We start from the raw sequence: 55,998 nt of genomic DNA, 5'->3' as shown, positions 1-55,998 counted from the left end.
ATATTCGGAAGGCGAGTTGCTCAGGTCGAAGCCTGCGATTTTACGACAGAATCGCTCGCCTCCCAGCAAGTCTCCCGGACGCACGAGTGCCCTCGCTTCCATTACCGTTTCTGCCGGCACGATGCCTGTTACGCCCGCCTCGAGCGCTGCGACCATCGTGCTCGTCGCCCGAAGGACATCGATTACGATGGCTGTCCGGTGCGTGAATCGGTCTGCACGAGCCTCGTTCACACTTGCAATGACCCCTACCTGCATGAGTTGAATCCGCCTTTCCATGGTCATGAAAGCAATATATGCAGCATATGATGGGCTGGTGTCCCCGGCCTAAAATCGGACAGGCGCGCATAGGCTTTATAGAGGAGGAAGGGGGGATAAAACAATGCTGAATAAAATCGTCCTGAGCATGTCGATGCTTCGAATGCTTTCCGGCTCGATCGAGATTTGCGCTGCGCTGCTTATGCTGCGGCTGAACGAAATTGATAAGGCGCTTGTCGTCAACTCGTCGCTAGCACTTGTCGGCCCTCTTATTCTGATCTCGACGACAACGATCGGCCTGGTAGGGATGTCGGATAAAATTTCATACAGCAAGATGCTATGGATCATAGCGGGGGTTGCGTGCTTAATGATTGGCATTATCAAAAAATAGCAATCTACTATTCCGCTAAAGCCATTCTATAAAAATCTCGAATCTGCTCTTCTAATCGGTCATATTATCGGAGCCTGCACATAAACTGGAATCAACGAGAGATAAGGACAAACATCTGTAGGAGGCGTGGCCCTATGCTGGAACGCGTAAAGCATTTGCTGCCGGCTGAACTGACCGGGGCGCTCTCCCGCCTGTCGGCTTCCGCTCAAGCCAGCTTAGAGGAAATTCGAATTCGGGAAAACCGTCCGCTTGAAGTTTGGACAGGCGGAGGCTCGGCCTTCGTGATGCCTGATGGTTCGCTTCGTACGGAGCCGGCGGGCGCGTACCAGCCAACAGCTGAGCTTTGCCGGCGATTGCTGGAGAAAATGACGAACCATTCGATCTATGCGATGGAAGAAGAGCTGCGCAGAGGCTACATCACCGTTGAAGGCGGACATCGTATCGGGCTTGCAGGACGGACGGTGCTCGAGGATGGGAAAGTGCGCAGCATCAGGGATATCGGGGGCTTCAACGTAAGGATCGCGCGAGACGTTGCCGGAGCTGCTGACAGCACCTTGCCCTTGCTGCTTGACCGGACAAGGCGTTCGATTGCTTCGACGCTTGTTGTCGGGGCGCCAAGGCAAGGAAAGACGACCTTTATCCGCGATCTCGCGAGATCGATCAGTTACGGCAGATGGCGGTCGACTGCTGCTGCTGGCTGGCCTGGCCGCAAGGTCGGCATTGTGGATGAGCGGTCCGAGATTGCAGCTAGCGTAAGAGGCGTGCCGACTTTCGATGTCGGGCCTAGAACCGATGTGATGGATGCTTGTCCCAAAGCAGAAGGCATGATGATGATGATCCGCTCGATGTCGCCTGAAGTATTGATCGTGGACGAGATCGGCAGGGAGGAAGACGTAGAGGCGATCCGTGAAGCCGTACGGGCAGGCGTTTCCGTCATCGCTACCGCGCATGCAGGCGACTGGCAAGAGGCGGCTGCGCGTCCGGCAATTCGGAGGCTGCTGGAGGAAGGGGCTTTTGCCAAAGGTATCGTGCTTCGCCGGGCGGAAACGGGATTGTCGGTTCGGGTTATCGAGGCGAACGCCTCGATGGCAGTAAAAGATGCTGCGTTTGGATCGGCAGGGACCGGTTCCCGCTCAGCAGGGCATTCGCCAGCAGCGCCGCGAGAGCCGACGAGGCATCCGCCACAGGAGCGCACCGATGCTTGTTAAGATGATCGGGGCCGCGCTTATCTTGTTCGCTGGGACGCTGATTGGCTTTCTGCAAGCCGCTAGGTATGCAGACCGACCGAAGCATATTCGGCAGCTCGCTGGCGCGCTGCAGCGGCTGGAAACCGAGATTGTGTACGGTCGAACGCCATTGCCGGAAGCCATAACGCGAATTGCAGCGAATGTCCAGCAGCCCACCGCGAGGTTAATGGAGGCCGTGACTGCACAGCTGCAGCAAAGCGACGGCCGAACCTTCAACGAATGCTGGGAAGCAGCTATCCGTTCCCAATGGCCGTCGACCGCGATGCGGTCAGCTGAGCTGACGGTCGCGATTCGGTTAGGATCAACGTTGGGCATTAGCGATAAGGATGACCAGCTCAAGCACCTGCGGTTGGCGGCTGTTCAGCTGAAGGCAGAGGAAGACGCGGCGAGAGATGAGCAAGCGAAGTACGAGAAGATGAGCCGAAGCCTTGGCGTCCTGTTGGCAATACTTGTCGTTATATTGATGGTTTAGTGGGGTGCTGCACACATGAATATCGATGTGAGCGCCATATTTCAAATCGCCGGCATCGGCATCATCATCGCAATGATTCATACGGTCTTGAAGCAGATGGGCAAGGAAGATATGGCGCATTGGGTTACAGTCATTGGCTTTGTCGTCGTCCTCTTTATGGTGGTGCGGCTGCTTAACGAGCTGTTCCAGGAAATCAAGACGATCTTTTTGTTCCAGTAGGTGCCAGGCAGGAAGGTGAGCATGTTGGAAATCATTCAAATTGTCGGTCTCGGACTAATCGCAACGGTACTCATCCTTGTCGTCCGCGAACAAAAGCCGATGTTCGCATTCCTGCTCGCCGCTTTTACGGGACTGTTCATCTTCTTGTATGTCATCGGCCGGATCGATGCTGTCATCTCGATGTTGGAGCAGCTTGCAGAACAGACAGGCATTCCGTCCATCTATTTGAAGACGATACTCAAAATTATTGGCATCGCCTACATCGCCGAGTTCGGCGCCCAGATCGTCAGGGACGCTGGACAAGAAGGGATTGCCTCTAAGATTGAGTTCGCGGGCAAAGTCTTGATCCTCGTCATGGCGGTGCCGATCATTCATGTCATTGTCGAGACGGTGCTCGGCCTAATGCCGCCTGGAGGGTGAAGAGATGAAGCTGCAGCTAACGACGAACGACTCCGCCATGGAGCTGAAGCGATGGTTGGCCCTTCTCTTCATCAGCCTATTCATCCTTCTAGGCGCGGCCTCTCCCGGCCATGCGGCTGCTGCTGAGCCTAATGCAACGAGCGCGCAGCCAGCTGATAACGGATTATCCGATCAGTTGGCCGGCGAGCAGGCGAACGGGCTGGATACCGATCCGATTGAAAAATATTGGGGCGCGCTGGTGAGCGAATATGGCGGCTATTTCCCCGATCATGATCTACCCAGCTTCGCAGAGATGATCATGCCCGGCGGCGAAGGATTGAAGCTGTCGACAGTCGTAACCGGGCTGCTCCGGTTTATGATGCACGAAGTGCTTTATAACGGCAAGCTGCTTGTCACCATCGTGCTGCTGTCCGTGTTCAGCTCCATTCTGGAGACGCTGCAAAATGCATTCGAGCGCAACGCGGTCAGCAAAGTCGCCTATGCCATCTCGTATATGGTATTGATCGTCATCGCAGTCAACAGCTTTAACGTCGCGATCGGATTCGCGAAGGACGCGATTGGCGGCATGATTCAGTTCATGATGGCCATGGTGCCGCTGCTGCTTACGCTGCTCGCGTCTGTCGGCAGCATCGCTACCGTGTCGGTGCTTCATCCCGTGATCGTCTTCATGATCCATGCAGTAGGCACGCTTATCTACACGGTCGTTTTTCCGCTTTTGTTCTTCTCTGCGGTGCTTCATATCGCCAGCGCCATCACCGATAAGTTCAAGGTCACGCAGCTTGCCAACCTGCTCCGGAACATCGGCATCGGCACGCTCGGCGTATTGGTCAGCCTCTTTCTTGGCGTCATATCGGTGCAGGGCGCAACCGGCGCCATGGCAGACGGGGTCACACTTCGTACGGCCAAATTCGTCGCAGGCAATTTCGTTCCCGTCGTTGGCAAAATGTTTTCCGACGCATCGGATACGGTAATCTCGGCTTCATTGCTCGTGAAAAATGCCGTTGGCATTGCAGGGGTGGTCATTCTTCTCTTTCTCTGTGCATTCCCTGCGCTCAAAATTTTGACGCTTGCCCTCATCTACAACGTTACGGCAGCTGTCATGCAGCCGCTCGGCGAAAGTCCGATCGTCACCTGCTTGCAGACGATCGGCAAGACGATGATCTATGTATTCGCTGCGCTGGCGGCTGTTGCCTTAATGTTCTTCTTGGCTGTGACCGTCATCTTAACAGCAGGGAATGCGGCCATTATGATGCGATGAGGAACTGAACAATTTTGTTGCGGAGGGGCTCCTATGCTGGAATGGCTAAGCGGCTGGCTCAAAGACATTATTACCGTCATTCTGCTTGCTGCGATCGTCGATCTGCTGCTTCCGAACAAAGCCATGCAGCGTTATGCCCGATTAGTCGTAGGGTTGATCGTTCTGATTACGATCTTGTCGCCGCTCATTCGGTTGTTCCAGGGCGATTTCAACCAGCGGGTCGAGGACGGCATGACAGCTTGGGAGCGGGCAAGCGCCAGCCGCTCCGTCGAGATGCCTACGCTGCAGCAAATTACGAAGGACGCCGAGCAGTTGCAAACGGATCGGCAGCGACAAGCGGCAGCGCTCGCTGAACGGCAGCTAGCCGCGGCAATGAGCAAGCAGATCGACAAGAAGCTTGGGATTGAAGGCACGCTTGCAAACGTAAAGCTCGCCAGCGGCGAAGATGGCATCGAGCAAGTGATCGTAACGCTCTCGTCGACGCCGCAAGCTGCGGAAGAGAGAACAGAAGCGCCGCAGCCGGATAGCGAAGAGAAACGGTCTGGCGACGAGGTTAAACCGGTTCAGCCTGTTGACATCGCAGTCAGCACGGACATGGAAAGCATTGGAGCTACGACTGATGCAGGCAAGCAGCAATCGGAAGTGGAGCAGGATCCGGTCAAGCCGGAATGGCGAGCCGCGGTTTCGGATGTGCTGCGTCAAGGCTGGGGCGTGTCTCCGAGTCAAATCGAAGTTCGCATGAATCGTTAAGGATGACCTGGAAGGGGGATTATCGGTGGCCAAATGGCTCGACGGCCTGGAATCGGCAATCGGCGGCGGAGCGGGCGGACCTAAGCGCGTTCGCACTTTACGCTGGCTGTTGCTAATCGGAGGGCTCGGCGCCGTATTGATGCTCGTGAACTCCTATGTGACGTTCAACCGGGTCGCGCCTACCGCGCAATCGACTGATCCGCCTCCAGGGGATGTACCGGCATTGGCGAATCACGGAAGCGACTCGCCATTTACGATGATCGAGCAGCCGATCGAGAGCCGGTTGAAAGATATATTGGAGAAAATCGTTGGCGTCGGCACGGTTGATGTTCTCGTTACGGTCGATTCGACCGAGGAGGTCATTTACGCACAGGAAACTAACAAGTCGCAGCAGGTGAACGACGAGTCCGACCGAAACGGCGGCAAACGACATCTGACGACGATGACCGAGAACGGAAAAGTCGTGCTGTACGAAGTATCGGGCGATCAGACGCCGATCATTACCAAAAAAATCAAACCGCGCATCAGCGGCATTCTGATCGTCGCCAAAGGCTCGGAAAACCCTGTAGTCAAGCGGCTCATTCTTGATGCTGTCGAGAAAGGCATTAATGTTCCGATTAACCGTATCTCCATCGCTCCGCGTAAGCAGCAATAGCCAAGGCGGACGTTTCATACAACCATTTTAAGAGTAGGAAGAGGAGGGTGTTCAACAATGAACACGAAAAGACAAACGATTTGGCTCGTATCGATGCTCAGCTTGATGGTCATCTTGTCGGCGTATTATTTGTTCACGGAGGATCTGAATTCGCCGTCCAACAACCTCGTATCAGAGAATGCGCAGACAGATAAGACAGCCGGGCAAAATATAACCGAAGCGACAGCGGGCGGCAAAGATGACGCAATCGTCGTGAACGAAGTCGAAGGCGATCAAGCGGAAGTAAGCGGCAGCTCGGAAGCGGAAGCGACAGGCGCGACTGATCCAACGGGAACGGACGCAAGCGATAAGGGCGATAAAGCTGCTGGCGACGGCGATAAAGCTGCCGCAAGTGAAGATGGCAAAGAGACGGCGGCAGCGGTCGATGAGGTAAGCGATCAAGACAAGCAAGTGCTCGATCAATTGGAGACGCAAGGCGTAACGGCATCGGTGAACAGCATTTTTAACGAGGTGAAGTACAAACAGCAAGAAACGTTCCAGAAGGAACAAGACCAACTGATGAATGTCATTAGCAATACGAAGGATGCAAGCGGCGATGATGCGAAGGAAGCAACGACGAAGCTGGATCTGCTCGAGGAAAAAATGGATAAAATTACGGCGCTGGAAGAGGAATTGAGCCAGCTCTATCCGATGGCTGTCGTCGACACGCAGCAAGACCGCTACAAGGTTGTTGTGCAAAGCGAGAACCTGGAGCGCAGCAAGGCAGCCGAAATCGTGGACATGGTAACGAAGTCGCTGGATGTTACGCCTGACCGCGTTACCGTTCAATACGTAAGTTAAGCGTTGATAGGCTAAGTAATAGCATAGCCGCTAGAGCTCGTCAGGCCGGGAAAACCCGATCTGGCGGGCTCTTTGTGCTGGGGGGCGATTAGGTGCCTGAAGCTATAGGGCGTATAAAAACTATGTTTGTTCGGAATTGTTTATGCTATAATACTTACGTTATGGGTAACAATTGGTATTCTTCCCCTGCGCGGGCTGGTATGCCGCGACTACGAAGCGGACAAGCTTCGTTACATGATGAAGGAGTGAATCATTCGGATGTTCAAACTGAACGAGATAAAAGAACTGATTAAATTAGTCGACCAAACCTCTGTCCATGAGGTGGAAATCGAGAACGAAGGCACTCGCCTTTTGATCCGCAAACCAGGCAAAACCGAAATCGTAAACGTACAAACCTCCGCTGCGCCAATCGCGCCAGTATATGCTGCAGCTCCAGTTGCTGCACCGGCTTCAGTACAAGCACCGGCAGCCGCTGCTCCGGCACAAGCGGAAGCGCCAGCAGCTCCGGCAATCGATGCTTCTCTGCACAAAATCGTTTCCCCGATGGTGGGCACGTTCTACTCGTCGCCATCTCCAGATGCGGCTGCTTTCGTTCAGAAGGGCGCGCGCGTTACGGATAAAACGGTCGTTTGTATCTTGGAAGCGATGAAGCTGATGAACGAGATCGAAGCGGAAGTTCGCGGAGAAATCGTAGAAGTGCTTGTTGAGAACGGACAACTGGTGGAATTCGGACAACCGCTGTTCCTCGTTAAGCCGGAGTAAGAGAGTCCTTTTGACGGCTCATTTTCCATATTGCTGCTGAAAGGGGTTTCCAATTGAAATTTCATAAAATATTAATCGCCAATCGTGGCGAGATCGCTGTTCGAATTATTCGCGCCTGCCGCGAGCAAGGTATCTCGACAGTCGCTGTTTATTCCGAGGCAGATCGCGATTCCCTGCATGTTCGACTTGCGGACGAGGCGTATTGCATCGGGCCGACACCGTCCAAGGACAGTTATTTGAACCTGACGAATATTATGAGCGTAGCAACATTGACGGGCTGTGATGCCATTCACCCTGGCTACGGCTTCTTGGCAGAAAATGCAGACTTCGCCGAAATTTGCGAATCCTGCAATGTTACGTTTATCGGTCCTTCGCCAACTGCAATTAGCAAGATGGGGGACAAGGCCGTTGCAAAACAAACAATGAAGGACGCGAATGTTCCTGTCATTCCAGGCTCAGACGGGCTTATCGAAGACATGGATGATGCCATCCGCATCGCACGCGAGATTGGCTATCCGGTCATTATTAAAGCAACAGCGGGCGGCGGCGGTAAAGGCATCCGGATCGCAGACAACGAAGAATCGCTCATTTCGCAAATTACGACCGCACAGCAGGAAGCGCAAAAGGCATTTGGCAATGCGGGCGTTTATCTAGAGAAATACTTGACAGGCATGAAGCACGTCGAGATTCAAATTATGGCGGACAAGCATGGCAATGCCGTTCATTTGTTCGAACGCGACTGCTCGGTTCAGCGCCGCCGCCAGAAGCTGGTAGAAGAAGCGCCATGCCCGGTGCTTGATCCTGTGATTCGCGAGAAAATGGGACAAGCGGCTGTTCGCGCAGCGCTTGCGGTTGAATATTCCGGCGCGGGTACGCTCGAGTTTTTGCTCGGTCCAGATGGCAACTTCTACTTCATGGAGATGAACACGCGGATTCAGGTTGAGCATCCGGTTACGGAGCTCATTACCGGCGTAGATTTGATTCGCGAGATGATTTCGGTTGCAGAGGGGAATCCGCTTTCCTTCGGACAAGAGGATATCCGTGTGAACGGCTGGGCCATCGAATGCCGGATTAACGCTGAGGATCCTGATCGCAACTTTATGCCGTCTCCTGGCCAAATACAGTTTTATTTGCCGCCAGGCGGCCTGGGCGTTCGCGTCGATTCGGCTGCGTATCCTGGCTATACGATCTCGCCGCATTATGATTCCATGATTGCTAAGCTGATCGTATGGGGCGCAACGCGCGAGGAAGCGATTAATCGTATGAAGCGGGCGCTTCTCGAATTCGATATCGAGGGCATTCGGACAACGATTCCTTTCCATCTGAAGCTGCTCAGCCATCCTAAATTTATAAGCGGCGACTTCGACATCAAGTTCCTAGAAGAGTATGACGTGAACCATCCGGAAGCTGCGGCCAAAGAGGTTTAAGACGCGGATAATGAATTGGCCAAGGTTTGTCATAAAACTGGCCTGATGTTATAGTATAGAGATTAGAAGCGGATAAGCCTCCGGCTCAGAAGCTCGGAGATGCGCTCGACTTTTAGGGAGGTGCAGATGAATCATGAGTACGATTGCAACGGATTATGAGCGGACGGACATTGGCAGTATTCAGATCGCGCCTGAAGTCATTGAGGTCATCGCCGGATTGGCGACGGTTGAAGTTCAAGGCGTAGCCGGCATGAGCGGCGGCTTTGCAGGCGGAATTGCTGAGCTGCTCGGACGGAAAAATCTTTCCAAAGGCGTTAAGGTAGAGGTTGGCCAACGAGAAGCAGCTGTTGATGTATCGATCATTGTAGAGTTCGGCAACCGCATTCCAGACATTGCATCCGAGATTCAACGCAACGTTAAGCGGTCGATTGAAACAATGACGGGCTTGCATGTTGTCGAAGTGAATGTACACATTCACGACGTTCACTTTAAGGTAGCTGATAAAACAGACGAAGAAGACATATTCCAGCGGGTGAAATAGTTGTTCGAACCGCGCGTGCGCGGATAGGCAAGATCGTTCAAAACCCCCTCGTGATCGGGCATGCCGCTCTGCGCTAGGGGGTTTTCATTCCGTCATGCCGGAGGAGGCCTATACGTTGGTCAGAGTAGTGGACAAGCTATTGCTATTCCTATACAGCATTGCAATCGGCGCCGCATCGATTGGCCTGTTTTGTGTTGGCGTGCGATGGATTCCGGAGGACACGGTTGTCGACAGCATTCGGAATCTGTACGGCGATGAACAATGGGTTCAAATTACGGCGACGACAGTCGGCGTTGTTTTGTTCTTAATTAGCCTTCGCCTGTTCTATGTTTCAGTTAAGCGCAGCAACGGTTCGACGCCGTCGATCGATCAGCGCAACGAATTTGGAGATGTTCGCATTTCCATGGAAACGGTTGAAAATCTCGCGCTTAAGGCAGCGTCGCGTCATCGCGGGCTAAAGGACTTGCGTGCACGCATTCGCGTCACGGACGCAGGGCTCGATATCGTCATTCGCACGGTAGTTGAAGGCGATACTTCGATACCAGCGTTAACGGAAGAAATCCAACGCTCTGTCAAAGGGCATGTTGAGGAAATTACAGGTATTCCCGTTGCTGGAGTATCGGTATTCGTCGCGAATGTGGTACAAGCGCCTGCATTCAAAAGCCGCGTGGAATAGAGGTGGGCTGACCTGATGTGGAAGCAATGGCTCAGCGCGTATCCGGGAAGAATTGCCGGTGCCGTCGCAGGTTTCGTCCTAGGGCTTATTTATTTGATCGTCGGTTTTTGGGACATGCTCGTATTCGCCTTTTTAATTTGTGTCGGATATGCGATAGGCAAACGTTTGGAAACGGGTGAAGGATCGCTGCTGTCGTTCAGTCGTGCAGCAGAGTGGATAGAACGATGGATTGGCCGTCAACGCCCGTTCCGGTAATCCTGTGGTCTCCTCCGTACTCCGGAAGCCGGCCGATGCGCCGCTGCTTTGGAGCAGGGAGGAGATCATAGTTTTTTTATGTTTATAGGTAGGATCGTTCGCACAAAGAAAGAACGTCGGCAGACGTTTTTCTTGTTTATGACGGAAGGTTAGGGAGGCCCCATGAAACGGAGACTAGCACGGGAAATTGCAGTACAGAGCTTGTACCAGATGGAAATGAACGAAGTAACGGCCGAAGAAGCGGTGGACATGCTGATGGAGGAAGCTCGTCAGCAGGACAACGAGATCGGCGCGCATCCTGCAGAAGCGGCGAAGGTTAATGCTTTCACACGCGGGCTTGTTTTTGGCGTGATTGAACGGAAAACAGCAATTGACCAAATGCTGCAGCAATATTTGACGGGCTGGCAAGTGGACAGGCTGTCGCGGGTAGATCGGCAAATTCTTCGCCTTGCAGCCTATGAAATCCTGTTTCGCGATGATGTTCCGCCTAAAGCGGCTATCAATGAAGCGATTGAGCTTGCGAAGCATTTTGGCACGGATGAATCCGGCAAGTTTGTAAATGGCGTATTAGGCAAGCTGATCAGTACGCTTAAAGAGTCCAATGCAGATGCCCAACCACGGGTTGACGAATAGAATAAAGGAGCGATACGGACATGGGAGCACAAGTGATCAACGGAAAGCTGATTTCGGATACGATCCGCGAGGAAGTAAAGGTTGAAGCAGCGAAGCTGCAGCAGCAAGGCATTGTGCCTGGGCTTGCAGTCGTGCTTGTTGGAGAAGACCCTGCTTCGAAAGTATATGTGGGCAGCAAAGAAAAGGCATGCCAGCAGCTTGGTTTCTATTCGGAGGTTCATCGTCTAGGCGCTGATACGACAGAACAGCAGCTATTGGCGCTTATCGACAAGCTGAACAACCAAGCGTCGATTAACGGTATTCTTGTACAGCTTCCACTGCCGAAGCACATCAATGAAAAAGCGGTTATCGATGCGATTCGCGTAGATAAAGATGTCGACGGCTTCCATCCTGAGAGCGTAGGCAACTTGGTCATCGGCGATGACAGCCTGCTGCCATGTACGCCAGCTGGCGTTATCGAGTTAATCAAGCGCTCGGGTACGGAAATTTCAGGCAAGCATGCCGTTATTATCGGCCGCAGCAATATCGTCGGCAAACCGGTTGCGATGCTGCTTCTTCGCGAGAACGCGACGGTTTCGATTTGCCATTCCCGTACTGCAAACTTGAAGGAGATCGCATCCCAAGCGGATATCGTCGTAGCAGCAATCGGCAAACCGAATGCGATCGATCGTTCTTATATTAAACCAGGCGCAGTCGTAATTGACGTAGGCATTAACCGCCTGCCAGATGGCAAGCTTGTCGGCGATGTTCATTACGAAGATTGCTTGGAGACAGCAGGCGCTATTACGCCAGTGCCGGGCGGAGTCGGTCCGATGACGATTACGATGCTTATGCAGAACACGCTCAAAGCAGCCAAGAAGGCACACGGACTTAGCGTGTGACCGCAATGTCCAACGCCCCGCGCATCTATTCCATTAAGGAATTGAATCGATACATTAAGATGAAGCTGGAAGCAGATCAGCTTCTGGGCGATGTATGGCTTCGTGGCGAGATTTCGAACTTTACCCATCACTCCAGCGGCCATATGTATTTCACGCTGAAGGATCGAGACAGCCGATTAAAATGTATTATGTTTGCTTCGCATAACCGCTCCCTTCCGTTCATTCCGAAGGAAGGGACGAAGGTTATCGCTAGAGGCAATATTTCGGTGTACGAGCGTGATGGGAATTATCAATATTATGTGACGGCTATGCAGCCGGATGGGATCGGCAGCTTATATTTGGCATATGAGCAGCTGAAGAAGAAGCTGGAAGAAGAAGGGCTGTTCGATCATTCTCGTAAGCGCCAGCTTCCGACGTTCCCAAGAGCAATAGGCGTTATTACTTCACCTACTGGCGCAGCTGTGCGTGACGTTATCATTACGCTGCAGCGGCGCCATCCGTCTGTTCCGATTATTGTCTGCCCTGTTCTCGTTCAAGGAACCGGTGCAGCGCAGTCGATTGTACAAGCGATTCAATTTATGAACCGAATGGCTGAAACCGACGTATTAATTGTTGGGCGCGGCGGTGGCTCTTTAGAGGAGCTATGGGCGTTCAATGAGGAAGCAGTCGCTCGTGCAATCGCGAGTTCAACGATTCCGGTTATTTCGGCAGTAGGCCATGAAACGGATTTTACTATAGCTGATTTTGTAGCTGATCTAAGAGCCGCGACACCTACAGCAGCTGCCGAGCTCGCGGTACCGCATATAGAAGAACTAAAGCGCGAGCTAGATCGTCTGAAGCATAGGCTTCTCCAGTCGGCACAGCTTGCGGTCCGGACGCGTCGCGAGCGGCTCGAACGCGTGAAGCGTTCGCCGTTTTTTGTTCACCCCCGCCGATATTTGCTGGATCAAGCACAGCGTTTGGATCGATTGGAAGAACGGCTGGCGCTTTTGACACAGCGTCGCGTGGAGCGAGGGCGGAATCGCTTAATGCGTTTAAGTCAATCGCTATTCGCGAATCATCCAGGCCAGGCGGTTCAATTAGCTGCCGAGAAGCAGCAGGCATTGCGCACGCGAATGGAGACGGCATTAGCCTCTCAATTAAAACAGCATAAAATAAGATTGTCAGGGACGATTCGGCAATTGGATGCTTTAAGCCCGCTTAAAGTCATGTCGCGCGGTTACAGCCTCGTTTACGATGAGCAGGAGCAAAAGCTGATTCGATCGGTTAATGAGGTTCAACCAGGCGATCTTGTTCGAATTAAGCTCAAGGACGGTCAGCTTGACTGCCATGTATGGTCGATGAGAGGAGATGAGCAAGATGGAAACGAATGATCAGGTTTCATTTGAGGAAGCAATGGATAAGCTTGAAACAATCGTGTCGCGTTTGGAGAATGGCGATGTCCCGCTTGAAACGGCAATCGAGCTTTTTCAGGAAGGCATGAAGCTTTCTCAACTTTGCGGGAGCAAGCTTGAGCTGGTCGAGCGTAAAATCGAGCTGCTCATCGAAACGGAGCAAGGCGTTGAGCGAAAGCCCTTTGCTCCAGTAAACGAGGATAGAGGGGAATAAGGTTGAACGATTCGTTAACGATCCAACAATATATTAGCCAGACGGCATCTGATGTCGAATCTGCCCTTCAAACCATTTTGCCAACATCATGGGATGTTCCAGCACTGCTGAAGGAGTCGATGATGTATTCTCTTCAAGCGGGCGGCAAGCGTCTGCGTCCTGCTCTGGTTCTTGCAGCAGCAGAGGCGGTCAAATGCGATTCGCGTGCAGCAGCGGCTGCAATGCCTGTAGCGTGTGCCATCGAGATGATACATACGTACTCTTTAATCCATGATGATTTACCAGCGATGGACAACGACGACTATCGGCGTGGCAAGTTGACGAACCACAAAGTTTTTGGAGACGCGATGGCAATCTTGGCCGGCGATGCGCTGCTGACGCATGCATTCCATGCGATCGTGCAGTCTACGCGCCAGCACGGCGTTTCCGCAGAAGTTTCGCTTAAAATCGTCGAGGAGTTGTCGGTGATGGCGGGAGCATCCGGCATGGTCGGAGGCCAGGCCGCTGATATGCTCGGCGAGCAAGGCGTAACTTCAATTGACCAGCTGCGTTATATCCATTTGCACAAAACGAGCGATTTAATCGTATTCTCGCTGCGGGCAGGCGCTATGATCGGCGGAGCAACAGAGGAGCAGCTAGAGCAAATTACGAAATTCGGTACTGCGATCGGGTTGGCATTCCAGATTCAAGACGATATTCTGGATTTGGTCGGCGATGAAGCCAAGCTGGGCAAGAAAACAAATAGCGACGTCGAACAGCAGAAGGTCACTTATCCGTTCTTAATCGGGCTGAATGAAAGCCGCGCAGAAGTGGAACGTCTCACGTCAGATGCAAAGCGTGCGCTTGACCGGGCTGGACTTGAGGGGCCATCCCGATTGTTCGGCATTGCCGATTATTTGATGAAGCGAGACCATTGATCTATAATGGTGAAAATGCCTTATCAACGATGATTCGACAATACTATCGGTTTGTAGCGAAAGCGAGGAAAGTACCGTGATGCTCGAAAACATTAACGGTCCTGAAGACTTGAAGCAGTTATCAGTGTCAGAGCTTGAACGATTGGCTGGCGAGATCCGCCAATTTCTAATCGAGAAGCTTTCGACAACGGGAGGTCATCTTGCGCCGAACCTTGGCGTAGTAGAGTTGACGCTCGCGCTCCATTATCTGTTCAATAGTCCTGAGGACAAATTTATATTTGACGTGGGACACCAATCCTATGTGCATAAAATTTTGACAGGCAGACGTGATCGGTTTGACACGCTGCGCCAATATAAAGGGCTATGCGGCTTCATCAAGCGCGCAGAGAGCGAGCATGATGTTTGGGAGGCCGGTCACAGCAGCACGTCGTTGTCTGCTGCGATGGGCATGGCGCTCGCGCGTGATTTGAAAGGCGAGAAAAACAAAGTTGTTGCTATTATCGGCGATGGCGCCTTGACCGGTGGCATGGCGCTTGAAGCGCTCAATCATATTGGCCATGAGAAGAAAAACCTTATGGTTATTCTTAATGACAATGAGATGTCGATCGCGCCGAATGTCGGTGCTTTGCATCATTATTTGGGCAAAATTCGCACGGACCGCCACTACCAGAAAGCGAAGGATGAGCTGCAGAGCCTTCTGAACAAGATCCCTGCAATCGGCGGTAAACTTGCGAAGACGGCGGAACGATTCAAGGACAGTCTCAAATATTTGCTCGTAAGCGGCATTTTATTCGAACAATTCGGGCTCACCTACTTTGGCCCTGTCGATGGACACGATATGCAAGGGCTTATCGAGATTATGAAGCAGGCATCGCAGGTCGAAGGGCCAGTGCTTGTCCATGTTGTGACGATCAAAGGCAAAGGATATTTGCCGGCGGAAGCGGATTCGCACAAATGGCACGGCATTACCCCGTATAAAATGGAGTCAGGGCAAGTGGTCAAAGCGGCAGGGCCGCCAATGTACACCGAGGTGTTCTCCGAGGCGTTGATGGAGCTTGCTGAGCAGGATAAGCGCATTGTTGCGGTAACGCCGGCGATGCCGGGAGGCTCCGGATTAATGAAATTTGCGGCGCGTTATCCCGATCGGATGATTGACGTAGGGATCGCGGAGCAGCATGCGGCTACGATGTCTGCTGCGCTTGCAATGGAAGGGATGAAGCCTGTATTTGCAGTGTATTCGACTTTCTTGCAGCGTGCGTACGACCAAGTCGTCCATGATATTTGCCGCCAAAACCTTAACGTTGTGTTTGCCATTGACCGAGCCGGCTTCGTCGGCGCTGATGGCGAAACCCATCACGGCGTGTATGATATTCCTTTCTTGCGCCACATTCCGAATCTCGTGCTGATGATGCCGAAGGATGAGAATGAGCTGCGCAGGATGATGAAAACAGCGATTGATTATAACGATGGCCCAATCGCAGTGCGCTATCCTCGAACGAATGGATTAGGCGTTCCGATCGATGCGGAGATGACCCCAATACCGATCGGTACGTGGGATGTCGTCCGCACGGGTGAACAAGTTGCCATTATTTCGATCGGACCAATGCTTGGAGTTGCTGAAGAAGCGGCGGAGCTTTTGAAGCGCGAAGGTATGAATCCGAGAATTATTAATGCTCGATTTATTAAGCCATTAGATGAAAACATGCTTCGCTCGCTTGCGGAAGAGGGCATGCAATTGATCGTTCTCGAAGAGGGCGCAGAGCTGGGCGGACTCGGAAGCGCAGTGATGGAGTTCTATTCGCTTCAACAGATTTATGGCGTCAACGTACGTATCATTGGCGTCCCAGATTTGTTCATTGAGCATGGCTCGGTTAAAGAACAGCGTGCAGAAACGGGATTGACAGCGGAGCGAGTAGCTTCTGAAGTGAAATCCTTAATGCCGCGACAAAAGCGAATCGCTACCGGTCAATAAGCCGATTCGCCTGAAGGAGAAACATGACGATACCAAAGGAACGTATAGACGTACTGCTCGTTGAGCAAGGCTTCTACGAAAGCCGGGAGAAGGCGAAGGCGGCAGTAATGGCTGGCCTCGTGCTAGTGGACGGCGATCGTATGGAGAAGAGCGGCATGAAGGTGCCTCGGGCAGCTACCATTACAGTAAAAGGCGCTCCACATCCTTATGTGAGCCGGGGCGGCTTAAAGCTGGAGAAGGCGCTTCGACAGTTTAACATAGCGATGGATGGTCGCATAATGCTGGATATCGGCGCGTCTACTGGCGGATTTACTGACTGTGCGCTGCAAAACGGCGCTTCGCTCGTTTATGCCATTGACGTTGGCTATAATCAGCTTGATTATTCGCTGCGCAACGATGAGCGTGTGCGTGTTATGGAAAGAACGAACTTCCGCCATATGCAGCCTGGCGATCTGGAAGGTCCCGTACCGACATTTGCATCCATCGATGTCTCGTTTATATCTTTAAAGCTTATTTTGCCTGCTCTAAGCGGATTAATAAGCAAAGGCGGAGATGTGGTCGCTCTGATCAAGCCGCAGTTCGAGGCAGGTCGCGAGAAGGTTGGCAAATCCGGCGTTGTGCGGGAGCCATCGGTTCATATCGAAGTATTGCAAAATGTACTTGGCTTCGCTGCTGATATGGGCTATCGACTCGAGGACGTAACCTTCTCGCCGATTACTGGCGGTGAAGGAAACATCGAGTTTTTAGCGCACTGGGTTTGGGAAGCTTCGCCTGGAGAGCAGAAGACGCTTGACGCTGCTGCGATTGCGGCCTTGGTCTCGGAAGCTGGCCATACGTTCCGATCAGGCAAAGGGTAAGCATTACAAATGCGAGCATTTTTCATTCGGTTTTGATACGAATGGAAAATGCTTTTTTTTGTGCGTGTTCGCCTTTACAGGCCATTGTTCATTTGTTACACTAGGGTTACCAAACAAGCGTTCGCTTTTTTGGGTCGGCTGTCACATCATTCATCGCTTCGTTTAATAAGGCTTCTACATGTCTGGACTCATCTTGTGATATATTCAGGAGGATTCAGCGTTTCTCGTCTCGAATTGATACAATCGCAACGGATTGGGAGATGATTCCTTGGAGGGTCATGTTTCAATATCGATCTGACGCGATTCGAGATGGAGGCGAGGGATACCATTGGGACAATCTGTCGATTGGTTTGTGATGCTCCTCACTGGCGCTTTGCTGCTTATTTGGATTTATCGGGCTTTATACAATTGGCTTCATGCCCCGCCGGGGATGAAACGATTAAGGCTAGGTAAGGGCGGCGAGTGGTCTGCGGATGAACCGAGCGTACATTTGCTTGAATCGAATGGCTATACAGTCACATCAGGCAAGCATCGCGTACCCATAACAATCGGTTGGAACGGCAGTCGGCTTCAATCTCGACTTTATATTGATTACGTCGCCGAGCGTGATGGGAACGTGTATGTCGTAAAATGCGCGCGAGATCGCCAGCCAATGGATTGGACAGGCAGCGGGATGAGAGATCGATTGATTGCTTACGCCCTCATGCTACCTGAGAGCAGCGGTGTTCTATATGTAGATGCGGTTGAACGAACCGTGCATGAAATTACGTTCGAACTTGGTGTTTCGGAACGATAAATGACAGCAGGAGGATATAAGGAATGAAAGGGTTACGTCATTTTAGAATTAGGGAAATTGTAACGAAAGAAGTTATTGAAACGCAAGATGAACTGGTGGAGGCGTTACGTACTGCTGGTCTGCAGGTAACGCAAGCGACGGTCTCGCGTGATATGAAGGAACTGCAATTGATCAAGGTTCCGACGGGAGACGGGCGGTACAAATATTCGTTGCCTGGCGATGCCCGTCAGAGCAACCCTATACACAAGCTTAAACGATCTTTAATTGATCATTTCATTCATATAGACTTCACGGATAATCTGGTCGTCATGAAATGCTCGCCAGGTACCGCGAATACATTGGGAGCGCTCATTGACAATATGGAGTGGTCCGAAGTAATGGGAACGATATGCGGCGATGATACGATACTCATCATATGCCGTACGCGTGAGCAGAGCGGAGAGGTTACCGAACGACTGCTCAGCTTATTAGAAGCCATGTAATTACTCAAAGGAGGTAGACGCTCGTGCTTCGCGAATTGTCGATTCGGAATTTGGCTGTCATTGAAGAGGTTACGGTATCTTTCCATAATGGATTTCATGTTCTGACAGGAGAAACAGGAGCGGGCAAGTCCATTTTGATCGATGCGCTTAGCCTTGTCGTAGGAGGACGCGGACATGCTGAGCTCGTCCGTCACGGCTGTGATCGAAGCGAGATTGAAGCGGTTTTCGATATGGCGGCTACTCATCCGGTTTGGGACGTATTGAATCGGAATGGTCTGTCAGCATCCCCCGAGGAGCTTCTTGTCATTCGGCGTGAGCTGAACGCACAAGGTAAATCTGTCAGCCGAATCAATGGACAAACCGTCAATTTATCGATACTGCGCGAAGCAGGCGAATGCCTTGTCAATATTCACGGACAGCACGAGCATCAATCTTTATTTCGAACGGAGAAGCATTTGGAGTGGCTCGATGCTTATGCAGGCGAACCGTTAGGGGACCGCAAACGGACGTACAGCTCATTGTATAGACAATATGAGTCGGCAAGGTCCGCCCTGCGTGAGCTCGAAGAAACGTCGCGCAAGCAAATGCAAATGCTTGATCTGTATCGATTCCAGCTCGAGGAAATCTCCTCTGCACAGCTTCAAGTGGGAGAAGATGAATCGTTAGCGGAAGAGAAACGCAAGCTAACTTATGCTGAGCGGCTAAGGGATAACGCTGCAGAAGCTTATGAGCTCCTGTATGGTCAGCAAGGCCTTGATGCAATCGGCAAAGCGGTGTCGAAGCTGGAGGATATTTGTTCGTTTGATAAATCGGCCATTGGTCCGTTATTGGAGCAGCTTCAATCGGCTTTTTATCAAGCGGAGGATGCGGGATATTCGCTTCGGGATTACCGCGATAGCATCGAAGCCGACCCCGAACGGCTTGCGTGGATAGACGATCGATTGAACATGATCCATCATCTCAAGCGCAAATACGGTGAAACAACAGCTGACATATTGACTTACTACAATAAAATCAAGACCGAATGCGAATGGCTCGAAAACCGCGATGAGCGTTTGCAGCAGCTGCGTGAAGAAGAGCAGCGGCTATATTCTAATGCGGTAACATTAGCGCATGAGCTGTCTTCACTCCGAGCGCATGCGGCAGGTCGGTTATCTACCGCAATCGAATCTGAGCTCCAGCAGCTGCAAATGGGCGGGACGATGTTCCGTGTCGCGCTTGAACAAACTTATAAGGATGACCAAGCAGAAGTGAAGCTTGGCCCTCATGGCATGGATGAGGCCGTGTTCCTGCTGGCTCCGAACCCGGGAGAGCCGTTAAAGCCGCTTGCTAAGATTGCTTCAGGGGGCGAAATGTCTCGTGTTATGCTGGCATTGAAAAGCATCTTTGCGGCAATTGATCAAATTCCTGTCCTTATTTTCGACGAGGTCGATACGGGCGTGAGCGGACGAGCTGCACAATCCATCGCAGAGAAGCTGTCATTGCTGTCGAACGGCTGCCAAGTGTTTTCGATTACGCACTTGCCGCAAGTTGCTTGTATGGCAGATCATCATTATGAAATTAGAAAGTCGGTCATCGAAAATCGTACGCGCACGTCCGTAACGGAGCTTACTCTTATCGGTCGTATCGAAGAGCTTGCGCGTATGCTCGGCGGCGTGGAAGTAACGGAAAAGACTCGTCATCATGCACAAGAAATGCTTGACTTGGCGCATCAGCGCAAAGGCGCGTAAAGAACCCAGAGAGGGAAGGTTTTGCGGGACATAAAAGAAACGGGGCGGGGTTACCTTATAGGTACGCCATTGGCGATTAGCCTTCATCACGACAAGCGATGGAACAGCAGGGAGCGTGAATACATTGAACTCCATCCAACGGAAGCGATGGTTCGGACTTGTCCTCGTTTTCTTCGTTTGCTTGATCGGGTCGTCTACTCCGTTTCAGCATTTGGCTGCATTTCCTGATGAACTCCGTTTGTTCTCCGGCCAACTCAAGCGACTGGATTACGGTGTACCCGTTCATGCAAAAATCACGGTTGATCCCGCAATGCTGCAAGTGAATGGTTCTTCTTCCCGTTCGATGTCAGTTGATCTGAACAAACCGCTTTCTTTGCAATCAACGAAAGCTGGAAGTACGGAAATGTCGCTGAAATTATTCGGTACCATTCCATTCAAGACGGTAAAGGTCAATGTCGTACCGGATCTGCATGTTATTCCGGGCGGACAGACGATTGGAGTGAAAGTGAAATCGGCAGGCATCATGGTCGTTGGTCACCATCTTGTGAACGAGGATAACGGCAAGAAAACATCGCCAGGTGAAGTGGCTGATGTGCATGTAGGCGATCTTATTACGATGGTTGACGGTACTGCCATTAATGATGTCCATAAGCTTGCAAGTGTCGTGGAACAAGCAGGCATTACCAAACGCCATCTGAAGCTTACGATCAAACGATCGGGCAAGCTTGTTGAGAGGCAGTTATTACCTTCCTATGATGTCGAGGATAAATCGTGGCGCCTAGGATTGTATATTCGCGATTCAGCGGCTGGCGTAGGCACGTTAACTTTTTACGCACCGGATCAGGGCGTTTATGGGGCACTTGGGCATGTCATTACTGACATGGATACGCAACTGCCAATTGAAGTTGGAGATGGTCAGATTCTTCAATCCCATGTGACATCGATTAATAAGAGCCAGCATGGTGAGCCTGGAGAAAAACGTGCGCAGTTTGTGAAACAGAGTAGAATTCTAGGCAATATTAAACGGAATACGCCATTCGGAATTTTTGGCGGTATGACGGATCAACCTGAGCATGGCTACGATAACCGGAAGGTGCCCGTTGCTTTTGCTGAAGAGGTAAAGGAAGGCCCGGCAGAAATCTGGACGGTTATCGATGGGCAGAAGGTTGAACGTTTTGATATTGAAATTGTTCATGTAACGAAACAATCCGTTCCAGCGACCAAAGGCATGGTGATTCGAATTACAGATAAGCGCCTGCTTGAACGAACGGGGGGCATTGTACAAGGGATGTCTGGCAGCCCAATTTTACAAAACGGCAAGCTAGTTGGCGCTGTTACACATGTATTTGTGAATGACCCGTCGAGTGGCTACGGTTGTTTTATTGAGTGGATGCTGCAGGACGCAGGCGTACTTCTCAAATCAGCGAACAAAAATCTCGAGGCGGCTTAATTGCCTTGAGATTTTTTTAATTTGTAGTTGTTTCAGCCGAGGTTGAAAAATGTCGCGAGATCGAGCGGATTTTTGTCGAATAGAAGCGAAACTTCAGCGTATATGTAATAAATTTTTTATTATAAAGCAGTCCCCACAAAAAATAAAGAAAAATAATTTTCGACAGAAGGAATTTAAGTAGGCTTGTCGAAAACTTAGGTTAGACGAGAAGGGCAGACGAACTTAGAATAGGCCATTTTGAAGGATAAAGGGAGGATCATACTTTGACTAAAATTGAAGTATTGCTGGCAGACGATAACCGGGAATTTACGAACTTACTTTCGGAATATATTTCCGAACAAAGTGATATGGTCGTTACCGGAGTGGCATACAACGGTGAGGAAGTTATTCAGCTGTTAGAAGATGCTCGAAAAGTGCCTGATGTGTTGATCCTTGATATCATTATGCCTCATTTGGATGGACTGGGCGTGCTGGAGCGGCTTAGAGAAATGAATCTGAATCCAGCGCCCAAAATTATTATGCTGACTGCTTTTGGTCAAGAGAATATTACACAAAAAGCGGTTCAGCTCGGTGCTTCCTATTACATTCTAAAGCCATTTGACATGGAGATTTTGGCAAACCGTGTTCGCCAGCTCGTTGTGAATACGAATGTTGTTTCGCAATCGACTTATACAAGCAGCTCCGCCATTTCAACAAAATCGAACGTGGTTCCGATCGCAAAAGGCAAAAATCTGGATGCGAACATCACGAGCATTATTCATGAGATCGGCGTTCCTGCCCACATCAAAGGATATCAATATTTGCGCGAAGCCATTACGATGGTGTATAACAATATCGAAATTCTGGGAGCGATTACGAAGACGCTCTATCCAGCGATTGCAGAAAAATTCAAAACAACGCCGTCACGTGTCGAGCGTGCGATTCGTCATGCCATTGAAGTTGCCTGGACACGCGGCAACATCGACAGCATCAGCCATTTGTTTGGCTACACGATCAACATTAGCAAGTCGAAACCTACGAACTCCGAGTTCATCGCGATGGTTGCGGATAAGCTCCGGATTGAGCACAAAGTAAGCTAAAATAAACATGCGATTCGCCCGTTCTTTAAATAGGAGAATGTCCAGCGATTTCAGCTGATTATCGGGAGCCTTTCTAGCCGTCATGGTTAGAGAGGCTTTTGTAATCATTTCGAAGCGTACAAATGAAAATAGCCCGAACGCTGTATATTGCGTTCGGGCTGTGAGTTAGTTTGTTGGTTTCGCTGGACGAGGGCGTTTTTTACGGAACCGAGGCGCAACATAATTATGCTTGCGATCTCGGAAGAAAATCCACCCTGCGATGAAACTGACGCCAATCGCAAACAGAACGAGTCCAACAATAAAAGTGAGCCATGCGAATGAAGGGGTGTTCGTTTCATTTCCAAAAGAGATGAAGTAATCGTATAGGGCGTCCTTCATTTTCAAAAATCCGTATGTAGCTGTAATCCCAGGAATAACAAGGATCAGAACAGCGATAAATCGTGCAGCGACGACGCTAGGTTGTGCCTTCATGGGGTCAAATTCTCCTCACTGATATGACATGCAATTTTTCATTAATTATGAAACTCATGCTCTATCATACCGTACTCTTTTTATGCTGTCTATTTTGTTTCAACCATGTTTTCCAACGTTAAAAAAAGGTACAATAGAGCCAGAGGCTGGAACAGATCTTTCATGCAATTGGATCATCCGGTATTATGGGAGCTTATGAGAGGGTGTTACTTGATGGCAATCGAAGTAGACGTGGCCGTCCTTGGCGGCGGGCCAGGCGGTTATACCGCAGCAATTCGTGCTGCCCAGCAGGGAAAGCGAACGGCTATTATTGAGATGAGCAAGCTCGGAGGTACTTGTTTACACCAGGGTTGTATTCCTAGTAAATCATTGCTGAGAAGCGCGGATGTTTATGCGACGCTGCTTAAAGCACATACATATGGCATTTCAGTTGCTGAAAACGCGATTTCGATTGATTTTGACCGGGTTCAGCAGCGTAAAGATCAAACTGTAGATCAACTGTATCGCGGGCTGCAGTCGCTGATGGCGAAATACGGCATAACGATCATTAACGGGAAAGGGCGCATCATTGGCCCGTCGATTTTTTCGCCAAGAAGCGGAACGGTGGCTGTTGAGCTAGCGGATGGAGAGATGGAATCTGTCGTTTCGAAGCACCTTATCGTAGCGACGGGCTCGCGACCGCGCCAAATTCCTGGGTTAGAAGCGGATGGCCGTTACATTTTGACAAGTGATGATGCGCTAAAGCTAGAAAGCTTGCCTGCCTCCATTATGATTGTAGGCGGTGGCGTGATCGGGGTAGAATGGGCGTCCTTATTAAATGATTTTGGTGTCGAGGTCACGATTGTTGAAGCATCGGATCGCATTCTGGCGACGGAAGATGATGATGTTTCTCGCGAAATGGCAAGGCTGCTGCGTAAGCGTGGCGTCAAGATTTTAACAAGCGTATCGTTAAAGGCTGACACCTGTAAAACGAACGAATCTGGACTGACTATAACGGCTGGAAGCGGGGAAGATGACCTCGAATTGCAAGCATCTTGCATGCTTGTGAGCATTGGTCGCATCCCGAATACGGAAGGGCTTGGCTTGGAAAATACGGATATTCGTACGGATGCGAATGGCTTTATCGTGACGAATTCCTTTTACCAGACAAGCGAACGCCACATCTATGCGATTGGCGACGTAATCGGCGGTGTTCAGTTGGCACATGCTGCCGCGCATGAAGGAATAGCCGCTGTTGAGCATTTGAATGGCGAGAAGCCTGATGCCATTGCCGGTCATCTCATCCCTCGCTGCGTATACGCGAGGCCGGAGACATCGTCTGTTGGCTGGACAGAGCGTCAAGCTCGTGAGAAAGGCATAGACGTGAAGGTTGCAAAAATGCCGTTTCAAGCGATCGGCAAGGCGATTGTTGCAGGCGAGACTGACGGATTTGTAAAAGTGATTGCAGATAACGAGACGAATGATATCATTGGCGTGCATATTATCGGGCTGCATGCAACGGATCTAATCGCTGAAGCCTCGCTAGCACAGCTGCTAGATGCAACACCGTGGGAAGTGGGCCAATCGATTCATCCGCATCCCACATTATCGGAGGCGCTTGGCGAGGCGATGTTAGCGTTGGATGGGGCCTCAACAGCATTTTAATGAAAATGCAGCAGGAGGGGACAGCAAGTGCAGGCGGGAGAAAACCCGCTGCGCAAGCTGTTTCCCTTTTTACTGAAGGTCGGTTATAATATATATGATCTAGTATTAGTACCTGGTTTTAATTTTTAACCGAATCGGTTAATCAGTAGAAGCGGCAGCGCGTTCTGAAGGAACGCGAAGGAGGGTTAACTGTATGAACGAGATGGAATCGAAAAAACAGGTGGCGCGTCATCATCAGGTTGGGTTAACCGATGAGAAAGCGATTGATATGTACCGCACGATGGTACTGGCACGCAAGTTTGACGAACGGGTATTGCTGCTCCAACGGGCTGGCAAAATTAATTTCCACGTATCGGGCATCGGCCAAGAGCCTGCACAGGTTGCTGCTGGCTTTGCGCTTGACCGCGATGTGGATTATTTCTTGCCGTATTACCGGGATTATGGTTTTGTACTCAGCGTAGGCATGACAGTCCGCGAGCTGATGCTGTCGGTATTCGCGAAAGCGGAGGATCCAAACAGCGGCGGCCGCCAAATGCCAGGCCATTTTGGCAGCAAAAGACTGCGCATTGTGACAGGATCGAGCCCTGTAACCACGCAAGTCCCGCATGCTGTCGGTATTGCGCTTGCAGCCAAGATGAGAAATGAAGCTTTCGTAAGCTTGGTCACCTTCGGAGAAGGCTCAAGCAATCAGGGAGATTTCCACGAAGGCTGCAATTTTGCAGGGGTGCATAAGCTTCCGGTTATCATCATGTGCGAGAACAATCAATATGCCATTTCGGTCCCTATACATAAGCAGCTTGGAGGCCGCATCGTGGACCGCGCAGCTGGTTACGGCTTCCCTGGCTTCCGTGTGGACGGCAATGACCCCCTTGAGGTGTACCGTGTCGTGAAGGAAGCGCGTGAAAGAGGCCTGAACGGCGAAGGGCCGACATTGATTGAAGCGATGATGTATCGGCTGTCGCCGCATTCCACTTCGGATAACGATTTGGCATACCGGACGAAAGAAGAAGTCGATGAGAACCGTGAGAAGGATGGCATTCCGAAGTTTAAGCAATATTTGCTTGAAGCTGGCATCTGGTCCGAGCAGCAGGAAGAACAGCTGCTGGCAGATATTCGAGTGATGCTTGACGAAGCAACGACTTATGCGGACAAAGCACCGTTCCCGACGCCGGAAAGCTCGTTGCTGCATGTCTATGACGGTGACGCGGAAGGGAGCAACTAAGTATGCCAGTTATGGAGTATATTGATGCGCTTCGTCTCGCGATGAAAGAGGAATTAGAGCGGGACGAGAATGTATTCATTCTCGGTGAAGACGTTGGATTAAAAGGTGGCGTGTTTACGACGACCAAAGGGCTGCAGCAGCAATTCGGCGAACATCGCGTGCTTGATACACCGCTTGCGGAATCCGCAATCGCAGGTGTTGCAATCGGCGCAGCAATGGTAGGAATGAAGCCGATAGCCGAGATGCAGTATTCAGATTTTATGTTCCCGGCAACGAATCAAATTATTAGTGAAGCGGCCAAAATCCGCTATCGGTCGAATAACGATTGGAACTGTCCGATCGTCGTTCGCGCGCCGATTGGCGGCGGCATTTTCGGCGGATTATATCATTCGCAATGTCCAGAGTCTGTCTTCTTCGGAACACCGGGCCTCAAAATTGTAGCTCCGTTTACACCTTATGACGCGAAAGGCTTATTAAAAGCAGCCGTTCGCGATCCGGACCCTGTCCTTTTCTTTGAAAATAAAAAATGTTATACGCTCATCACGGGCGAAGTGCCGGAAACGGATTATATCGTGCCGATCGGCGAGGCGAACGTACTTCGTGAAGGCGACGACATCACGGTTATTTCTTACAGTCTCCCGCTGCACTTTGCAATGGAGGCCGCTGCTGAGCTGCAAGAGGAAGAGGGCATTAGCGCTCATATTCTCGATCTTCGTACGCTGCAGCCGCTCGATAAAGAAGCGATCCTCGAGGCAGTCCGCCGAACAGGCAAGGTTATGATCGTCCATGAGGACAATAAGACGGGCGGCATTGGCGCAGAGGTTGCAGCTATTATCGCTGAGGAGTTGCTGTACGAGCTAGATGCTCCGATCATGCGAGTATGCGGACCGGATGTTCCGGCGATGCCGATTAATCCGCCAGGCGAGAAATTTTTCATGCTGAATAAACAAAAAGTGAAAGAGGCCATGCAACAGCTAGCTTTGTATTAATCAATAGGGCGGCAAGGCCAGTTGGGAGATGAATAGCCATGAAATCGTTGACCGAAATCGTCATGCCGAAGCTAGCGGAATCGCTCGTTTCAGCGACGATCGACAGGTGGCTGAAGCAGCCGGGCGATTCGATCGGCATGTATGAGCCTATCTGTGAAATCATAACGAATAAAGTAAATGCAGAAATTCCTTCGACCGTTAACGGCAAACTCGTAACGATCTTGGTTGGCAACGGGGAAGAGGTGCCGGTTGGAACGCCAATCTGCATTATTGAAACCGAGGATGCGAATGCAGCCGCTACTCCGGATGCAGCGCATGCGGCGGCTGAACCCGCTGGCGCAACGCTTCCCGTATACGGATCGCAGAAAGCTGCGAACACAGTAGCAGCGACTGGTGCGAGCGACCTTGAGGTAGCAGGTGGCGCTATGCACCATCGTTATTCGCCAGCCGTTCAACGTATTGCTGCAGAGCATGGCGTGGATCTTCAATTGATTCGCGGCACAGGCATGGGCGGTCGTGTAACGCGTAAGGACGTCATTACTTTCGTAACGTCGGGACAGCAGGTCGCTGCAGGCGGCGGCACGGTGACATCGATTCCAGCTACGAGCGTTGATCCCGCAGGAGCAGCGCAAGCCGAGCAGCAAGTGCGTACGACAGGTCTTCACCTGTCTGAGACGCCGCGCATTCCGCAAATCGAAGCGGAGACGGAAATCCCGGGCCGGGGCGAGCATTTCATTGACATCACGCCTATTCGCAACGCTATTGCACGGAACGTAAAGCAAAGCGTCACTGAAATCCCGCACGCGTGGATGATGATCGAGGTCGATGTCACGAACCTCGTTCAGCTGCGCAACAAGCTCAAGGACGAGTTCCAAAAACGCGAGGGCGTCAACTTGACTTATCTGGCATTTGTGCTGAAGGCAGTCGTGAATGCGGTTAAGGATTACCCGATCATCAACTCGACATGGGCGACGGACAAAATTATCGTAAAACGCGACATCAACATCTCCCTTGCTGTCGGTACGGAAGATTCGGTAGCAACGCCAGTTATCAAGAATGCGGATCAGAAAAATATCGCTGGCCTCGCTCGCGAAATCGACGACCTTGCACGTCGCGGACGTGAAGGGAAGCTGACGATGGCGGATATGGGTGGCGGTACGTTGACCGTAAACAATACGGGCTCCTTCGGTTCGATTTTGTCCTATCCGACCATTGTATACCCGCAAGCTGTCAACTTAACGTTCGAATCGATTGTGAAACGTCCAGTCGTCATTAATGACATGATCGGGGTCAGATCGATGGCGAATATGTGTTTGTCGCTTGACCACAGAATTCTCGACGGCGTCATTTGCGGACGATTCCTGCAGCGGGTCAAAGAGAATTTAGAAAGCTTCTCCATCGAGACGAAGCTGTACTAAGTTTGCATGCAGTTTTTAAACTATTTAGCAAGATGAAGCAGATGATGAAACGAGGCAGATGACGATGACGATAACAACACAATCGGATCGGCTCTTAACCGCTCGGTACATCCCGCTCATTGGTTACGCAGAAGCATGGGAGCTCCAGAAATCATACGTAACCGGCATTGATAAGGAGGAGCAGAGCGAGACGCTGCTCCTTCTTCAGCATCCGCCGACTTATACGCTAGGTTCGGATCGCCATCCCGAGCATCTGCTGCTGGATGAAGCGCAATTGCAAGAACAGGGCATTTCCGTGTTTGAAATCGACCGGGGCGGGGACATTACCTATCATGGACCTGGTCAATTGGTCGGATATCCTCTGTTGTATTTGCCTGCGGAAGGGTTGGACCTACACGGTTATCTTCGCCAGTTAGAGCAGGTCATTATCGATTGGCTTGCGGGATATGGCGTTGAAGGCGGCCGAAAAGAAGCTTATACAGGCGTATGGGTTGGGCATTCCAAAATTGCGGCAATTGGCGTCAAGTTTAATCGAGCGCGTACGCGCCGCGGGTTTGTGACGAGCCACGGATTTGCTTTGAATTTGAAGGCAGGCATAGGAGATGAAGGGTTTCAAGGCATTGTGCCGTGCGGCATAACGGAATACGGCGTAACCTCGTTCGAGGATTTGACGGGGCTTACGATGTCACCGGAACGGGCGGCTGAGGAGCTGCTTCCGCTATTTTGCCGCCAGTTCGGTTGTGTAGCGCCTTCCGGACTATTATCCGATAAACATCCAGCTGATGCCGGAGACAACGATTGATAAGAGCATCGCGGCAAGCATAAGCAAGACGACGATTTTGACAGTACGACTGCTGAACATTGACGTTTCTCCTTCCCATGATGGACACGGTTGAACCGCTTGTCTCTCTATCCTATCATAGATTAGAGAGATCGTTCACCTTGTGCGCACAGCTGTTAGAGAATAGACAAAGTTTGAATTTGAAATGGAGGGAATCCGTATGATTCAACGCGAACGGCTTATTCAGGAGTTTATGGAGCTTGTCCAGATCGATAGCGAAACGAAGCATGAGCAGCGCATTAGCGAGGTGCTCAAACAAAAATTCGCAGCACTGGGCTTGTCGCTTGAGGAAGATGATGCCGCAGCCAAAACAGGCCATGGCGCGAACAATCTGTTTGCCACGCTGGCAGCTAACGGTTCAGCCGATGCGCCGATTTTGCTGTTTACATCGCACATGGATACGGTAACGCCTGGCAATGGCATTAAACCGCAGCTGGATGCCGATGGTTATATTCGCTCGGATGGTACGACGATTCTCGGCGCTGATGACAAAGCAGGATTAGCTGCAATGTTCGAAGCGATTCGTGTATTAAAGGAACAAAACGTGCAGCACGGAGCCATCCAATTTGTAATTACGGTAGGCGAAGAGTCCGGATTGCTTGGCGCACGCGCGATGGATGGCTCCAAGCTTAACGCGAAGCTCGGCTTTGCGCTTGACTCCAATGGCGCGATCGGCGATATTGCTGTAGCAGCGCCAACGCAAGCACGCGTGACGATTAAGCTGCATGGCCGTTCTGCGCATGCAGGAGTTAATCCAGAGGACGGCATTAGCGCAATTCAAGTCGCATCCAAAGCAGTCGCGAGGATGCCGCTTGGCCGTATCGATAGCGAGACGACGGCGAACATCGGGCGTTTCGAAGGTGGCGGCGCCACGAACATCGTTTGCGACTATGTGAAGCTTGATGCGGAAGCGCGCAGCATCGTGCAGGATAAGCTGGATAAACAGCTCGTAGCGATGAAGGAAGCGGTGGAAGCGGCTGCGGCAGAGTTCGGTGCGCAAGCGGAGTTCGAGAGCGAGATTATTTACCCAGCCTTTAATTATACCGATGGCGACGAGGTTGTCGAATTGGCGAAAAAGGCGATCACGGCACTTGGCTTAACGCCTCGTACATTCCATTCGGGCGGCGGCAGCGACGCTAATATTTTCAACGGCTTGGGCATTCCGACCGTTAACCTGGCTGTGGGCTATGAGCATATTCATACGACCAAGGAGCAGATTAAAGCCGATGATCTAGTGAAGACGACTGAGCTTGTGGTAGAGCTAATCCGTCAAGCAGGTTCTGCAACATAATGAAAAGCGCGGGCAGCGCGAGCGGGCAAGAAGCCGCTCGACGATGCCCGCGCTTTTTATGTAAAAAGCCGAAGCAATTAGCTCGTTAGAACGAGATAGCTGCTTACATGCTTCTGCGTTATTTATTGGGGAGTGCGGCGTTTCAAATAATCGCCAAGCGTCAATGGGGCTGTGGAGGAAGGGGAGTGGCGGGTAGATAGCTCCTTCAGCTGGCGCCGAATCTCCCATCCTTTTCCGACCAGTCTTACGCTTTCATGCGCATAATATGATTTCATAACAATACGCCCCTTCCGCTTGGCTTGATTTGGTATAATGGAGCATATGCATCGTTGGGACAACGTATGACTGGTCTTCAACTACTACAACGAATGAGGGGATATAGAGATGAGCGAACAAAGGCTGGAAAGCTGGCAGGAGCGCACGATTAGTACGAAGCAGATTTTTGAGGGGAAGATCATCTCCTTGCAGGTAGATACGATAGAATTGCCGGACGGAGGACAGGCGACTCGGGAAATCGTGCGCCATCCGGGAGCAGCGGCTGTGCTCGCCTTACTGGATGACCGTATGCTTGTAGTGGAGCAGTTCCGCAAGCCGTTAGAAAAATTCCAAATCGAGATTCCAGCTGGCAAGCTGGATCCCAATGAAGATCCGATCGTATGCGCGGGCCGCGAGCTCGAAGAAGAAACGGGGTATCGCGCATCGTCGCTTCGACCGCTTAGCGCATTTTATACGTCGCCAGGCTTTGCAGATGAGAAGCTTTATATTTACTTGGCCGAAGGACTTGAAAAAGGCGAGATGAATCTTGATCAGGATGAGTACCTGCGGGTGGATGCCATTACGCTGGAGCAGGCTCTAGCCTATATTGAAGAGGGCCGAATTAGCGATGCGAAGACCGTATTGGCTGTCTATGCTTGGCGCTTGTATAAGCTGACTGGCGAGATCTAAGACATCTTGTGCGGCGCTTATGCTTTAGCCATGACGGGGCTCGTCATACATACTCTTGTCCAAACATACATTGAATGAGGAGTGGATATGGACAAGAGGTGATAGCTATGCGCTCGAATGGTTGGAAGCAGCGAACAGCTGACTCGCTAATGCTGTACGTATTTGTCGGCGTGCTGTTCGCTGTCGGCGTCGTATTCGGCGCTTTGGCTGTACATGCGCTCACGCTTGAGCAGCAGCAAAACTTATCCGGCGACTTGGATCGTTTTGTCAAGACGATGGAAGCTGGCATGTTTCCTGATGTAACGGACGCTTTTTGGTCGCGAACCGTATTTTATGGCAAGTGGATTGCATTGATCGGGGTGCTGGGCATGACAGTAGTCGGCCTTCCGTTCGTATTGGCATTGGATTTTCTGAAAGGCGCGCTTGTCGGCTTCGCGATTGGAACAGTCGTCAGCGAGCATGGCTGGAAAGGGATATTGTTCGCGCTTGCATCTGTTGTACCGCCGAATATGATCGTCGTGCCGGCGATTATGATCGCGAGCGTAGCGGCTTTGACCTTCTCGCTGCATGTCATACGGTATCGGCTGATGCAGAGCAAAGGGAAGCTGCGGCCTGCCTTTACATCGCTGTGTCTGATGCTTGTGCTGATGCTACTTGCAGTTTCAGCAGCCTCTTTGGTAGAAGCGTATGTATCGCCTGCGTTAATGCGCTGGGCAGCTCCATTGTTGATGGAATAGCGTCTTTCCGTTGATGAAGTTACGGTGTCGAAAGCTGTAAATCGTTTGACTTTATTTGCGATTAGCCCATATAATGAAAGCAAATGTTCCGGCAATGGGCGCAATACGTGTGCGAGGGGGGAAACCATGGAAGCCCGGATCGAGAAAATTAAACAGCAGCTGCAGTCGCAGGGCTACAAGTTAACCCCGCAGCGTGAGGCGACGGTTCGAGTTTTGCTTGAGAACGAAGAGGATCATCTGAGTGCTGAGGACGTCTTTATGCTAGTGAAGGAGAAGGCGCCTGAGATCGGATTGGCGACGGTATATCGGACGCTTGAGCTGCTTAGCGAGATGCATGTGGTTGAGAAGATGAATTTTGGCGATGGCGTTGCTCGCTATGATTTGCGAACGGATAGCAACAAGCACCATCATCACCATTTAATATGTGTGCAGTGCGGCTCGATGGATGAGATTATGGAGGACTGGCTAGGACCGCTCGAGGAGCGTCTTGAGCTTGAATTCGGATTTCATGTTGTCGATCACCGATTAGATTTTCAAGGGGTCTGCCATCGATGCCAGGCCAAGAATGAAGATGCAGGTACGGGGACGGCGCAGTCAGGTCGCACTTCGTAGTACAGGCAGCTTAGACAACAGGCGACTACCGCGGGAAACCGTGCGGTGGTCGCCTGTTTTTATTTTCGCTTTGTGCTAGCTTGCCGCGTCCGTGTTCGCGTCTGGGCACGTGTCCGTTTTGCTTTCCGACGTACCGATTGCGAGCGGGAAAAGACGTTTGCGTGTTTGTTCACAAGCGGCGGCGCGGAGGGAGCGATATTAGCGCCTGCACCGCACCCAGCAAGCTGCATCAAGCCGCTGCCTTGCGCCAAGCGGTTGTAGCCGGACAAGGTTTTTGCCCAGGCTTGGAGCTTTGACGATACGTCGGCTGGCGTTAGCGAGGAATCGCTGGCGAGCAGCAGTGCAGCTCCGCCGGTTACATGTGGACAAGACATGCTCGTGCCGGACATGATCTGATACCCATTGTTAAGAGCAGTAGAGCGAATGAGCGCACCGGGCGCCGTAATATCGATGCCCTCGCCCCGGCTGCTGAAGGAGGCGATTTCGTCATTTTGCGTAGAGGCAGCGACAGCAATCGTTTCGTCGAAGCTGGCGGGCTCGTCGATACGGCCGCTTTCCGCTCCGCTATTGCCGGCTGATGCAACGATGACAACCCCTTTCTTATACGCATTCTGAATCGCTTCTTGAAGCGCAGTGCTTTGTTCCCCGGGCATTAATCCAAAGCTCATATTAATGACATTGATTTTATTCTTTACACACCAGTTAATGCCTTGAATGATATCGGAAATATAGCCGAGCCCGTCACTGTCCAGCGCTTTGATCGCATAGAGCTTCGCTTTCGGCGCAACGCCGGGCTGCATGCCATTGTCGCCTGTCGCAGCAACGATCCCCGCAACATGCGTCCCATGACCATTATCGTCATAATACGATGAGCCGCCTGTCGTGTTCACGCCGCCGGCAATCGATAGATTGGAATGCTTGGCGATGCCTGTATCAATGATGCCGACCCGAATGTTTTCGCCTTCCGTTCGCGTCCATGCATCCGGCGCTTGTACGCGGCAAATGTTCCATGTTGCATGCTCAGGGCAGACGGATTCGTTATTTTTTCGGCCGCGATTTCGGGGTTTAGCAGCAGGCAGCACATGCGCATGAACCTTGGCGTCCCGCTCAATATATTTAATTCCTGCGGCGCGCGAAGCGATGCGAACCTGGCTGTTGAGATACCTTGCATCGAGATAACAGCATATGATTCGGTTTCTGCGTATCGTCTTAATGGGCTTAATCCCTTTGCTATTCATATAACGGATGAAACGAGCATAGGATTTTTCTCCTCGTAAGCCGATCAAATGCCGAGTTGTATATTTGGTAGCGGATGTTCGTACGCTTCGTCCGAATAGCTGCTCCAAGCGGAATTTGGTCAAAATTGTCGTCTCTCCTTCAAACGTTCCAAATGAGTACACATGAAGCTTACGGCTACACCTATTGTATGGGGCTCATGTCGTCCGAGCATGGGCAGGCGCCGTATGGCGCACATATTTTTGATAATGGGTGAGAAACGTATCGTGTAGGACTGTCATTGGACGTGCATGGCTCATACAACAATAAGAGGAGAGCTTGCATCAATCGACGAACGACCAATTGCGAGGAGGAATCAGGATGCGAGTCGGAGTGCCAACCGAAATCAAGAACAGCGAGTATCGCGTAGCGCTGACACCCGCAGGCGTGGAGATTTTGAAAGCAGGCGGGCATGAGGTGATCGTTCAGAAGGGAGCGGGGGCAGGAAGCGGCTTCGCTGATCATGCTTATGCGGATGCAGGCGCAGAGCTGGCGGATCGAGCAGAAGACGTTTGGCAAACAGCCGACATGATTATGAAGGTAAAAGAGCCGCTGCCGGAGGAGTACGACCATTTTAAACCGGATATGCTGCTCTTTACTTATTTGCATCTGGCAGCTGCTCCTGCTCTCGCTGCGGCACTTGTCGAGCGAGGCGTAAGCGCCGTCGCGTATGAGACGATTCAGCTGCCGGGAGGAAGCCTTCCGCTTCTAACGCCTATGAGCGAGGTAGCCGGGAGAATGTCGGTCCAGCTTGGCGCGCAGTATTTGGAATCCTTTTATGGCGGACGCGGCGTATTGTTAGGAGGCGTTCCCGGCGTCGCGCCCGCAGATGTCGTCATAATTGGGGGCGGGATCGTCGGAACGAACGCTGCCAAAATCGCGCTGGGGATGGGAGCGAACGTCGCTATTTTGGAAAAAAGCACGGACCGGATGCGTTACCTCGACGATGTGTTTGGCGGACGACTTCGCACGCTGGCGTCGAATCCGCAAAATATCGCCGGCGCGGTTCGAAAAGCGGATTTGTTAATTGGCGCCGTTCTAATTCCGGGGGCGAAGGCGCCGCATCTGGTTACCGAGGAGATGGTGCAATCGATGAAGAAGGGCTCCGTCATCGTTGACGTTGCCGTGGATCAAGGGGGATCCATTGCCACCGTCGACCGGCCGACGACGCATAAGGACCCGGTATATGTCAAGCATGATGTGATCCATTATGCAGTCGCGAACATTCCAGGCGCGGTTCCGCGCACTTCCACTTTGGCGCTGACGAACGTGACGATTCCGTACGCCCGCATGCTTGCCGACGGCGGCTTAGCCGCAGCTGTCAAGGATGAGGCGCTTCGCAAAGGAGTCAATACGTACAACGGTGCGGTGACGAACGAAGCGGTGGCGGATGCGGTCGGGCTGCCTTACGTGCCTTTTCATTTGATCTAAGTAGTCATCCGCTTCCTCATTCGCATGAGACTGTGATTCGTTCCGAATGAACGGGCCTCTAGGCGCATATGGTGTACCTATAGGATAAGCAGTCACATGGGGGGCGAGAGCGGATGGTCGTTTCCGTACGCAAATGGTTTGGCCATATTTTGTTTCTATTGACCTTTATTCTTCTGACGATAATGACATTCGGCGGGTATCGATGGCTTATCGATGTTATATCGCCTGTAGATCCATATCGCGAGCCGCAGGGGCAAGCTTTAAAGGTATCCGGACAAATCCATTCCCCTGAAGGCGGAACGATGGGCGATCGGCTGCGCTGGTTCTATTGGTACGGCGAATAGCTTCGTTAGGCAGGAGATTTCGCTTTGCCTGTTGAATACATGGGTGATCGACATCATTCACTTTCAGAAGGGATAGCTGGGCAAATGGAGACGGAATTGCAATCGTTTCTGCGCGACTGGCCGGCAGACCGATCATTATCGGAAAGCACGCTCATGTCCTATGAACGGGACTTGAGGCATTTTATCCGGTTTGCAGCCGATGCTGGAATTAGTGCGCCCGAACAGGTGCAAAAGCATCATATGGCACGCTATTGGCTGACGCTGCGGCAAGAAGGCCGCAAGAATGCGTCATTATCCCGTTATCGGGTCTCGCTCCGCGCTTTTTTTCGGTATTTGATGGACAAGCAGCGTGTAACAGCAGATCCAACTGCCGATATGGACGCGCCAAAGCCGGATAGTCCGCCACCGCGTATCTTAACGGCTGTTCAGGTCGAGCTGCTTCTAGCATCGCCCGATCCGGCAGAACCGTCTGGCCTTCGCGATTCAGCTATATTAGAAACGATGTATGCGACGGGCATTCGCGTATCAGAGTTGATCGCGCTGGATTTGGAGCATGTTCACGTGTCGCTTGGATTTATTCGTTGTTCAGCGAACGCCAAAGAACGGATTGTGCCAATCGGACGAGCCGCATCAGCCTCGTTAGAAGCTTATTTGCAATCGGGCCGGGAGCGGCTGCTTCGCGATAATTCGGAGGAGCAAGCGGTATTCATCAATCGCCGAGGCGAAAGGATGACACGGCAAGGGCTTTGGAAAATTGTAAAAAAACATGCAGCGCTAGCAAGCATCGAGGGCGATTTGACGCCTCATTCGCTACGTCACTCGTTCGCTGCGCATTTGCTTGAGAATGGTGCAGATGTGCGAGCGGTACAAGAGATGATGGGTCATGCCGGACTTGCTGCTACGCAAAAATATGTTCATTTGACGAAGTCCCGCATGAAGGAAGTATATGAACGCTCACATCCTAGAGCAAGGTAAGCTTGCCGACAGCTAGCGTAGGCACAGTGAAGCAACTTGCAAGGCGAGCGGTGCGTGGGAGAGAGGAGTGACTGACGCATGCGGTTTCAACGCATCGCACTTATTGTGCTGGATAGCGTAGGCATAGGAGAGCTGCCTGACGCGCCGGCATTCGGAGATACAGGGTCCCATACGTTGGGCCATATATTAAGAGAGAAGCCGGATCTTAAGATGCCGCGGCTTCGCAGATGGGGCCTTGACCGGATTGCAGAGCTGCCCGGCTGGCAGCCTTGCAGCGAAGAGCCGGCCGCTTTCTACGGTAAGATGTCCGAGGCTTCTGTTGGCAAAGACACGATGACCGGACATTGGGAAATCGCGGGATTGAAGGTTGAAATTCCTTTCCAGACTTTCCCGAACGGCTTTCCGGATGAATTAATCCATGCCTTCGAAGAGCAGACGGGAAGAAAAGTGATCGGCAATAAGCCGGCCAGCGGAACCGCCATTTTGGATGAGCTTGGCGAAGCGCATATGGAAACAGGCTCCTGGATCGTGTATACGTCTGCGGACAGCGTCTTCCAGATTGCTGCCCATGAGGAAGTCATTCCGCTGCAGGAGCTGTACCGCGCTTGCGAAATCGCTCGAGCGCTCACGAGAGATGAACGGTTCGCAGTAGGCCGCGTCATCGCGCGCCCCTTCACGGGAACGCCAGGCGCGTTCGTCCGGACGCCGAATCGGCATGATTACGCGTTGAAGCCGCCGGCGCCGACTGTATTGAATACGCTGCAAAACGAGGGCTACGACGTCATCGCCGTGGGCAAAATCCGTGATATTTTTGATGGGGAAGGGATCTCGGAATCGTTTCCAACGAAGAGCAACGACGACGGCATTCAACGAACGTTGAATCTGCTTGAAACAAGCTTCGAAGGTCTGTTGTTTACGAATTTAGTCGATTTCGACTCCCTGTATGGCCATCGCCGTGACCCTATCGGATATGGTCATGCGCTCGAGGCTTTCGATCGGGCGGTGCCGGAGCTGGAGAAAAGGCTTGGCCCGAGCGATTTGCTGATCATTACGGCCGATCATGGCAATGATCCCGTTCATGCAGGTACCGATCATACGCGAGAATATGTTCCGCTGCTGCTCTATAGCCCAGCGTTTGTGACGCCTGGCGATGTTGGGATCCGCGCCACTTTTGCTGACATTGCAGCAACGATTGCAGATAACTTTGGCGTTACGCCGCCGCCTAATGGGGAAAGCTTGCTTCATTTATTAGGCTGATTCGTGCGTTGAAGCGCCATAAAACATGTGGGAGAGGATGATTGGATTGTCGAATCATGCAGGAGAAACACTACCAAACGAAGCATATGCGGAAGCAGCAGCATACCTAACCGCTCAAACCTCAATTAAACCAGAGATTGGATTGATCCTTGGATCGGGGCTTGGCGTATTAGGCGACCATTTGACCGAAGTTACGACAATTCCTTACGCGAGCATTCCTCACTTCCCTGTTTCGACGGTTGAAGGCCATGCGGGCGAGCTGATGATCGGTTATTTGAACGGCCGTCCGGTCGTGCTCATGAGGGGCCGCTTCCATATGTATGAAGGCTACGGGCCTGAATTGACAAGCTTCCCCGTTCGTGTCATGCAATCGCTCGGCGTTGCCAAGCTGATTGTAACCAATGCGGCTGGCGGCATCAATACGGGGTATGATCCAGGCGATCTTATGCTCATTACCGATCATATTAACTTAACGGGACGCAATCCGTTGATCGGCGCAAACGATGATCGGTTCGGCGTGCGCTTCCCGGATATGTCAGAGGCTTATAGCCGTAAATTCCGTGCGATCGCACAGGAAACGGCGCAGGCGAGCGGCTTCTCGCTTCGAGAGGGCGTATATGTAGGCGTGTTGGGTCCTTCCTACGAGACGCCGGCAGAGATTCGGATGATGCGTACGCTGGGAGCCGACGCGGTAGGCATGTCGACGGTTGCCGAAGTCATTGCGGCGCGCCATTGCGGCATTGAGGTGCTCGGCATTTCATGCATCAGCAACATGGCTTCCGGCATTCTGGATCAGCCGTTGTCGCATGATGAGGTTATCGAAACGACAGAACGCGTGAAAGCTCGTTTTCTGAAGCTCGTGTCGGAGGTCGTAACGAAGCTTTAAGGATCAGTATTTGTCGAAATACAGAAGATAATAGTTCCGCTCCGCCGACCGATTTTGACAGACTTTCAAACCGATCGGTATTATAATTGCTATGATTATAGGAGTGGAGTGAAACGATATGGAAAACCAATTGCTCGAACGAGTAGAAAAGCTTCGCGGCATTATGGTAGATGCCGTGTTGAGCCGACAGACATTCCAGCACCGGGAGGTGCTGCATTTGAGCCAAATGCTTGATACATTAATCGTGCAGGCACAAAACGAGCAGCATCGGACCCGTGTGCTAATGAAAGCCTCAACAGAGGAGGGTTAACTAGCAGATGCGGGCAGTGGATTTGATTCATAAGAAGCGCGATGGGGAACAGCTGACGTTCGCCGAAATTGATTATTTAATAAAAGGCTATTGCCAAGGCGAGATTCCGGATTATCAAATGTCCGCCTGGTCAATGGCTGTTTTTTTTAGAGGGATGACCAAGAAAGAAACCGCGGATCTGACGATGGCTATGGCGCATTCCGGTGATACGGTTGATCTGGGCGCTATTCATGGGCTGACAGCGGACAAGCACAGCACTGGCGGCGTGGGCGATAAAACAACGTTGGTTGTCGCGCCGCTTGTCGCAGCAATTGGCGTTCCAGTAGCTAAAATGTCCGGCAGAGGGCTTGGCCACACCGGCGGTACAATTGACAAACTCGAAGCAATAGAGGGCTTCCGCACCGAGCTGCAGCGCGATGATTTTTTTGCCCAAGTGAACGATATCGGCTTGGCAGTCATTGGCCAATCCGGCAATCTGACGCCTGCGGACAAGAAGCTGTACGCGCTCCGGGATGTGACAGCCACAGTCGAGTCGATTCCTCTTATCGCAAGCTCTGTCATGAGCAAAAAAATCGCGGCCGGCGCTGATGTGATCGTGCTCGATGTGAAAGCGGGCAGCGGCGCATTCATGAAATCGCTGGAGGATGCGGAGCATTTGGCGCGAGCGATGGTTGATATCGGCACGGAAGTCGGCAGACGGACGGCAGCAGTTATTAGCGATATGGACCAGCCGCTGGGCGCTGCGATTGGCAATGCTTTAGAGGTAGCGGAAGCGATCGCGACGCTGAAGGGACAAGGCCCCAAGGATTTGGAGCGGCTCTGCTTAACGCTTGCTGCCCATATGGCGGTGCTTGCGGGAAAGGCCGGTTCGATCGAGGAAGCGGAGCTTATTTTGCGTGAAGCGCTTCGTTCTGGCGCAGCGCTCGACAAGTTCCGTGCGCTGGTCGTCGCACAGGGCGGCGATCCTTCCATGGTCGATCAGCCAGATCGTTTGCCCGCAGCCACAGCGTTTGTCGAGGTCAAAGCGGAATCAAGCGGATGGGTGACGGGCATTCAGGCGGAGCAGCTCGGGCTTGCAGCAATGAAGCTGGGAGCAGGACGCGCGACGAAGGAAGCAGCCATCGACTATGCTGTCGGGATGTTGCTGAAGAAAAAAGTAGGAGATGCCGTTTCGTTAGGGGAAACGCTTGCTGTGCTGCATACGCATGAGGGGTATGTCGGATTGGATGCGATTATGAGCGAGACAGCCGCAGCGTTTACGATTGACTCGGCTCAGCCAGAGGCCAAGCCGCTTCTGCTGTCCATCGTGACAGCGGATGAGACGCGCCGCCTATAGGTACAGAAATTCAGGGGTTGCTCCATTAGCCGTCAAGGCAGTGGGGCAGCTCCTTTTTTCTTTTGTCACAAGAAATGGAATATATTGCTGAGCTCCTGACCATAATGAAGAGGAAAAAGCTGGCCGCTGTCTGTTCGTATTAAGCAGTATCACCTCTCTGGTATTGCTCCGAATGGAGGGCTGGGCCGCATCATGCTCAGGAGGGATCATTCTTGTTGAAATCAATCTGTACCAAACTACTCATCAGCGCTGTGGCGCTCGCGCTAGTTGTTCCTGCTGCATCAGCAGCGGCTGCAGAGCCTGCTGCACAGAAGCAATCCGCTGCAGCTCCGAACGCCGCATTGGCGCCTTCGGCTCGCTCCGCTGTACTGATGGATGCGGATAGCGGAACCGTCATTTTTGACAAAAACAGCCATGATCGACTGCCGCCAGCCAGCATCACGAAAATTATGACGATGCTGCTCATTATGGAGGCGCTTGACGACGGGCGGCTCAAGCTTACAGATAAAGTTTCGGCCAGCGAATACGCTTCTTCCATGGGCGGCTCGCAGATTTTCCTTGAGCCGGGCGAAGAGATGTCCGTAGATGAGATGATCAAAGGCATTGCACTCGCTTCAGGCAACGATGCTTCGGTCGCAATGGCGGAGAAAATCGGAGGCTCGGAAGCGGAGTTCGTCAAGATGATGAACGAGAAAGCGCAGCAGCTCGGCATGAAGGATACGCATTTTGCCAACTGCAACGGTTTGCCGGTAGCGGATCATTATTCATCGGCTCATGATATTGCGATTATGTCGAGAGAGCTGCTCAAGCATACGCAAATTACGAAATATACAGGCATGTACCAGGATTATTTGCGCAAAACGTCCGAGAAGCCGTTCTGGCTCGTGAACACGAACAAGCTGGTTTGGTTCTACACAGGCGCAGACGGTCTGAAAACAGGCTTCACGAACGAAGCGAAATTCTGTCTTTCTGCAACCGCACGCCGGGACGGGCTTCGCGTTATTGCTGTCGTAATGGGCGAGCCGAACACGAAGACGCGCAACGCGGAAGTGTCATCGATGCTTGACTATTCGTTCGCTCAATACTCCAACTACTCGATCTTCAAGCAAGGCGATGCCATTGGGAAGGTCAAAATTGAGAAGGGCGCCGTTCCGGAGCTGGAGCTGAAAGCAACCCATCCTTATAGCGTTCTCATGCGCAAAGGCGCGTCCAAAGACAATATTCGCTATGAGCTGAAGCTGAATAATGCATTGAAGGCTCCAATTAAGATCGGCGATCCGATTGGTCGAATCGTCGTTTACCAAGGCGAACAGCAGCTGTCCGAGTTCGAGGTGCAGGCGCCAGTGTCCGTGGCAAAAGCGGGCTGGTGGACGATGTTCAAGCGCACTTGCGGCGGATTGTTTAGCTAGGGCGTGTCAGAAAACCCGCTCGAGGTCATCTTGCACCGCCTTTTCTCCCCCTGCTGGACGCGCCCTGTGTAAGCGTTTTTTGTCGGCTCATAGCGCTGGGGTTCTAGTTTTGTCGTGAGGCAGGAATGGCAAGGGCTGGCGGAGAATTCCATGTTCATAACGGGGAGGAGTGAACAGGATATGAGTCTTCAAGTGGAATTGGAGCATCGCCGCAATGTGTTGATCGTAAGGCTCAAAGGAGAGCTGGATCATCATTCGGCTGATGTCGTCCGTTACAAAATGGAAGATTCAATTATGAACGGAAACGTCGATCATGTGGTGCTCAGCTTAAAGGAATTGCTCTTCATGGACAGCTCCGGTCTCGGCGTCATCCTCGGCCGATATAAGCAGTTGAAAGCCAAGGGCGGCAAAATGGCGGTCTGTGATGTGAATAAGAGCGTGTATCGTTTGCTGGAGCTATCAGGTTTGTTCAAGATTTTGGCGATTCACGATAATGAGCGCAGCGCGCTCACGAGTCTGGAGGTCGTATCATGAATGAGACGAACGTTGCCAATTCGATGAACCTGACATTTTCGGCTCGCAGCGAGAATGAGGCGTTTGCCCGCATCACCGTTGCTGCCTTCATCTCGCAGCTTGATCCGACGATGGAGGAGCTTAATGATTTGAAGACCGTCGTATCCGAAGCCGTGACGAATGCGATTATTCACGGTTACGATAGCGATCCGCTTAAATTCGTAACCATCGAAGCGTCAATCGAGAATGAGACGATTCATTTGGTAATCAGTGACGAGGGCAACGGCATCGAGGATCTCGAGCTTGCCCGCCAGCCGTTGTACACCTCAAAGCCAGAGCTTGAGCGCTCGGGCATGGGATTCACGATTATGGAAAATTTCATGGATCAATTTGAAGTAACGAGCGAATCCGGCCGGGGCACGCGTATCGCTATGACCAAGCGGATTGAATCGAAAAAAGCGCTTTTTAATTAAGCGCATAGGGGTTGGACCTCATGGATGTCGATTTGAAGCAAACGGCGCAGCCGTATTTGGAAGACGCGGAAGTGAAGCGTCTGATCGCCTTGAGCCAATCCGGCGACAATGTGTCGCGCGATACGCTCGTGCATTGCAATATCCGACTCGTATGGTCGGTCGTACAGCGGTTTATGAACCGCGGCTACGAACCGGAGGATCTGTTCCAGATCGGCTGTATCGGCTTGTTGAAGTCAGTCGATAAGTTCGATTTATCCTACGACGTCAAATTTTCAACCTATGCGGTTCCGATGATTATCGGGGAAATTCAACGGTTCCTTCGTGACGACGGCACGCTCAAAGTGAGCCGATCCTTGAAGGAAACGGCGAACAAGGTTCGCAAAATGAAGGACGAGCTGTCCAAGACGCTTGGCCGGCTGCCGACGATCACGGAAGTTGCGGAAGGGCTCGGGATTACGCCGGAGGACGTCGTATTCGCGCAGGAGGCGAATAAGCCGCCGACATCGATTCACGAAACGGTGTTCGAGAATGACGGGGACCCGATTACGCTAATGGATCAAATCGCTGACGATTCCCAGGAGCGATGGTTCGATAAGCTCGCGTTAGCCGAAGCGATTGAAGGGCTTGCGGAGCGGGAGCGATTAATCGTCTATCTTCGCTACTATCGGGACCAGACGCAGTCCGAGGTGGCGAGCCGGCTTGGCATTTCGCAAGTCCAAGTGTCGCGGCTCGAGAAAAAAATATTGCAGTTGATCAAAGACCAAATCGCCCAATAACCGGCGATTTGGTTTTTTTATTGGCTGCACAGCCATACTAACCAAGAACCTGTGCAGTCACTCGCGGATATGGAGGGGATGCGGCTTGAATGATGAGAAGTCGGCACCGTCGGTGCTCTATATGCGGCTAAGAAAACGTGTGTATTTGAAGGCAGAGGAGGCGGTCACCCTCGGGCAGGCTGCGCGGCTGCTTGCAGATGATGAGCTGGAATCCGAGCTGTCCTCCCTTGTGCTGTATAAGCATATAACGGCTGACGGCAACCGGGTCGTAATCGATTTGCTGCAAATTATTCGGGTGATCCGAAGTCGGTTTCCAGCGCTTGCGATTGAAACCTACGGCGACCCGCAGGTGCTCCTCATGGTCGGCGAGAAGGTCGAGAAGCCGCGTGTTGCCGTGCTGATCGGCGCCTGGCTGCTGCTTTTCTTCGGCGCAGGGCTTGCGATCATGAATTTTCACACGGATGTCAGCATGAAGGAGGTTCATCAGCGCATTGCCGAGCTGGTGACCGGCAAGCAGGTTGAGCACCCGCTATGGTTTCAGATTCCTTACTCGGTCGGCATTGGCCTCGGGATGCTGCTCTTCTTTAATCATCTGTTCAAGAAACGATTCAATGAAGAGCCGAATCCGCTAGAGGTGGAGCTGTACTTATATCAAGAGAATGTGAATGCCTACGTCGTGGCGGATGAGATGCGCAAGAAGCATGGGAATGCGCGACGTCCTTCGCCTCCAGCGGGTGATACCAATGGTTGATTTTGCGCGTGACGTATTCGTGGCGCTGCTAGGGTTAGGCGGAGGATTGGCGGTCGGCTCAGGGCTTGTTTCCTTGCTCATTATCTTGGATCTAATTCCCAGGCTTGCGCAATTAGGAAACGCCTATCGACATTCAGTCTGGTTCGAAACGGCGGTTGTTACAGGCGCGCTCTACTGGACGTTTGCCGACTTTATGGATTGGAAGCTTCATTGGCAGCTGCCAATTGTTTTGCCGATCGCCGGACTGTTTGACGGGCTATTCGTCGGCATGCTGGCTGCTGCATTAACCGAGGTGATGAACGTGCTCCCGATATTGGCCAAACGTATCGGGCTTTCCCGTCAGATTACGGCGCTCGTACTGGCAATGGTGTTAGGGAAAACGGTCGGATCGTTATTCGACTGGCTGTATTACCAGTGGTAATTGGAACCGGATAAGGAGGAGAAGCCTATGCGCAATCGCGACAAGCAGCCCGATGGTGAAGCATCATTCATTATACCTGAGGCTTTGCAAATGCTTGGGGACATTCAACTGGAGGACGATGACGAAAGCTTACTAAAGCCAAGCAAAGCGAGCCGTCCTCAAACCGAGTCTCATTCACAATCTCATGCAAACGATGAAGATGATTGGTCAGAAGTGCTGCTGGATATGCCCGATTCCGAGGAGGAGACTAGAGGCAAGCGGCTTCAAGCAAAATCGGAAGCGAAGCCTGAGCAGCATTCAGATGAAGCGGAGCATGATCCGCTTCATATTGAGTTGCTATCGCTGCTCAAGGATGACAAGCGTTTGCGCGAGCTGATTTCGGCGGAGCTTGTCTCACAGGTGCCTTCGGCGAATTCGGCGAGTCAAGGCGAAGCGGAGGACGACGAGGGAGCGAAGGCTCATTCGGAGCCAGAGTCTGGCGAAAGAGGAAAGTCGGCGCAATCGCAGGAGGCGGAGAGCGGGAAGAAACCGCCTCAGTGGCATGGGGACGACCATAAGAAGAATGAGCATAAGGACATCAGGCCCATCCCGGTGAAGATGGAGCAGTTTTTGAAAAAGCTCGAAGATGAAGCGGGATACAAAACCAGCTTCGATATTGTCGTTCGTGAAATGACGCTCGGCGGCAAGCGGATCGCCTGCTTCTTTATGAACGGCTTAGCCAAAGACACCGTGCTGACGGATGTATTAACGCGTCTTACTTACTTGCAGCAGGATACGATCGATTCGCATGCGCTGCATGCTTTTATGGATCTCTATGTTCCAGCCGTTCAGGTGAAGCCTGTGGAAGACTGGACCGAGATGCTGATCGAGGTGCTTGCTGGAGCGACTGCCTTCTATATCGAAGGCGAGAGCTCGACACTTATTATCGATGCCAAAAACTTCCCGGCTCGCGGGCCGGACGAGCCGTCGCTAGAGCGGGTCGTTCGCGGCGCGCGCGATGGTTTTGTGGAGACGCTGATGGTGAACGTTTCCCTCGTGCGGCGCCGCCTGCGCGATCCGCAGCTGCGTTACGAAATCGTCAGGGTGGGCGAGCGCACGCAAACGGATGTCTGCATCGCTTATATCGATGATATCGCCGATACGGAGCTTGTGGAGTCGATACGGGATAAAATCAAGCAGGTGAAGCTCGACGGCCTCCCGCTCGCGGACAAGCAGCTGGAAGAAGCGACGGTGAAGCGGGGCTGGAATCCCTACCCGCTGGTGCGATACTCCGAACGCCCCGACGTCGTAGCCGCGCATTTGCTTGAAGGCAGCGTCTGTGTATTCGTTGATACGTCGCCGAGCGTCATGCTCTTGCCGACGACATTTTTCGACCTGATTCAGCATGCGGAAGAAAATAGGCAAACGCCGTTTATCGGCACCTATCTGCGCTGGGTGCGCTTCATCGGCATCATGGCCTCGCTGTTCCTGCTGCCGGTCTGGTTCTTGTTCGTGCTCCAGCCGGATCTCAAGCCGGTTGCGCTTGATTTCATCGGCCCGACGAAAACGGGCAAAATTCCGATGGTCGTCCAGTTTTTAATCGCCGAGCTCGGGGTCGACTTGCTCCGAATGGCTTCCGTCCATACGCCTACCCCGCTTGCGACGGCGATGTCGCTCATTGCGGCCATTTTGATTGGCGATATTGCGGTTTCAACTGGTTTGTTCATCAATGAGGTCATTCTGTACATGGCGGTTGCCGCGATCGGCATGTTCGCCACGCCAAGCTATGAGCTGGGCCTTGCGAACCGAATTGTCAGGCTGCTCTTGATCGTCTCGGTCGCCGTATTCAAAGTGCCGGGATTTGTCGTCGCAACGACCGTCGTATTGGTGCTGCTCGTCATGCAGCGGTCGTTCAATCGTCCGTACATGTGGCCGTTTATTCCTTTTGATTTTAAAGCGATGATGAGCATTATCGTTCGGGTGCCAGTGCTCCATAACCGGACAAGACCGAATCTGCTGCGCCCGAAACAGCGCGATAAAATGCCTCGAACGGACTAAGAAAGGACGTGCCGGACAGTCTCCACAGGCTGTCCGTTTTTTTTGCGATTGGGCGGCATGCCAAAAAAAGTGCAAACGAAATGATTAAAAATACATTTCTCCCTAGGTGCGATTACGGTATACTGATGACATTGGGTACAAATGAAACTGGTATTCCTATCATCTTACTTTTTATCGGAGGGGTATATTTTAATGTCCACTTACTTACACGGAACGAGTCAAATTAATGATAAAGGCCATCTCACAATTGGCGGCTGCGATTTAACAGATCTGGCAAAAGAGTACGGAACACCACTATACATCGTGGACGAGGCGTTCGTACGCCAACGTGCACGCGAATTCGTAGAAGCTTTCCGCGCGACTGGCCTCAAATTCCAAGTTGCATACGCAAGCAAAGCGTTCAGCGTTATGGCAATGTGCGCAATTGCGGAGCAAGAAAATCTGTCGCTTGATGTCGTTTCTGACGGCGAGCTGTACACGGCATTGCAAGCGGGCTTCCCGGTTGAACGCATCCACTTCCACGGCAACAACAAAACGCCTGAAGAGATCAACATGGCGATTGACGCTGGCATCGGCTGCTTCGTCGTTGACAACTTCGTCGAAATGTCTTTGCTGAACGCACTGGCTGCGGACAAAGGCAAAACGGTTAACGTATTGCTTCGCATTACGCCGGGCGTAGAAGCACATACGCATGACTTCATCTCGACAGGCCAACAAGACTCGAAGTTCGGCTTCGACCTGGGCAACGGAACGGCGTTCCGCGCTATCGAAGAGACGCTTAAGCTTGGCAATCTGAATCTGCTCGGCGTTCACTCCCATATCGGTTCGCAAATTTTCGAGGTTGACGGTTTCGGCATGGCTGTCGATAAAGTGGCAAAATTCGCGGTTAAAGTGCGCGATGAGCTCGGTAAAACTTTCTCGGTTATTAACGTGGGCGGCGGCTTCGGCATCCGTTATGTTGAAGGCGATTCGCCGCTTCCGCTCTCCACTTATGTTAACGCGATTGCAGATGCGATCATTTCCAACTTCACAGCTGCAAATTATCCAACGCCAGAGATCTGGATCGAGCCAGGCCGCAGCATGGTCGGCGATGCAGGCACGACGCTGTACACGATCGGTACGCACAAAGAAATTCCAGGCGTGCGTAAATATATCGCAGTAGACGGCGGCATGACTGACAACCCGCGTCCAGCGCTGTATGGCTCGAAGTACGAAGCGGTATTGGCTAATCGCGCGAACGCTGCGAACGAAGAGACCGTTACTGTAGCAGGTAAAGCATGCGAGAGCGGCGATATGCTCATCTGGGATCTGGAGCTTCCGAAATCCGAGAGTGGCGACCTGCTTGCTGTATTCTGCACAGGAGCGTATAATTACGCAATGGCGAGCAACTACAACCGGATTCGTCGTCCGGCTGTCGTGTTCGTTAAGGACGGCGAAGCTTCGCTGGTCGTTAAACGTGAAACGCTTGAAGACATCGTCGTAAACGACGTCATTCCGCAACGTCTGCGCAAGGCGTCCGTCTAACGAATCGTTAACGCCATTGATGGCTTACTGCCCGACATTTAGATGAACTAGGAGTGAACGATAATGGCAAAACAAGCAAAGATTACGCTGGCTAATGGCGCAGTCGTAACGATTGATCTGTTCGAAAAGGATGCACCGAACACGGTTGCTAACTTCGAGAAGCTTGCAAACGAAGGTTTCTATAACGGTCTCGTATTCCACCGTGTAATTCCAGGTTTCGTCGCACAAGGCGGCTGCCCTAGCGGCACTGGTACTGGCGGTCCTGGCTACACGATCGATTGCGAAATCAATCCGAACAAGCACGAGCGCGGTTCGCTCGCAATGGCGCATGCAGGCCGTAACACGGGCGGAAGCCAGTTTTACATCGTCTACAAGCCACAACCGCATCTCGACGGCGTGCATACGGTATTCGGCAAAGTGGTAGAAGGCATGGACCAAGTCGATGCTTTCAAAGGCCGCGACAAAATGGAAAAAGTAGAAATCGTAGAAGTGTAATTACGATAGGAAAGGCTGTGGACATGACGATTGGATGTCGTTATGCCACAGCTTTTTTTTGATCGCTATAAAGGATAAAAGTTTTGTGAACGGCGCGCAGGATCTAGACTTCCAGCCGCTTCAGGTCTTGCCAAATGTACAGTGGAGTGGTATAGTTCAGAGCATAACAAAAATCGCCAATGGTGTCTGGCGAATCTAATATAGGCGTCTTTCCTTCGGGGTACGGTGAAATTCCGAACCGGCGGTGATCATCGGCGACAGCTTTGCTACCGTTCATGCGGTGCATGTCTCCGGCGTCAGTCCGTGACCCGAAGCTTCTGAATTACTTTCGCGGCGAACGCATAGAAGAGGCTTCGGTGGACCTGGTGTAAATCCGGGACCGACAGTACAGTCTGGATGGGAGAAGGGAACGCATTCATTAAGCACGTTTATACGGGCGGTTTCTTTAACTTTGTTTAAGTTAGGAAACTCGTGCCCTCTTATTTACGTATGCGTCTTTATGAATGTTTTTCATTCTCATCGTTACGTTAGCGCATGAGCGCACGTTTCCCATCCCCCCGTCGGCAGCCTGCCGATAGGGGGTTTTTGGTTTGAGCGAAGTATTAAACGATGCGTTCTATATGCGGCTTGCGCTTCAGATGGCACAAGGCGCAACCGGCCAGACGAGCATCAATCCAGTAGTAGGCTGCGTGATCGTGAAGGAAGGCCGAATTATCGGGATGGGCGCGCATTTGAAGCGGGGCGAAGGCCATGCTGAAGTAAACGCGCTGCGGATGGCTGGCGATGAAGCGGAAGGGGCAACGGCATATGTTACGCTAGAACCTTGCAGCCATTACCGCAAAAAAACGCCGCCATGCTGCGACCGGCTTATTGAAGCTCGCATAGCGAGAGTCGTCGTAGCTGCGCAAGACCCGAACCCGCAGGTCGCAGGCACTGGGGTTGAGAAGCTTCGGGCGGCAGGCATTGCCGTTTCAGTAGGACTGCTGGCGGAAGAGTCGCATGCGATGAACGAGCGGTATAACAAATATATTTTGTCGCGCTTGCCATTCGTGACGTTGAAGACGGCTTCTACATTGGATGGCCGAATTGCGGCGAAGACCGGAGATAGCCGCTGGATTACCGGGCCAGCTTCGCGGGAAGCGGTTCATACGATGCGCCATCAGCATGACGGCATTATGGTTGGGATAGGCACGCTTCTCGCGGATGATCCGCAGCTGACGACACGCCTTGAAGTACCGGCGCTTCATCCAGCCCGGATTATCGTCGATTCTGCGCTACGCATTCCGCTTGATGCGCGCGTCGTGACGGACGGTATGGCGCGTACGATCGTGTTGACAACGACAGCTGCAAATCCGGAGAAACGAAGCAGCCTGCAGGCTGCAGGGGTAGAGATTGTCGACTGTGGAGACGGCCCGCATGTTAATCTGACTGAAGCGATGCGACTGCTAGGCGATATGGAGATTGGATCGATTCTGCTCGAGGGCGGGGGACAATTAAACGGCGCTATGCTGGCAGCGGGGCTTGTAGATAAAATCAGCTTGTTCTTCGCGCCCAAGCTCATTGGTGGCGGAGAGGCCTCGCCAGCTGCATTCGTCTTCGAAGGGTTCGAGAAAATGGCTGACGCCATCACGTTGGAGTCAACTCGATATGAGCAATATGGCGATGATATTGCAGTGATTGGCTACCCTTCCAATCGGCTGAAGGTGAAGTAAGAGGAGTTGAGGCAAAATGTTTACAGGATTGATTGAGGAAGTTGGGCGGTTCCGAGGCGCTTCTCGCGCAGGCGAAGCGATGGTGTTGACGATCGACGCGACTCGTATTCTTGGGGACGTTGCCATCGGCGATAGCATAGCGGTGAACGGCGTATGTTTAACGGTGACTTCCTTTACGCGGGGCTCCTTTCAAGCGGATGTCATGCCGCAAACGTATCGCCATTCGAACCTGAAAGATTTGAAGCCGGGCTCGAAAGTGAATTTAGAGCGAGCGATGGCTGCAGGCGGCCGGTTTGGCGGACATATCGTGCAAGGGCATATCGATGGAATAGGCGTTATCGTGTCGCGCAAGGTGGATGCGAATGCTGTAATTTTCAAGCTTCGTGCGGAGGAATCGAGCGAGCTTGCTAAATATGTGATCCCCAAAGGCTCGATAACGATTGACGGCATAAGCTTGACGGTTACAGAAGCTGAGAGCGGCAGCTTCGGCGTCTCCATTATTCCGCACACTTTGGCGGAAACCGCACTTCAAGATAAGCAGCCTGGAGATACTGTTAATCTAGAGGCGGATATCATCGGCAAGTATGTCGACCATTTGCTTCATTATCGTACTTCAGAGCCTACAGGGAAATCGAGCCGTTCCGGGATAAGCGCTTCGTTTTTGGCGGATAACGGATTCTTTTAGCGAATAGAGGCAGGAATAAGGGAGGGTTTAGGATGAGTGAACAAGTTAGCGGAACGGTAAAGCAGGTGGAGGATGCGAACGTTCAGTTTGACCCGATTGAGCTGGCGATCGCTGACCTGAAGCTGGGTAAGCCCATTATCGTCGTCGATGATGAAGATCGGGAGAACGAGGGAGACTTGATCGTTCTGTCCGAGAAAGCGACGCCTGAAGTCATTAATTTCATGATTACGGAAGCGCGCGGTTTGGTATGCGTTCCGATCACAAGCGAGCGTGCGGCTGAGCTGAACCTGCCTCCGATGGTCAATCATAATACGGATTACCATGGTACGGCGTTTACGGTTTCCGTGGATTATGTTTCAACTACAACGGGAATTAGCGCGATTGAGCGCTCGCAGACGGTGATGGCGCTGATCGATCCTTCGGCAAAGCCGGAGCAATTCCGTCGTCCTGGCCATATTTTCCCGCTGATTGCGAAGGATGGCGGCGTACTGCGCCGTGCAGGCCATACGGAAGCGGCGATCGATTTGGCTCGCATGTGCGATGCTAAGCCTTCATCTGTCATTTGCGAGATCATCAAAGAGGACGGCACGATGGCACGCCTGCCGGATTTGATCGAATTCAAGCAAAAGCATAATTTGAAGCTGATCTCGATCCAGGATATGATCAAGTATCGGAACGAGAAGGAGCGGCTGGTTGAACGCGTTGTAGATGTAAGCATGCCGACGGATTACGGCGATTTCCAAATTTACGGCTATAAGAATCAAATCGATGGCAAAGAGCATGTTGCTTTCGTCAAAGGCAGCATCAATCCCGAGCAGCCGACGCTGGTCCGCGTGCACTCCGAATGCTTAACCGGCGACGTGTTCCATTCCAAACGCTGCAATTGCGGCGAGCATCTCGAAGCAGCGCTACGATACATCGAAGAATCTGGCAACGGCGTATTGCTGTATATGAGACAAGATGGCCGCGGCGAAGGACTGCTTAACAAATTAAAGTCGTATCAGCTGCAAGAGCAGGGATTCGACATGTATGAAGCGAATAAGAAGGTAGGATTCGCGCCGGATTTGCGGGATTACGGCATCGGTGCGCAGATTTTGAAGGATCTTGGCGTTCGCCAGATGAGACTGCTGACGAACAACCCGCGCAAGATCAAAGGTCTTGAAGGCTATGGCATAGAAGTAGTGGAACGCGTTCCGCTCACCAAATAAGTCTTATTAAACTAGAAACCATACTTGGAAGGATGAGTAGCAATGAAACATTACGAAGGACATTTAATTTCGCAAGGATTAAAATATGGAATCGTCGTTGGACGGTTTAATGAATTCATTACGACGAAGCTTCTCTCCGGCGCATTGGACGGTCTGAAGCGCCACGGCGCGGAAGATTCGGAAGTTGAGGTTGCTTGGGTGCCTGGCGCATTCGAAGTGCCATTCGCTGCGCAAAAGATGGCAGAGAGCGGCAAATACGACGCTGTTATTACGATCGGCGCTGTTATCCGCGGTTCAACGCCACACTTTGAATATGTGTCCAACGAGGTAACGAAGGGCGTAGCAGCGATCGCTTTGAAAACGGGCGTACCTACGATCTTCGGCGTCCTGACGGTAGACTCGATTGAGCAAGCGGTAGAGCGCGCAGGCACGAAAGCGGGCAACAAAGGCTATGAAGCAGCCGTTACCGCAATCGAAATGGCGAATCTGACGCGTCAGCTGCAAGCGTAAGCAGTCTATCCTGCGGAAAGAACCGCTCCGGATCAGACGATAGCCGACCATCAGCCGGGAGGGTTACACCGTGACGGTGACGTACAAGCTGGAAACGTTCGAAGGACCGCTCGATCTGCTTTTGCACTTAATTGACAAGGCCGAGATCGACATCCACGAAGTGTCCATCAGCGAGATAACCGATCAATATATGGAATATTTGCAGGCCATGCAGGAACTCGAGCTCGATGTTACGAGCGAGTTCCTAGTCATGGCTGCTACCTTGTTGTCGATCAAAAGCAAACAGCTGCTGCCTAAGCCGCCTGTTATCGAGCTGGATGAGTATGATGACTGGCAGGACGACGGTCCTGATCCGCAAGAGGAGCTCATTGCGCGATTGCTGGAATACCGGAAGTTTAAGCTTATCGCTGCCGATCTTCGAGAGAAGGAATTGGAAAGCAGCCTCGTGTATGCCAAGGAGCCGGAGGATCTGTCGCCTTTCATGAAGGAGCAGCTTACGAATCCGGTGGAAGGGCTGCATATTGATGATCTGGTACGGGCATTCCAAAAGGCGCTGCGGCGTGCAGCAAGACGGAACGTCGTTGCAACGGTAAGGCGGGACGAGCTGTCGGTCAAAGACCGCATTCTCGACATTATGGAAGTGCTCAAGCAATACGAGACGGTTCGGTTCTCAAAGCTGATTCGGCAAAACATGGACCGCCACGAGATTGTAGTTACCTTCCTTGCCATTCTAGAGCTTATGAAAATGAAGCATATTCGCTGCCATCAGCATCAAGTGTTCGATGACATTGTCATTCAGTGGAGAGGGGAAACAGCTGAGCATGGATTATCAGAGCTACAAGTCGATTATTGAAGGATTGCTGTTCATGGCGGGAGACGATGGCTTGAACGCCCGGCAGCTGTCTGATATTTTACAAATCGATGCGCAGACCTCAGCGGAACTCGTCTACGATTTGAAATGCGATTTGAAACGCGAGGCTCGCGGCCTCCAAATTACAGAGATTGCCGGCGCGTATCGTTTAACGACGCATCCGGAGCATGCGCCGTATTTTGAACGAATGGCCTACTCGCCAACGCGTGCAAGCCTGTCGCAGGCTGCGCTGGAGACGTTATCGATCATTGCATACCGCCAGCCGATCACACGTGTGGACATTGAAGAAATTCGAGGCGTAAAAAGCGATCGCGCCCTTCAGTCGCTGGTGACGAAGGATCTGATCGAAGAGGTTGGCCGCGCGGAAGCGATCGGTCGACCCATTCTTTACGGCACGACCAAAGCGTTTCTGGAGTACTTTGGGCTTGCGGCGTTAAGCGCGCTGCCGGAGCCGAAGCATGTGTCCGCGGATGACCTGGACGAGCAGACGAATATGCTGTTCGAGAAGTACGACGGACGCCAGATGACGATTGACGAGCTGCCGCCTATTCCGCCAATCCCGACGATGCCTTCGAGGGAAGAAGCCGCTAGTACGGAAGTGGATGAGCACGAGGAAGAATAAGAATAAGAATAAGAATGAGATCTGATCGCTAGGTCATACTATACCCAATCAGAGCCATGAAAGGACGGAGGAGCCGCTAATGCCGGATTTCTCAACAGGTTGGATATGGATGACGGCGGCAGGTTTCTTTTTTTTGTGCGGAATCCTGGCGTGGTTCTCGCCGATCGTTGTTACGACCGAGATGAAAAAAATCAATTTGGACGATGATTTTGATGTCAGGGTCCGTGCATTGTTCGGGCTAATTCGGTTGCATTGGACCATGCCGATTCTGGAATGGACCAATCGAGGGCTAAAAGTAAAGAGCGAGAGCAGTACCTCGAAAGGACATACAGAGGAAAAAGAACAGCTGAACGCCGCTGAAGTGATCAGTATGACAAATCGCATTAAACGGTTCGTACAGCAGGTCGAAGGTACTGCGGCTTTGGCAAAGGCTGCTTTATCTAAAGTTAGAGTGTCGCAGTGGGAGTGGTCGACGGAGGTAGGGACCGGCGATGCGATGTGGACAGCGATGTCGACAGGGATGCTCTGGTCTGTCAAAACGACGGCGGTTGGCGTCGCGTCGCAGCTGCTGCATTTGACGCAACCGCCGGCTATCGCCGTAAAGCCAGCGTACAATCGTACGTGTTTCGTATCGCATTGGCGGCTGGTCGCGTCCATCCGGCTTGGCCAGGCTGGGCTAGCTGGTATTCGGCTCGTAATTGGGCTGCGGAAGCTGAAGGCGGGCTCTGTAGGCGTGCAGCGTTTGATTTCGAAAGTGTAAAGCGTGAAGAAAGTGTAATACATACTCCATCAGCGAAGTGAGCAGGATATAAGGAGCATAGACAGCTCATTATTCATATGCACATCAAGGAGGAGTAGCAATGGCAGACCATCCGATTCAAGGCTTAATGCAGACAGCGATGGAAAACATCAAGGAAATGGTGGATGTAAATACGATTGTCGGCGATCCGGTTCAAACGCCGGACGGCAGCGTGATTATGCCGATCAGCAAAGTGGGATTCGGCTTCGTAGCGGGCGGCAGCGATATTCGCTTCGACGGCTCAAGCCAACCCTCGGATCAGCATGCAGCAGGCGGCGCTGATGCGCATAATGCAGTCGTGCAAGGGCCGTTCGGCGGCGGTAGCGGCGGCGGCGTATCGATTACGCCAATCGCATTTTTGGTTGTTGGTACGCATGGCGTGAAGGTCGTTCCGCTGGACAACAATACGCATCTGATTGAACGCGTCATTGACTCTGCGCCGCATGTGTTTGACCGGATTCAAGGCATGCTCAAGAGCAAGGAGCATAGCAATCACGAGCTGAGCTCGGAAAACCCGATCATTTAATTGCGTCAATTTTTCAAAATGCACGCGAAGAAGTCCGTTTCGGCACGCAGCCGAAGCGGGCTTTTTTCATGCCTATAATCGAATTGTCAGTTGCGGCATATGACACATG

63 protein-coding genes and 1 riboswitch (1 of these 64 only partly in view) are annotated in these 55,998 nt (G+C 52.0%); of the genes, 59 read left to right on the top strand and 4 right to left on the bottom strand.

Annotated features, from left to right (window positions below; genetic code table 11):
- Positions 1 to 255 carry the 5' end (the start) of a 2-phosphosulfolactate phosphatase gene (locus PAECUDRAFT_RS17080; RefSeq protein ID WP_006039379.1) on the bottom strand. It extends 456 nt beyond the left edge of the window, so the window shows 255 of its 711 coding nt (coding positions 1-255); the start codon lies at positions 253 to 255; its stop codon lies beyond the left edge, outside the window.
- Positions 256 to 379: 124 nt separating this feature from the next.
- Here PAECUDRAFT_RS17080 and PAECUDRAFT_RS17075 point away from each other — a divergent pair, with 124 nt between their 5' ends.
- From PAECUDRAFT_RS17075 to spo0A, 26 genes are all read left to right on the top strand, one after another.
- The gene (locus tag PAECUDRAFT_RS17075; RefSeq protein ID WP_006039378.1) at positions 380 to 646 is read left to right on the top strand and encodes a YqhV family protein; all 267 of its coding nucleotides are present in this window, start codon (positions 380 to 382) and stop codon (positions 644 to 646) included.
- Positions 647 to 780: 134 nt separating this feature from the next.
- Positions 781 to 1,854, top strand: a complete 1,074-nt coding sequence (spoIIIAA, locus tag PAECUDRAFT_RS17070; protein ID WP_006039377.1) for a stage III sporulation protein AA — start codon at positions 781 to 783, stop codon at positions 1,852 to 1,854.
- Positions 1,844 to 2,365: a stage III sporulation protein SpoIIIAB gene (spoIIIAB, locus tag PAECUDRAFT_RS17065; protein ID WP_006039376.1), complete on the top strand. Its 522-nt coding sequence runs from the start codon at positions 1,844 to 1,846 to the stop codon at positions 2,363 to 2,365. Before spoIIIAA ends, spoIIIAB begins: the two co-directional genes overlap by 11 nt.
- A 15-nt stretch (positions 2,366 to 2,380) precedes the next feature.
- Positions 2,381 to 2,584: a stage III sporulation protein AC gene (gene spoIIIAC, locus PAECUDRAFT_RS17060; RefSeq protein ID WP_006039375.1), complete on the top strand. Its 204-nt coding sequence runs from the start codon at positions 2,381 to 2,383 to the stop codon at positions 2,582 to 2,584.
- A gap of 24 nt (positions 2,585 to 2,608) precedes the next feature.
- A complete protein-coding gene (spoIIIAD, locus tag PAECUDRAFT_RS17055; RefSeq protein WP_040713090.1) occupies positions 2,609 to 3,004 on the top strand; it encodes a stage III sporulation protein AD in 396 nt (131 codons plus the stop codon).
- A 4-nt stretch (positions 3,005 to 3,008) separates the two neighbouring features.
- Positions 3,009 to 4,262 (top strand): stage III sporulation protein AE, encoded by a 1,254-nt coding sequence (gene spoIIIAE, locus PAECUDRAFT_RS17050; RefSeq protein ID WP_006039373.1) that lies wholly within the window; start codon positions 3,009 to 3,011, stop codon positions 4,260 to 4,262.
- A 33-nt stretch (positions 4,263 to 4,295) separates the two neighbouring features.
- Positions 4,296 to 5,012 carry a stage III sporulation protein AF gene (gene spoIIIAF / locus PAECUDRAFT_RS24825; protein WP_006039372.1) on the top strand — a complete coding sequence of 239 codons (717 nt, stop codon included), beginning with the start codon at positions 4,296 to 4,298 and terminating at the stop codon, positions 5,010 to 5,012.
- 25 nt (positions 5,013 to 5,037) lie between these two features.
- Complete coding sequence (locus tag PAECUDRAFT_RS17040) at positions 5,038 to 5,667, top strand: hypothetical protein (RefSeq protein ID WP_006039371.1); 630 nt, start codon at positions 5,038 to 5,040, stop codon at positions 5,665 to 5,667.
- A gap of 57 nt (positions 5,668 to 5,724) precedes the next feature.
- On the top strand, positions 5,725 to 6,507 hold the full coding sequence (locus PAECUDRAFT_RS17035) for a SpoIIIAH-like family protein (protein ID WP_006039370.1): 783 nt from the start codon (positions 5,725 to 5,727) through the stop codon (positions 6,505 to 6,507).
- 258 nt (positions 6,508 to 6,765) lie between these two features.
- Positions 6,766 to 7,269 carry an acetyl-CoA carboxylase biotin carboxyl carrier protein gene (gene accB / locus PAECUDRAFT_RS17030; RefSeq protein ID WP_006039369.1) on the top strand — a complete coding sequence of 168 codons (504 nt, stop codon included), beginning with the start codon at positions 6,766 to 6,768 and terminating at the stop codon, positions 7,267 to 7,269.
- Between the two features lie 53 nt (positions 7,270 to 7,322).
- On the top strand, positions 7,323 to 8,696 hold the full coding sequence (accC, locus tag PAECUDRAFT_RS17025) for an acetyl-CoA carboxylase biotin carboxylase subunit (protein ID WP_006039368.1): 1,374 nt from the start codon (positions 7,323 to 7,325) through the stop codon (positions 8,694 to 8,696).
- 133 nt (positions 8,697 to 8,829) lie between these two features.
- A complete protein-coding gene (locus PAECUDRAFT_RS17020) occupies positions 8,830 to 9,237 on the top strand; it encodes an Asp23/Gls24 family envelope stress response protein (RefSeq protein WP_006039367.1) in 408 nt (135 codons plus the stop codon).
- A gap of 115 nt (positions 9,238 to 9,352) precedes the next feature.
- Positions 9,353 to 9,913, top strand: coding sequence for an alkaline shock response membrane anchor protein AmaP (amaP, locus tag PAECUDRAFT_RS17015; RefSeq protein WP_040713086.1), 561 nt, complete (start codon positions 9,353 to 9,355; stop codon positions 9,911 to 9,913).
- Between the two features lie 15 nt (positions 9,914 to 9,928).
- Positions 9,929 to 10,168, top strand: coding sequence for a DUF2273 domain-containing protein (locus tag PAECUDRAFT_RS17010; RefSeq protein ID WP_006039365.1), 240 nt, complete (start codon positions 9,929 to 9,931; stop codon positions 10,166 to 10,168).
- Positions 10,169 to 10,330: 162 nt separating this feature from the next.
- Positions 10,331 to 10,801 carry a transcription antitermination factor NusB gene (gene nusB, locus PAECUDRAFT_RS17005; protein ID WP_006039364.1) on the top strand — a complete coding sequence of 157 codons (471 nt, stop codon included), beginning with the start codon at positions 10,331 to 10,333 and terminating at the stop codon, positions 10,799 to 10,801.
- 20 nt (positions 10,802 to 10,821) lie between these two features.
- Positions 10,822 to 11,682 (top strand): bifunctional methylenetetrahydrofolate dehydrogenase/methenyltetrahydrofolate cyclohydrolase FolD, encoded by an 861-nt coding sequence (gene folD, locus PAECUDRAFT_RS17000; protein ID WP_006039363.1) that lies wholly within the window; start codon positions 10,822 to 10,824, stop codon positions 11,680 to 11,682.
- A gap of 5 nt (positions 11,683 to 11,687) precedes the next feature.
- On the top strand, positions 11,688 to 13,055 hold the full coding sequence (gene xseA, locus PAECUDRAFT_RS16995) for an exodeoxyribonuclease VII large subunit (RefSeq protein WP_040713014.1): 1,368 nt from the start codon (positions 11,688 to 11,690) through the stop codon (positions 13,053 to 13,055).
- A complete protein-coding gene (xseB, locus tag PAECUDRAFT_RS16990) occupies positions 13,042 to 13,290 on the top strand; it encodes an exodeoxyribonuclease VII small subunit (protein WP_006039361.1) in 249 nt (82 codons plus the stop codon). The genes xseA and xseB overlap by 14 nt, the downstream gene beginning before the upstream one ends.
- Positions 13,291 to 13,292: 2 nt before the next feature.
- Positions 13,293 to 14,207, top strand: a complete 915-nt coding sequence (locus PAECUDRAFT_RS16985; protein WP_006039360.1) for a polyprenyl synthetase family protein — start codon at positions 13,293 to 13,295, stop codon at positions 14,205 to 14,207.
- A gap of 79 nt (positions 14,208 to 14,286) precedes the next feature.
- Entirely contained in the window at positions 14,287 to 16,179 is a 1,893-nt protein-coding gene (dxs, locus tag PAECUDRAFT_RS16980; protein WP_006039359.1) for a 1-deoxy-D-xylulose-5-phosphate synthase, read from the top strand.
- Between the two features lie 23 nt (positions 16,180 to 16,202).
- Entirely contained in the window at positions 16,203 to 17,036 is an 834-nt protein-coding gene (locus PAECUDRAFT_RS16975) for a TlyA family RNA methyltransferase (protein WP_006039358.1), read from the top strand.
- 328 nt (positions 17,037 to 17,364) lie between these two features.
- The gene (locus tag PAECUDRAFT_RS16970) at positions 17,365 to 17,832 is read left to right on the top strand and encodes a hypothetical protein (RefSeq protein ID WP_006039357.1); all 468 of its coding nucleotides are present in this window, start codon (positions 17,365 to 17,367) and stop codon (positions 17,830 to 17,832) included.
- A 23-nt stretch (positions 17,833 to 17,855) separates the two neighbouring features.
- Complete coding sequence (gene ahrC, locus PAECUDRAFT_RS16965) at positions 17,856 to 18,314, top strand: transcriptional regulator AhrC/ArgR (protein WP_006039356.1); 459 nt, start codon at positions 17,856 to 17,858, stop codon at positions 18,312 to 18,314.
- Between the two features lie 23 nt (positions 18,315 to 18,337).
- Positions 18,338 to 20,044, top strand: coding sequence for a DNA repair protein RecN (gene recN / locus PAECUDRAFT_RS16960; RefSeq protein ID WP_006039355.1), 1,707 nt, complete (start codon positions 18,338 to 18,340; stop codon positions 20,042 to 20,044).
- Positions 20,045 to 20,168: 124 nt separating this feature from the next.
- Entirely contained in the window at positions 20,169 to 21,494 is a 1,326-nt protein-coding gene (gene spoIVB / locus PAECUDRAFT_RS16955; RefSeq protein WP_006039354.1) for a SpoIVB peptidase, read from the top strand.
- A gap of 263 nt (positions 21,495 to 21,757) precedes the next feature.
- Positions 21,758 to 22,573: a sporulation transcription factor Spo0A gene (gene spo0A, locus PAECUDRAFT_RS16950; protein ID WP_006039353.1), complete on the top strand. Its 816-nt coding sequence runs from the start codon at positions 21,758 to 21,760 to the stop codon at positions 22,571 to 22,573.
- Between the two features lie 165 nt (positions 22,574 to 22,738).
- Here the strand turns inward: spo0A and PAECUDRAFT_RS16945 are convergent, their stop codons facing one another.
- Complete coding sequence (locus tag PAECUDRAFT_RS16945) at positions 22,739 to 23,044, bottom strand: DUF2627 domain-containing protein (RefSeq protein ID WP_006039352.1); 306 nt, start codon at positions 23,042 to 23,044, stop codon at positions 22,739 to 22,741.
- A gap of 213 nt (positions 23,045 to 23,257) precedes the next feature.
- Here PAECUDRAFT_RS16945 and lpdA point away from each other — a divergent pair, with 213 nt between their 5' ends.
- The 6 genes from lpdA to PAECUDRAFT_RS16915 all read left to right on the top strand — a co-directional run bounded on the left by lpdA (position 23,258) and on the right by PAECUDRAFT_RS16915 (position 30,449).
- Positions 23,258 to 24,688: a dihydrolipoyl dehydrogenase gene (lpdA, locus tag PAECUDRAFT_RS16940; RefSeq protein WP_040713006.1), complete on the top strand. Its 1,431-nt coding sequence runs from the start codon at positions 23,258 to 23,260 to the stop codon at positions 24,686 to 24,688.
- A gap of 193 nt (positions 24,689 to 24,881) precedes the next feature.
- On the top strand, positions 24,882 to 25,910 hold the full coding sequence (locus PAECUDRAFT_RS16935; RefSeq protein WP_006039349.1) for a thiamine pyrophosphate-dependent dehydrogenase E1 component subunit alpha: 1,029 nt from the start codon (positions 24,882 to 24,884) through the stop codon (positions 25,908 to 25,910).
- A gap of 2 nt (positions 25,911 to 25,912) precedes the next feature.
- Complete coding sequence (locus PAECUDRAFT_RS16930) at positions 25,913 to 26,899, top strand: alpha-ketoacid dehydrogenase subunit beta (RefSeq protein WP_006039348.1); 987 nt, start codon at positions 25,913 to 25,915, stop codon at positions 26,897 to 26,899.
- A 38-nt stretch (positions 26,900 to 26,937) separates the two neighbouring features.
- Positions 26,938 to 28,317 carry a dihydrolipoamide acetyltransferase family protein gene (locus PAECUDRAFT_RS16925; RefSeq protein ID WP_006039347.1) on the top strand — a complete coding sequence of 460 codons (1,380 nt, stop codon included), beginning with the start codon at positions 26,938 to 26,940 and terminating at the stop codon, positions 28,315 to 28,317.
- A gap of 64 nt (positions 28,318 to 28,381) precedes the next feature.
- Positions 28,382 to 29,119, top strand: a complete 738-nt coding sequence (gene lipB / locus PAECUDRAFT_RS16920) for a lipoyl(octanoyl) transferase LipB (RefSeq protein WP_006039346.1) — start codon at positions 28,382 to 28,384, stop codon at positions 29,117 to 29,119.
- Positions 29,120 to 29,318: 199 nt separating this feature from the next.
- Positions 29,319 to 30,449: a M20/M25/M40 family metallo-hydrolase gene (locus tag PAECUDRAFT_RS16915; RefSeq protein ID WP_006039344.1), complete on the top strand. Its 1,131-nt coding sequence runs from the start codon at positions 29,319 to 29,321 to the stop codon at positions 30,447 to 30,449.
- A gap of 122 nt (positions 30,450 to 30,571) precedes the next feature.
- Here PAECUDRAFT_RS16915 and mciZ read toward each other — a convergent pair whose 3' ends face one another.
- On the bottom strand, positions 30,572 to 30,724 hold the full coding sequence (mciZ, locus tag PAECUDRAFT_RS25350) for a Z-ring formation inhibitor MciZ (RefSeq protein WP_083814185.1): 153 nt from the start codon (positions 30,722 to 30,724) through the stop codon (positions 30,572 to 30,574).
- Positions 30,725 to 30,833: 109 nt separating this feature from the next.
- On the opposite strand from mciZ, the gene PAECUDRAFT_RS16910 reads away from it, so the two are divergent.
- The 3 genes from PAECUDRAFT_RS16910 (at position 30,834) to fur (ending at position 32,743) form a co-directional block, all read left to right on the top strand.
- On the top strand, positions 30,834 to 31,394 hold the full coding sequence (locus tag PAECUDRAFT_RS16910; protein ID WP_006039343.1) for an NUDIX domain-containing protein: 561 nt from the start codon (positions 30,834 to 30,836) through the stop codon (positions 31,392 to 31,394).
- A 107-nt stretch (positions 31,395 to 31,501) separates the two neighbouring features.
- A complete protein-coding gene (gene spoIIM / locus PAECUDRAFT_RS16905) occupies positions 31,502 to 32,131 on the top strand; it encodes a stage II sporulation protein M (protein ID WP_006039342.1) in 630 nt (209 codons plus the stop codon).
- Positions 32,132 to 32,257: 126 nt separating this feature from the next.
- Positions 32,258 to 32,743 (top strand): ferric iron uptake transcriptional regulator, encoded by a 486-nt coding sequence (gene fur, locus PAECUDRAFT_RS16900; protein WP_006039341.1) that lies wholly within the window; start codon positions 32,258 to 32,260, stop codon positions 32,741 to 32,743.
- Between the two features lie 59 nt (positions 32,744 to 32,802).
- On the opposite strand, the gene PAECUDRAFT_RS16895 is transcribed toward fur, so the two are convergent.
- The gene (locus PAECUDRAFT_RS16895) at positions 32,803 to 34,104 is read right to left on the bottom strand and encodes a S8 family peptidase (protein ID WP_006039340.1); all 1,302 of its coding nucleotides are present in this window, start codon (positions 34,102 to 34,104) and stop codon (positions 32,803 to 32,805) included.
- 235 nt (positions 34,105 to 34,339) lie between these two features.
- Between PAECUDRAFT_RS16895 and ald the strand changes: the two genes are divergently transcribed.
- From ald to ytfJ, 24 genes are all read left to right on the top strand, one after another.
- The gene (ald, locus tag PAECUDRAFT_RS16890) at positions 34,340 to 35,449 is read left to right on the top strand and encodes an alanine dehydrogenase (protein WP_006039339.1); all 1,110 of its coding nucleotides are present in this window, start codon (positions 34,340 to 34,342) and stop codon (positions 35,447 to 35,449) included.
- Between the two features lie 113 nt (positions 35,450 to 35,562).
- Complete coding sequence (locus tag PAECUDRAFT_RS16885) at positions 35,563 to 35,793, top strand: DUF4227 family protein (RefSeq protein ID WP_006039338.1); 231 nt, start codon at positions 35,563 to 35,565, stop codon at positions 35,791 to 35,793.
- 84 nt (positions 35,794 to 35,877) lie between these two features.
- Positions 35,878 to 36,768 carry a tyrosine recombinase gene (locus tag PAECUDRAFT_RS16880; RefSeq protein ID WP_040713003.1) on the top strand — a complete coding sequence of 297 codons (891 nt, stop codon included), beginning with the start codon at positions 35,878 to 35,880 and terminating at the stop codon, positions 36,766 to 36,768.
- Between the two features lie 78 nt (positions 36,769 to 36,846).
- Complete coding sequence (locus PAECUDRAFT_RS16875) at positions 36,847 to 38,025, top strand: phosphopentomutase (protein ID WP_006039336.1); 1,179 nt, start codon at positions 36,847 to 36,849, stop codon at positions 38,023 to 38,025.
- A gap of 46 nt (positions 38,026 to 38,071) precedes the next feature.
- Complete coding sequence (locus PAECUDRAFT_RS16870; protein WP_006039335.1) at positions 38,072 to 38,911, top strand: purine-nucleoside phosphorylase; 840 nt, start codon at positions 38,072 to 38,074, stop codon at positions 38,909 to 38,911.
- A 118-nt stretch (positions 38,912 to 39,029) separates the two neighbouring features.
- Positions 39,030 to 39,221, top strand: a complete 192-nt coding sequence (locus PAECUDRAFT_RS16865; protein WP_006039334.1) for an aspartyl-phosphate phosphatase Spo0E family protein — start codon at positions 39,030 to 39,032, stop codon at positions 39,219 to 39,221.
- A gap of 7 nt (positions 39,222 to 39,228) precedes the next feature.
- Positions 39,229 to 40,557 (top strand): pyrimidine-nucleoside phosphorylase, encoded by a 1,329-nt coding sequence (locus PAECUDRAFT_RS16860; protein ID WP_006039333.1) that lies wholly within the window; start codon positions 39,229 to 39,231, stop codon positions 40,555 to 40,557.
- A 212-nt stretch (positions 40,558 to 40,769) separates the two neighbouring features.
- Positions 40,770 to 41,966, top strand: a complete 1,197-nt coding sequence (locus PAECUDRAFT_RS16855; RefSeq protein ID WP_006039332.1) for a D-alanyl-D-alanine carboxypeptidase family protein — start codon at positions 40,770 to 40,772, stop codon at positions 41,964 to 41,966.
- A 180-nt stretch (positions 41,967 to 42,146) separates the two neighbouring features.
- Entirely contained in the window at positions 42,147 to 42,500 is a 354-nt protein-coding gene (spoIIAA, locus tag PAECUDRAFT_RS16850; protein WP_006039331.1) for an anti-sigma F factor antagonist, read from the top strand.
- A complete protein-coding gene (spoIIAB, locus tag PAECUDRAFT_RS16845) occupies positions 42,497 to 42,952 on the top strand; it encodes an anti-sigma F factor (RefSeq protein ID WP_006039330.1) in 456 nt (151 codons plus the stop codon). The genes spoIIAA and spoIIAB overlap by 4 nt, the downstream gene beginning before the upstream one ends.
- 20 nt (positions 42,953 to 42,972) lie before the next feature.
- Positions 42,973 to 43,728, top strand: a complete 756-nt coding sequence (gene sigF / locus PAECUDRAFT_RS16840; protein WP_006039329.1) for an RNA polymerase sporulation sigma factor SigF — start codon at positions 42,973 to 42,975, stop codon at positions 43,726 to 43,728.
- Between the two features lie 85 nt (positions 43,729 to 43,813).
- Positions 43,814 to 44,479 (top strand): stage V sporulation protein AA, encoded by a 666-nt coding sequence (locus tag PAECUDRAFT_RS16835; protein ID WP_006039328.1) that lies wholly within the window; start codon positions 43,814 to 43,816, stop codon positions 44,477 to 44,479.
- Entirely contained in the window at positions 44,472 to 44,900 is a 429-nt protein-coding gene (locus tag PAECUDRAFT_RS16830) for a stage V sporulation protein AB (protein ID WP_050794382.1), read from the top strand. Before PAECUDRAFT_RS16835 ends, PAECUDRAFT_RS16830 begins: the two co-directional genes overlap by 8 nt.
- A 27-nt stretch (positions 44,901 to 44,927) precedes the next feature.
- Entirely contained in the window at positions 44,928 to 46,937 is a 2,010-nt protein-coding gene (locus PAECUDRAFT_RS16825) for a spore germination protein (protein ID WP_006039326.1), read from the top strand.
- Between the two features lie 192 nt (positions 46,938 to 47,129).
- Positions 47,130 to 48,461: a diaminopimelate decarboxylase gene (gene lysA, locus PAECUDRAFT_RS16820; RefSeq protein ID WP_006039325.1), complete on the top strand. Its 1,332-nt coding sequence runs from the start codon at positions 47,130 to 47,132 to the stop codon at positions 48,459 to 48,461.
- A 63-nt stretch (positions 48,462 to 48,524) separates the two neighbouring features.
- Positions 48,525 to 48,956, top strand: coding sequence for a peptidylprolyl isomerase (locus PAECUDRAFT_RS16815; RefSeq protein ID WP_006039324.1), 432 nt, complete (start codon positions 48,525 to 48,527; stop codon positions 48,954 to 48,956).
- Positions 48,957 to 49,163: 207 nt separating this feature from the next.
- Positions 49,164 to 49,368, top strand: a riboswitch (FMN riboswitch).
- Between the two features lie 178 nt (positions 49,369 to 49,546).
- Complete coding sequence (ribD, locus tag PAECUDRAFT_RS16810) at positions 49,547 to 50,668, top strand: bifunctional diaminohydroxyphosphoribosylaminopyrimidine deaminase/5-amino-6-(5-phosphoribosylamino)uracil reductase RibD (RefSeq protein ID WP_006039322.1); 1,122 nt, start codon at positions 49,547 to 49,549, stop codon at positions 50,666 to 50,668.
- A gap of 16 nt (positions 50,669 to 50,684) precedes the next feature.
- Positions 50,685 to 51,353: a riboflavin synthase gene (gene ribE, locus PAECUDRAFT_RS16805; protein ID WP_006039321.1), complete on the top strand. Its 669-nt coding sequence runs from the start codon at positions 50,685 to 50,687 to the stop codon at positions 51,351 to 51,353.
- A 32-nt stretch (positions 51,354 to 51,385) separates the two neighbouring features.
- Positions 51,386 to 52,561, top strand: a complete 1,176-nt coding sequence (locus PAECUDRAFT_RS16800) for a bifunctional 3,4-dihydroxy-2-butanone-4-phosphate synthase/GTP cyclohydrolase II (protein WP_006039320.1) — start codon at positions 51,386 to 51,388, stop codon at positions 52,559 to 52,561.
- A gap of 42 nt (positions 52,562 to 52,603) precedes the next feature.
- Complete coding sequence (gene ribH, locus PAECUDRAFT_RS16795) at positions 52,604 to 53,071, top strand: 6,7-dimethyl-8-ribityllumazine synthase (protein WP_006039319.1); 468 nt, start codon at positions 52,604 to 52,606, stop codon at positions 53,069 to 53,071.
- A 70-nt stretch (positions 53,072 to 53,141) separates the two neighbouring features.
- On the top strand, positions 53,142 to 53,924 hold the full coding sequence (locus PAECUDRAFT_RS16790; protein ID WP_006039318.1) for a segregation and condensation protein A: 783 nt from the start codon (positions 53,142 to 53,144) through the stop codon (positions 53,922 to 53,924).
- Positions 53,893 to 54,564, top strand: coding sequence for an SMC-Scp complex subunit ScpB (gene scpB, locus PAECUDRAFT_RS16785; protein WP_006039317.1), 672 nt, complete (start codon positions 53,893 to 53,895; stop codon positions 54,562 to 54,564). Before PAECUDRAFT_RS16790 ends, scpB begins: the two co-directional genes overlap by 32 nt.
- A gap of 79 nt (positions 54,565 to 54,643) precedes the next feature.
- The gene (locus tag PAECUDRAFT_RS16780) at positions 54,644 to 55,324 is read left to right on the top strand and encodes a DUF2953 domain-containing protein (protein ID WP_006039316.1); all 681 of its coding nucleotides are present in this window, start codon (positions 54,644 to 54,646) and stop codon (positions 55,322 to 55,324) included.
- Positions 55,325 to 55,424: 100 nt separating this feature from the next.
- Complete coding sequence (gene ytfJ, locus PAECUDRAFT_RS16775; protein WP_006039315.1) at positions 55,425 to 55,889, top strand: GerW family sporulation protein; 465 nt, start codon at positions 55,425 to 55,427, stop codon at positions 55,887 to 55,889.
- Positions 55,890 to 55,998: the final 109 nt, after the last annotated feature.

Origin of the sequence: Paenibacillus curdlanolyticus YK9 (genome assembly GCF_000179615.1) — a bacterium.
Classification (GTDB): Bacteria; Bacillota; Bacilli; order Paenibacillales; family Paenibacillaceae; genus Paenibacillus_T; species Paenibacillus_T curdlanolyticus.
The sequence above is the reverse complement of the archived record's forward strand: the minus strand, read 5'-3'. Positions and strand labels throughout refer to the sequence as shown.

Bases quoted from the DNA above. Each gene is read 5' to 3' on its own strand.
- PAECUDRAFT_RS16885 (WP_006039338.1), top strand. From the start codon at position 35,563: ATGGTCGTTTCCGTACGCAAATGGTTTGGCCATATTTTGTTTCTATTG.
- PAECUDRAFT_RS16865 (WP_006039334.1), top strand. From the start codon at position 39,030: ATGGAAAACCAATTGCTCGAACGAGTAGAAAAGCTTCGCGGCATTATG.
- sigF (WP_006039329.1), top strand. From the start codon at position 42,973: ATGGATGTCGATTTGAAGCAAACGGCGCAGCCGTATTTGGAAGACGCG.
- nusB (WP_006039364.1), top strand. From the start codon at position 10,331: ATGAAACGGAGACTAGCACGGGAAATTGCAGTACAGAGCTTGTACCAG.
- ald (WP_006039339.1), top strand. From the start codon at position 34,340: ATGCGAGTCGGAGTGCCAACCGAAATCAAGAACAGCGAGTATCGCGTA.
- PAECUDRAFT_RS16910 (WP_006039343.1), top strand. From the start codon at position 30,834: ATGAGCGAACAAAGGCTGGAAAGCTGGCAGGAGCGCACGATTAGTACG.
- PAECUDRAFT_RS16830 (WP_050794382.1), top strand. From the start codon at position 44,472: ATGGTTGATTTTGCGCGTGACGTATTCGTGGCGCTGCTAGGGTTAGGC.
- PAECUDRAFT_RS16915 (WP_006039344.1), top strand. From the start codon at position 29,319: ATGATTCAACGCGAACGGCTTATTCAGGAGTTTATGGAGCTTGTCCAG.
- fur (WP_006039341.1), top strand. From the start codon at position 32,258: ATGGAAGCCCGGATCGAGAAAATTAAACAGCAGCTGCAGTCGCAGGGC.
- PAECUDRAFT_RS16800 (WP_006039320.1), top strand. From the start codon at position 51,386: ATGAGTGAACAAGTTAGCGGAACGGTAAAGCAGGTGGAGGATGCGAAC.
- dxs (WP_006039359.1), top strand. From the start codon at position 14,287: ATGCTCGAAAACATTAACGGTCCTGAAGACTTGAAGCAGTTATCAGTG.
- PAECUDRAFT_RS16945 (WP_006039352.1), bottom strand. From the start codon at position 23,044: ATGAAGGCACAACCTAGCGTCGTCGCTGCACGATTTATCGCTGTTCTG.
- spoIIIAC (WP_006039375.1), top strand. From the start codon at position 2,381: ATGAATATCGATGTGAGCGCCATATTTCAAATCGCCGGCATCGGCATC.
- ribH (WP_006039319.1), top strand. From the start codon at position 52,604: ATGAAACATTACGAAGGACATTTAATTTCGCAAGGATTAAAATATGGA.
- PAECUDRAFT_RS17020 (WP_006039367.1), top strand. From the start codon at position 8,830: ATGAGTACGATTGCAACGGATTATGAGCGGACGGACATTGGCAGTATT.
- lipB (WP_006039346.1), top strand. From the start codon at position 28,382: ATGACGATAACAACACAATCGGATCGGCTCTTAACCGCTCGGTACATC.
- PAECUDRAFT_RS17075 (WP_006039378.1), top strand. From the start codon at position 380: ATGCTGAATAAAATCGTCCTGAGCATGTCGATGCTTCGAATGCTTTCC.
- spoIIIAB (WP_006039376.1), top strand. From the start codon at position 1,844: ATGCTTGTTAAGATGATCGGGGCCGCGCTTATCTTGTTCGCTGGGACG.
- xseA (WP_040713014.1), top strand. From the start codon at position 11,688: ATGTCCAACGCCCCGCGCATCTATTCCATTAAGGAATTGAATCGATAC.
- PAECUDRAFT_RS16880 (WP_040713003.1), top strand. From the start codon at position 35,878: ATGGAGACGGAATTGCAATCGTTTCTGCGCGACTGGCCGGCAGACCGA.
- lysA (WP_006039325.1), top strand. From the start codon at position 47,130: ATGTCCACTTACTTACACGGAACGAGTCAAATTAATGATAAAGGCCAT.
- lpdA (WP_040713006.1), top strand. From the start codon at position 23,258: ATGGCAATCGAAGTAGACGTGGCCGTCCTTGGCGGCGGGCCAGGCGGT.
- spoIIAB (WP_006039330.1), top strand. From the start codon at position 42,497: ATGAATGAGACGAACGTTGCCAATTCGATGAACCTGACATTTTCGGCT.
- mciZ (WP_083814185.1), bottom strand. From the start codon at position 30,724: ATGAAATCATATTATGCGCATGAAAGCGTAAGACTGGTCGGAAAAGGA.
- spoIIIAE (WP_006039373.1), top strand. From the start codon at position 3,009: ATGAAGCTGCAGCTAACGACGAACGACTCCGCCATGGAGCTGAAGCGA.
- ahrC (WP_006039356.1), top strand. From the start codon at position 17,856: ATGAAAGGGTTACGTCATTTTAGAATTAGGGAAATTGTAACGAAAGAA.
- PAECUDRAFT_RS16935 (WP_006039349.1), top strand. From the start codon at position 24,882: ATGAACGAGATGGAATCGAAAAAACAGGTGGCGCGTCATCATCAGGTT.
- PAECUDRAFT_RS16780 (WP_006039316.1), top strand. From the start codon at position 54,644: ATGCCGGATTTCTCAACAGGTTGGATATGGATGACGGCGGCAGGTTTC.
- PAECUDRAFT_RS16860 (WP_006039333.1), top strand. From the start codon at position 39,229: ATGCGGGCAGTGGATTTGATTCATAAGAAGCGCGATGGGGAACAGCTG.
- PAECUDRAFT_RS16815 (WP_006039324.1), top strand. From the start codon at position 48,525: ATGGCAAAACAAGCAAAGATTACGCTGGCTAATGGCGCAGTCGTAACG.
- spoIIIAF (WP_006039372.1), top strand. From the start codon at position 4,296: ATGCTGGAATGGCTAAGCGGCTGGCTCAAAGACATTATTACCGTCATT.
- scpB (WP_006039317.1), top strand. From the start codon at position 53,893: ATGGATTATCAGAGCTACAAGTCGATTATTGAAGGATTGCTGTTCATG.
- ytfJ (WP_006039315.1), top strand. From the start codon at position 55,425: ATGGCAGACCATCCGATTCAAGGCTTAATGCAGACAGCGATGGAAAAC.
- spoIIAA (WP_006039331.1), top strand. From the start codon at position 42,147: ATGAGTCTTCAAGTGGAATTGGAGCATCGCCGCAATGTGTTGATCGTA.
- spoIIM (WP_006039342.1), top strand. From the start codon at position 31,502: ATGCGCTCGAATGGTTGGAAGCAGCGAACAGCTGACTCGCTAATGCTG.
- spoIIIAA (WP_006039377.1), top strand. From the start codon at position 781: ATGCTGGAACGCGTAAAGCATTTGCTGCCGGCTGAACTGACCGGGGCG.
- PAECUDRAFT_RS17035 (WP_006039370.1), top strand. From the start codon at position 5,725: ATGAACACGAAAAGACAAACGATTTGGCTCGTATCGATGCTCAGCTTG.
- accB (WP_006039369.1), top strand. From the start codon at position 6,766: ATGTTCAAACTGAACGAGATAAAAGAACTGATTAAATTAGTCGACCAA.
- PAECUDRAFT_RS16875 (WP_006039336.1), top strand. From the start codon at position 36,847: ATGCGGTTTCAACGCATCGCACTTATTGTGCTGGATAGCGTAGGCATA.
- PAECUDRAFT_RS16975 (WP_006039358.1), top strand. From the start codon at position 16,203: ATGACGATACCAAAGGAACGTATAGACGTACTGCTCGTTGAGCAAGGC.
- PAECUDRAFT_RS17010 (WP_006039365.1), top strand. From the start codon at position 9,929: ATGTGGAAGCAATGGCTCAGCGCGTATCCGGGAAGAATTGCCGGTGCC.
- PAECUDRAFT_RS16825 (WP_006039326.1), top strand. From the start codon at position 44,928: ATGCGCAATCGCGACAAGCAGCCCGATGGTGAAGCATCATTCATTATA.
- ribE (WP_006039321.1), top strand. From the start codon at position 50,685: ATGTTTACAGGATTGATTGAGGAAGTTGGGCGGTTCCGAGGCGCTTCT.
- folD (WP_006039363.1), top strand. From the start codon at position 10,822: ATGGGAGCACAAGTGATCAACGGAAAGCTGATTTCGGATACGATCCGC.
- PAECUDRAFT_RS16925 (WP_006039347.1), top strand. From the start codon at position 26,938: ATGAAATCGTTGACCGAAATCGTCATGCCGAAGCTAGCGGAATCGCTC.
- xseB (WP_006039361.1), top strand. From the start codon at position 13,042: ATGGAAACGAATGATCAGGTTTCATTTGAGGAAGCAATGGATAAGCTT.
- PAECUDRAFT_RS16930 (WP_006039348.1), top strand. From the start codon at position 25,913: ATGCCAGTTATGGAGTATATTGATGCGCTTCGTCTCGCGATGAAAGAG.